The following is a 56,368-nucleotide window of genomic DNA, read 5'->3' on the forward strand; positions in this document are numbered from 1 at the left end:
TCAGACTTAAGAAACCACCTGCGCGCGCTTTACGCCCAATAATTCCGGATAACGCTTGCCACCTACGTATTACCGCGGCTGCTGGCACGTAGTTAGCCGTGGCTTTCTGGTTAGGTACCGTCAAGGTGCCAGCTTATTCAACTAGCACTTGTTCTTCCCTAACAACAGAGTTTTACGACCCGAAAGCCTTCATCACTCACGCGGCGTTGCTCCGTCAGACTTTCGTCCATTGCGGAAGATTCCCTACTGCTGCCTCCCGTAGGAGTCTGGGCCGTGTCTCAGTCCCAGTGTGGCCGATCACCCTCTCAGGTCGGCTACGCATCGTTGCCTTGGTGAGCCGTTACCTCACCAACTAGCTAATGCGACGCGGGTCCATCCATAAGTGACAGCCGAAGCCGCCTTTCAATTTCGAACCATGCAGTTCAAAATATTATCCGGTATTAGCCCCGGTTTCCCGGAGTTATCCCAGTCTTATGGGCAGGTTACCCACGTGTTACTCACCCGTCCGCCGCTAACTTCTTGAGAGCAAGCTCTCAATCCATTCGCTCGACTTGCATGTATTAGGCACGCCGCCAGCGTTCATCCTGAGCCAGGATCAAACTCTCCAATAAAGTTAGTTTGTCTAGCATCTAAAAATAAAAATTGACGTTTCACGTTGTTTGTTTCGTTCAGTTTTCAAAGAACTACTTGGTCGCTCATTTGCGACTTCCTTATGTTAACATCTTCATTTTTCAATGTCAACTAAGTTTTTTAATTTCTTTTTTATCGTCTTCTGCGTTTCCGCATCAGCGACGGTTATTAATTTATCATATAACAACCATTAACGTCAACACTTTTTAATAAAAAGTTCTTTTCCTTACATAACGCATACATTCTTCTGCATTAGCGACTCTTCGAAACAAACAAAAAATGATTTTATATCTTTCTTCCATCGCCTTTTTTACAACGTCATGAATACGTTCATCTTCAAAATCAAATAAAAGTTCTTCTAACTCTCTCTTCAATATGTATTCCATTTCTTTTTTCTCTTCTTTCGTTAACATAAACCCAAGCAAATCATCACCTCAATCATTTCTTACAAAGCAATAAACTTTCCGCTCATTTTCACTTATCAAAATCCTATCATTCATTATATCCACTGCTTACGATATTAATCCTTTGTTCTCTTTTTAATATATAAAGCATATATGTAACTGAAAAGGATTGGACAAAGGGGCGTAATATTATGTTTTTCTTTTTTATTACGAGTAAACGAGCTTTTAAACACATTAGCTTAATAGTGATACTTTCCTTATTTACAGCATGGCTTCTCTTTTTGAAAACATATTCACATGAATCTGCTTTTTCAACAGCGACAGGACCTAAAGTTATTTACAAAGGAGACACCTCTAAAAAACAAGTTGCATTCACATTTGATATTAGTTGGGGAGACAAAAAAGCAATTCCAATCCTTGATACACTTAAAGAAAGAGACATTAAGAATGCAACCTTCTTCGTTTCTGCTGCATGGGCAGAAAGACACCCTGATGTTGTTGAACGCATCATAAAAGATGGACATGAAATCGGTAGTATGGGCTATAATTACACGTCCTACACTTCTCTAGAGACAAATGAAATACGAAGAGATCTTTTACGAGCACAAGATGTTTTTACAAAACTTGGTGTGAAACAAGTCAAACTATTACGTCCACCTAGTGGAGACTTTAACAAAGCAACACTTAAAATAGCAGAATCACTCGGATACACCATCGTCCATTGGAGTAATAACTCAAACGACTGGAAAAACCCAGGTGTAAACAATATCGTTTCCAATGTCTCTACTAATTTAAAAGGTGGAGATATCGTCTTATTACATGCATCCGATTCTGCCCTTCAAACAAATAAAGCTTTACCACTGCTTCTGCAAAAATTAAAGAGTGACGGATATGAGCAAATATCGGTATCACAACTTATTTCTAACACAAGTACAAAAAGTAAAGATGTAAGGTAATTCTTTCCCCTCGTGCCTTCACACATAAAAAGCTCTACTACCTATCATTAAGGTAGTAGAGCTTTTTTCATCCCGATATTTATATTCGTACAACCACCCTGCATAAAAACTCAAAAATCTCTCTTACTTAAGCCGACTTACTCGCCTTTCCAATTAAACGATGTAATATAAGTAACTGATATGCATTACATAATAAAAGTGGTATCACCATTAAATACAACCAATCTGTATCATTAATACGAAGCGCTGGTACCCACTCAAGAATTGTTACAACAACCATAAAGAACAAAGCGGGCACAAATGCCTTTCTATTCGTTTCTTTACTTTTTATGTAAGCAACAATCGCCCCAAACACAAATAATACACCTGCAACAAGTATGTTATTCCCTAACGAAACTTCCCCATTTGCAATCAATACGGATCTTAAATACACGAAATCAAATAAAACGAATGCAATAAAGAAGAGCTGAACTGCATTCCATAAAGAAGGTGACCTGAACATCCCCAGTCCAAAACGATGGATTGTTAAATAGGCAAAGAACCCCATTTGACTTATAACACTAAAAATAAATCCTACACCCATCAACCAGAAGGAAACTGCTAAAATTTCCTTTCCGTCGAAATTTTGAAAAAATTTAACGTACTTGTCCCACTCCAAAACAAATCCAATAATGACCGTGCTAATCCCACCAAGAAACAACGTCGTAAAAAACAGTCGTACCCACTTGCGGCTATTCACAACACATCCCCCATTATCCTTATATTTCTAATTAAATTGTATCAATGACAATTTCAAAAAGCTAGCCATGTTCATGTATAAATTCCTTAAAGATATTTATATTAAAAAGAGAGAACTGTGTTGAAAGGAGTTCCAACTTATGAAACGGATGCTGCTCGTTTTGACTTCTTCTTTTCTATTTCTTGTACTTGTAGCATGTGCACAAGGAAAAGAAGCAAAGTCCGAACTTGATTATGACCAAACGAAGAAAATGATTGTTGATATTTTAAAAACCGATCAAGGTAAGAAAGCCATTCAAGATGTGTTAACTGATGAAAAAATGAAACAAGCACTCATACTAGATGAAACAGTAGTAAAGAAAACGATTGAAGATGCAATGGTATCCGACAAAGGGCAACAATTCTGGGAAAAGCTCTTTAAAGACCCTGAGTTCTCATCGAAATTCGCTAAAAGTATGGGAAAAGAACAAACAACCTTAATGAAAACATTACTAAAAGACCCTGAATACCAAGCAGGCGTTATAGAAATTATGAAAAACCCTGAAGTAGAAAAAATGATGTTACAAACAATGAAGAGCAAAGAATACCGCCAATATTTACAACAAGTACTAACAGAAACTGCTGAAAGCCCACTCTTCCAAGCTAAGATGATTGATATTATTAGTAAAGGTGTACAAAAGGCCGAAAAAAGTGGATCTGATAAAAAAGAAGCAGGCGGTGAAAGTGGTTCCCAAGACGATAAAAAGGAGCAACAGTAAAAATAATAATTATAATAATGAGTGGACAATATATGTATCGTCCACTCATTATTATTTTATTTTTGCGCGACAGCTATTTTATCAATTACTGTCTCAGCTATCGTACGATAAATAAGACCCGTCGTATGTGTATCTTCATATACTGAAGGCGCAAAGTCATCTTTATTCCAATCAGGTTGTTGAAGCGGGATTCGGCCAAGTACTTCTGTTTGAAGTTCTGTAGCTAATTTATCTCCTCCACCTCTTCCAAACACATATTCTTTTTCACCAGTTGTTTTACTTTCAAAATACGCCATATTTTCAACAACACCAAGAATACTATGTTCTGTACGTAAAGCCATGGCTCCAGCACGCGCTGCCACAAATGCCGCTGTTGGATGTGGCGTTGTTACAATAATCTCTTTACAAGCTGGCAACATTGAATGTAAGTCTAGCGCAACATCACCTGTACCCGGTGGTAAATCTAAAACTAAATAGTCTAAATCGCCCCACTCTACTTCTGTAAAGAAGTGATTTAACATTTTCCCAAGCATAGGGCCTCTCCAAATAACCGGTGCATTATCTTCTACAAAGAATCCCATTGAAATTACCTTTACACCTAGACGCTCCACTGGAATGATTCTATCTCCTCTTACAACAGGACGTTTTTCTATCCCCATCATATCCGGTACGCTAAAACCATAAATATCAGCATCAATGATACCAACCTTTTTACCTAGACGAGCTAAAGCAATAGCAAGGTTAACAGAAACTGTTGATTTTCCGACTCCACCTTTTCCACTCGCCACTGCTAAAAATGTTGTTTTTGAATTTGGTGACAATAAAGATTCATTTTGCTCTTCTTCCTGTTCCGGTGCAAACTGAGCTAATTCCTCTTCTGTAAATTCTGCAAAGCGAAGCCCTACTGTTGCTGCTCCTAGTTCTTTTACTAACTTTACAATTCCAGATTGCAATTGCATTTGTTCCGCTGTACCAGTTTTTACGATTGCAATTTTAACACTTACATGTTCCTTCTCAGGCTTAACTGTTACCTCTTTAATTGCACCTGTTTCTTTTAACGTTTTATGTAAAAACGGATCTACAATCCCTTCTAACGCTTCCACTACTTGCTCTTTCGTTACCATAGTTAGCCCAGCCCCCTGTATGAAAAATAACGTAATGTTAATTAAATGTATCTCTCTTTATTTTTGAAATAAATGCGTTTACATTTCCAGTATAACATATTTTCGGAAAACTTCGTTAACGAGAGAAATTCAAAAAATCCTCCTTATTCTGGAGGATTCCCTTTTTCCGTGAAATAACGTAATATACCACGATATACTGCAGCCGCTACCTTTTGCTGATATTTCTCCGAATTTAACATATACCTTTCGTTTACATTCGATAAAAAGCCAGCTTCAATTAAAGCACCTGGTGTTTTCGCATACTTTAATAAATACACATGAGAAATTGTTTTAGCAGAACGATTCGTATTCTCTAAACTCGTTCTCAATTCAGCTTGTATAAATTTCGCAGCACGTTCATTTTCAACCGAAGAACGGTAGTAGAACGTTTGTGCGCCTTTCGATCCACTGCTAGTTAAAGCATTTAAATGAATACTCGCAAAAAAGTCTACATCAGGCTTATTAATAATCTCTACACGCTTTTTTAAATCCTCTGCTTTACGTCTACTATATGATTTTGTATCTTTCTGAGCTAAATCATAATCTCCCTCACGTGTTAAAATAACTAGTGCACCTTGTTCTTGTAAATAATCTTGTACCTTCTTTGTAATCTCAAGCGTAATATCTTTTTCTATAATATCTTTTCCACCAACAGCCCCTCCGTCTGGCCCACCATGCCCAGCATCCAATACAATCACTTTCCCCGATAAGGGTAAATTCCAAGCTCGCCACGATTTTGTAATTTGAAATTCTTGTTTAACTAAAAAAAACAAAACAACCGCAGCGAGTGCAAAAGAGATAATTCGAATTCTCTTCATACCTTTCCTCCTCCAGCTAGTCCCTCTAATTACTTATATGGGACAAGAGGAAAGTTTATGCTTGTCTTAATGAAGCTTTAATCGATATCTTCTTTCACCTTTTTCATACCCTTCCTGCCACCATAAGCCGATAAACTGCTGGCAAGATTCAAAAAGTAATTCCTCATCTTGTAACTTAATTTCCCGCATAGTCATGCTCGTTAAAAATTGAAATAGTGTTTCCGTTAATTGTTGCTCTTCTTCTAAGGCTCTATATTTCACATCAAAGAATGATTCACCATAATAACCAAACTTACTGTATCTCGCTCCTAATAAATACGATTCTATCCCTAATTCAATACAGTAATCTTCATACTGACGATGAAGTTCCTGCATCTGAAAGGCATCCCTAATATTTGAACGTAATGTTTTTAATGATAATTCTCGCAGCATCTTCCGTTCATATTTCAACTGCTTTTCTTTTTGTTTTTCTTGTAAGCTGACAATGACATTCATAGCACTTATAAACCTCCCTAATACGTATTAGTCTAAACTTCTAAAGAAGAAGCATACGCGAGAGAATAGCACTAAAATATTCCAAACTACAAAAATTAAAAAAGAGGAATGAAACATAAAAAAACCCCAACCAAAATGGTTGGGGTTTGTAGTTCGCAAAAATTAACGTTTTGAGAACTGAGGTGCACGACGTGCGCCTTTAAGACCGTATTTTTTACGCTCTTTCATACGTGCGTCACGAGTTAATAGACCTGCACGTTTTAGTGTTAGACGGTATTCTGGATCAGCTTTTAATAAAGCGCGAGAAATACCGTGACGAATAGCACCAGCTTGACCAGTGTATCCACCACCATTTACGTTTACAAGTACATCGTAGTTACCTAAAGTTTCTGTTGCAACTAGAGGTTGTTTCACTACTTCACGTAATGCAGCAAATGGGATATAGTTTTCAAAATCACGACCGTTAATGATAACGCGTCCTTCGCCTGGAACTAGGCGTACGCGCGCTACTGAACTCTTACGACGTCCAGTGCCATAGTATTGAACCTGTGCCAAAGTAAGCCCTCCTTTAATTGATTATCCGCGAAGTTCGTAAACTTCTGGTTTTTGTGCTTGGTGTGGATGCTCTGCTCCAGCATACACGTTTAATTTCTTAGATACTTGACGTCCTAAACGTCCTTTTGGAAGCATCCCTTTAATTGCAAGCTCTAACATTTGTACAGGGTAGTTTGTACGCATTTCTAGAGCTGTTCTTTGTTTAAGTCCACCTGGGTGGTTAGTGTGACGGTAGTAAATTTTATCGTTTAATTTATTACCTGTTAAATGAATTTTTTCAGCGTTAATAATAATTACATGATCACCCGTGTCAACGTGTGGTGTAAATGTAGGTTTGTTTTTACCGCGTAAAATAGATGCTACTTCAGTAGATAGGCGACCTAAAGTTTGACCTTCAGCATCAACCACATACCATTTACGCTCAACTTCGTTAGCTTTTGCCATAAAAGTCGTACGCATGTGTTTCCCTCCTCGTTATCTTTTCCATAGAAAAAATCTATTGTTTATCTTAAACACGATTTCCTTCCGGGGCTAATCGTGGTTTTAGAAACAATACCATATGTTATGATATACTTTTGAGTTTCTAATGTCAAGCAAATGTTACACCAGGATTAGTTGTTATAGTTTACCTGCCATAAGTAAAGTCCATGACCTGGAGCCATCTTTCCAGCAAACTGACGATTTTGTTTCGCTAAAATCTCTGGAATGCTATCAGGATCAAGCTTTCCTTGCCCTACGCTAAGTAACGTACCAACAATAATTCTGACCATATTATATAAAAATCCATTACCTACAAAACGAAAAATTAATTCATCGCCTTGCTCAATTAACTCAATTTCATAAATCGTTCGCACTTTATCTTTTTTGTCAGTTTTTGCCGAACAAAAAGAAGTGAAATCATGCGTTCCAATAAAATAAGGAATCGCTTTTCTTATAGAGCTTATTTCGAGCGGATATGGATATTGATATACGTAATTTCTACGGAATACATCCGCAGTCTTTGATAATAATACACGATAACGATATTCTTTTCTCTCGACACCGTAACGCGCATGAAATTCTTCTGTTTTTTTCTCTACCTGTCTGATAACAATATCATCTGGCAACATTGTGTTTAATGCATTACTCCATTGCCACTCTTCAAGAGACAACGGTGTATCAAAGTGTATGACTTGTCCTTTAGCGTGAACGGTAGAATCCGTTCTGCCCGATGCCTGAACACGAACAAGTTCTCCTTTATGCAATTTCTGCAAAGCTTTCTCAATCTCTTGTTGAACAGTACGATGCTGCGGCTGAATTTGATAACCACAAAAATGCATGCCATCATATGCAACCGTACATTTTATTCTATCCATTTCTCTATTCTCCATTACGATCGCACCCATGCCAAAATACAAGCTAAACAAAGTAAGCTTATAATCGTTACTGTATCGCTTGTTTTCCAGCGTAGTTGCCTAAATTTAGTACGTCCTTCGCCATTTTGATACCCACGTGCTTCCATAGCAATTGCTAAGTCCTCAGCACGCTTAAAAGCACTGATAAATAGAGGAACGAGTAGTGAGATAATAGCTTTTATCCTATCTTTTATCGGTCCTCCTGCGAAATCAATACCACGTGAAGCTTGTGCCTTCATTATTTTACTTGTTTCATCCATTAATGTCGGAATAAAACGAAGAGAAATTGACATCATTAATGCGATTTCATGAACAGGAACTTTTATACGTTTCAACGGCTTTAATAACGTCTCCAAGCCATCTGTAATCTCAATAGGTGTCGTCGTTAACGTTAATAATGTCGTCATTAAAATAATAACGAAGAATCGTATAGAAATGTATATCCCTTGCTCTAATCCTTTTTCATGTATCGAAAACCAACCAAGCTGGAATAGTACTTCCCCTTCTTTATTTGTAAAAATATGCAGGAAAAATGTAAAAAGAAAAATCCATAGAATTGGTTTTAAGCCCGAAAGTACATAACGAATCGGCACTTTTGCAAAAAATAAAGCAATGAGTGCATATAAAAATAAAAATCCATATGAAATCGCATTATTTGCTAAGAAAACAACAAATACATATAAAAAGACAATCAGCAGCTTCGTACGTGGATCAAGTTGATGAATAAGAGACTTCCCTGGAATATATCTTCCAATAATCAACTGCTGCATGATTCATGACCACCTTTTCGTAACACCTGCACAACTTCATGAGTAAGATCCTCTAAAGATAAGGTAGCCTTTGGGATTGAAATGCCAAACTTCTCTTCAATTGCACGTTTATACTTTAAAGACATAGGAAGATCCACGCCAATTTTCTCTAGTTCATCAGCATGTGAAAATACTTCCTCTGCACTTCCTTGCAAAAAGACCGTTCCTTTATGCATGACTACAATCTGCTCCGCATACTTAGCAGCATCCTCCATATTATGTGTTACTAGGATAACCGTAAGACCTTTTTCCTTATGCAGCTTATAAAACATCTCCATAAGTTCATTCTGCCCTTTTGGATCTAATCCTGCTGTAGGTTCATCTAATACAAGCACTTCGGGTTCCATCGCCAATACACCCGCTATCGCAACACGCCTCATTTGCCCACCACTTAACTCAAACGGTGAACGTGTTAACAGTTCTGGCTCTAACCCTACAAGTTCAATTGCCTCTCTTGCCTTTTGCTTCGCTTCTTCTACAGATACCCCAAAATTAGTAGGGCCGAAACAAATATCCTTCTCCACAGTCTCTTCAAACAACTGATGTTCTGGGAATTGAAAGACAACCCCTACCTTTTTACGTAGTGGCTTTAGCTTTTTTTCTTTCTTTCCTGCCGAAATGAAATGTTCACCAATTTGAACTGTGCCATTCGTCGGCTGCAATAAACCATTTAAATGTTGAATCATCGTCGACTTACCTGAACCAGTATGACCGATAATGGCATAATAGCCCCCACTTGGAAACGACACGTCTACATCATAAAGTGCGCGTCTTTCAAATGGAGTTTTATATTGATAACGATGTTCTACTTTTTGGAATGTAATCTCCAAAGTTCGTTCACCAAGCTTTCCATTGTAAGATGCGTATTTTGCAAGAGAATTTCATTTCTTTTTAATAATTCTGCTATTTTCACTGAAAATGGTACATCTAATCCAATTTCTTGGAGCATATGAGAGGACTTGAATATTTGCTTTGGAGTCCCTTCCTCTAATATTTCTCCCTTATTTAAAATAATGACACGGTCTGATTGCGCCGCTTCTTCTAAATCGTGCGTAATTGATAACACGGTAATACCTTTTTGATTAACAAGTTGTCTAACCGTTTCTACTACTTCACGTCTCCCTTGAGGATCTAGCATTGACGTTGCTTCATCTAATATCAAAATAGATGGCTGAAGTGCTAAAACGCCTGCTATTGCCACTCGCTGCTTTTGCCCACCAGATAACGAATGAGGTTCATCATTAAGAAAATCTTCCATACGGACAAGTTTGAGGGCCTGATCTAATCTTTCTACCATTTTCTCTCTTGGCATTCCGATATTCTCTAAGCCAAAAACAACGTCGTCTTGCACTGTCGTTCCAACAAATTGATTGTCTGGATTTTGAAATACCATCCCAATTTGTTTTCGAACATCCCATACCGTTTCCTCTGATAAAACCATTGTATCATTTACTGTAATAGTCCCTGCTTCCGGCAAAAACAAACCATTCAATAATTTTGCAAGTGTAGACTTCCCTGAACCGTTTTGTCCAATAACAGATACCCATTCTCCCTCATACAAGGAAAATGAAACATCTTTTAATGCATAAGTGGCTGCCCCAGGATATTGAAATGATATATTCTCTGTCCGAAGTTTCTCTTTTTTCAATACAAGGCACCCTTTCCTTCGCCAAGTTAGCCTATTTTTATATTTAAAAAAAAGGGCCATGACCAGTTTCTTGAAAAGAACTGTCCTGCCCTTTTAATTATCATTATACTAACTCGATAATTACCATTGGTGCTGCGTCTCCGCGACGTGGACCAATTTTTGCAATACGAGTGTATCCGCCTTGGCGCTCAGCATAGCGTGGAGCTACATCAGCGAATAATTTTTGAAGTGCATCTTGACCAGTCTCAGCGTTAGCTACTTCATTGCGAATGAAAGCTGCTGCTTGACGACGAGCGTGAAGATCTCCGCGTTTACCTAAAGTGATCATTTTTTCCACTACAGAACGAAGTTCTTTTGCACGAGTTTCTGTCGTTTGGATGCGCTCGTTGATAATTAAATCAGTAGCTAAATCACGTAACATAGCTTTACGTTGCGCACTTGTACGGCCTAATTTTCTGTATGCCATTCGTAGTTCCCTCCTTTGTTGATGGGTTTAAATCCTCAGTCGTCTTTACGTAAACCTAAACCTAATTCCTCAAGTTTATGTTTAACTTCTTCTAAGGATTTACGTCCTAAGTTACGAACTTTCATCATATCTTCTTCTGTTTTGTTCGCAAGCTCTTGTACAGTATTAATTCCTGCACGTTTTAGGCAATTATAAGAACGAACAGAAAGATCTAGTTCTTCGATAGTCATCTCAAGAACTTTCTCTTTTTGATCTTCTTCCTTCTCGACCATAATCTCAGCATTTTGTGCTTCATCAGTTAAACCAACAAAGATATTTAAATGCTCAGTTAAGATTTTGGCACCTAAAGAGATAGCTTCTTTTGGCCCGATGCTTCCATCCGTCCATACATCAAGCGTAAGCTTATCATAATTAGCCACTTGTCCGACACGTGTCTTTTCCACTTGGTAAGTCACACGTGATACTGGAGTATAAATAGAATCAATAGGAATTACTCCTATTGGTTGATCTTCGCTTTTATTTGCATCAGCTGGCGTATACCCACGGCCACGCTTTGCAGTTAAACGCATGCGGAAATGCGCATTTTTTGCTAACGTTGCAATGTGTAAATCTGGATTTAAGATTTCTACATCACTATCGTGAGTAATATCAGCAGCTGTGACAATACCTTCGCCCTGCACATCAATTTCCAACGTCTTCTCTTCTTCAGAGTAGATTTTAAGAGCTAACTTTTTCAAGTTTAAGATGATCGTCGTAACGTCTTCTACTACGCCCTCAACTGTTGAAAATTCATGTAATACGCCATCGATTTGGATAGCAGTAACAGCGGCACCAGGGAGTGAGGATAAAAGAATACGACGTAAGGAGTTACCCAAAGTAGTACCATATCCACGCTCAAGCGGTTCAATTACGAATTTACCATATTTAGCATCTTCGTTAAGTTCAACCGTTTCGATTTTCGGCTTTTCGATTTCAATCATTAACTAAACCCTCCTTCAAAACGTCGAAACCCCGGTTAAACAAAGGGATACCCCCTGTCTAACCGAAAGTCCCCCTTAGGCAGTTCCCGATTGTGCACAACAAGCGATGTTTCTGTACGAAATTTCTCGATAATGCATCATATCCATTATAGACAAAAGGGAAAATTCTATACAGAAAAATTACACACGACGACGTTTTGGTGGACGACATCCATTATGAGGAACTGGAGTAACATCTCTAATTGCTGTTACTTCTAGACCTGCAGCTTGAAGAGCACGAATTGCAGCTTCACGACCAGCACCAGGACCTTTAACAGTAACCTCTAAAGTTTTTAAACCGTGCTCCATTGCAACTTTAGCAGCAGCTTCAGCAGCCATTTGCGCAGCGAATGGAGTAGACTTACGAGATCCACGGAAACCAAGTGCACCAGCACTAGACCAAGAAAGTGCGTTACCATGAGTATCTGTAAGTGTTACGATTGTGTTGTTGAAAGTAGAACGAATATGAGCTATACCAGCTTCAATATTCTTTTTCACACGTTTTTTACGAGTGTTTGTTTTACGTGCCATTGTTAGTTCAACCTCCTTTACTTATTATTTCTTTTTATTTGCTACTGTACGACGTGGACCTTTACGTGTACGAGCATTGTTTTTAGAGTTTTGACCACGAACTGGTAAACCACGACGGTGACGAAGACCACGGTAAGAACCGATCTCCATTAGACGTTTAATGTTAAGAGATACTTCACGACGAAGGTCTCCCTCAACTTTAATACGATCGATGATATCACGGATACGTCCTAGTTCGTCTTCCGTTAAATCACGAACTCGTGTTTCTGAAGAAATACCAGCTTCAGTTAGAATTTTTTCAGCAGTTGTGCGACCAATGCCGAATACGTAAGTTAAAGAAATAACAACGCGTTTGTCTCGAGGAATATCTACACCTGCGATACGTGCCATTCTGAATGCACCTCCTTCTGATTAACCTTGTTTTTGTTTATGTTTAGGGTTTTCACAAATAACCATTACTTTTCCACGTCTACGAATAACTTTACATTTTTCGCAGATTGGTTTAACTGACGGTCTTACTTTCATGTCTCGAACCTCCTTAAAGATTACGGAGTGCTATATTATTTAAAACGGTACGTAATACGACCACGATTTAAATCGTACGGAGATAATTCTACCGTAACTTTGTCTCCTGGTAAAATACGAATGAAGTTCATACGGATTTTACCAGAAACGTGAGCCAATACGACATGCCCATTCTCTAATTCTACTTTGAACATAGCATTTGGCAACGTTTCAAGAACGGTACCTTCGACTTCAATTACATCATCTTTAGCCATTCAATAGTTCTCCCTTCTTCAAATCAGTAACATTTTACACTGCTCTGAAATCCCGGAGAGCCAGCTACTTATAAAGTGGTAAGGATTTCGTATCCTGCTTCTGTAAGAGCAATCGTGTGCTCAAAGTGTGCACACCATTTACCATCTACCGTTACCACTGTCCAGTCATCAGATAGTGTTTTTACATATCGTCTTCCTTGATTCACCATCGGCTCAACACAGATGACCATTCCCGGCTTTAATCTAGGGCCTCTATTTGGTGGACCATAGTGCGGGATTTGAGGGTCCTCATGTAAGTCTTGCCCGATTCCGTGACCAACATACTCCCTAACGATCGAGAACCCATTCTCTTCAGCATGGGTTTGGACCGCATGTGAGATATTTGATAATCTTTCGCCTGGTTTTACTTGTTCTAGACCAAGATACAACGATTTTTCTGTGACATCAAGTAGCTTTTGAACAGATTCAGAAATGTTTCCAACTGGATACGTCCATGCAGAATCTCCATGGTACCCATTGTATTTCGCACCAATATCGATACTGATGATATCGCCCTCTTCGAGCTTGCGCTTCCCTGGAATTCCGTGTACAAGCTCTTCATTTACAGAAGCACATATGCTCCCCGGAAATCCGTTGTATCCTTTAAAAGATGGCGTAGCACCATATTTTCGAATCGTCTTTTCCGCTATTTGATCGAGCTCTTTCGTTGTAATTCCTGGAGTAATATGCTGTTTCAACTCTTGATGAGTTAAAGCAACGATCCTGCCAGCTTCTCGCATGATTTCTATCTCGCGAGGAGTTTTGCAGATGATCATTACGCTAAGCCTCCGATGAGAACATCGATATCAGCAAATACTTTATTGATATCTTGCTCACCATTAATGCTTTGTAAGTAACCAAGCTCCTCGTAGAAATCAAGCAAAGGTTTTGTTTGCTTAATATTTACATCTAAACGATTTGCCACAGTTTCTTCATTGTCATCAGAGCGTTGATATAATTCGCCACCACATTTATCGCACACATCAGCTTTTGCTGGTGGATTGAATTCTAAGTGGTAAGTCGCACCGCACTCTTTACAAATGCGACGGCCTGTAAGGCGTGTTAATAACAACCCTGAATCCACATTAATGTTTAAAACATAGTCGATTTTTTTACCAAGATCTTTCATAATCTCTTCAAGAGCTGATGCTTGTGCAACAGTTCGTGGGAAACCGTCTAGTAAGAAACCTCTTACGCAGTCTTCTTGACTTAAACGTTCACGAACGATTCCGATTGTAACTTCATCTGGAACAAGTGCACCTTTATCAATAAAAGATTTTGCTTGTAGACCCATTTCAGTTTCAGCCTTCATAGCTGCACGGAACATATCTCCTGTTGAAATGTGAGGGATGTTATACTTGGCAACAATCTGTTCGGCTTGTGTACCTTTACCAGCACCAGGAAGCCCCATTAAAATTAAGTTCATCCTTGTTCCCCCTCAGAGTACATGAGCATGTAGGGAAGATAATTCTTCCCACTTACTCATTGCTTGATAAACCCTTTGTAATGGCGTTTTACCAGTTGGCTTTCTAGCTGCTTCATTGTTTCTAAAGCAACGCCGACAACGATTAACATACTCGTTCCACCAATCTGTGCAGATGGAGGAAGATTTCCCAATTTCGTAAAGATAACTGGTAAGATTGCAATCGCTGCTAGGAAAATTGATCCTACAAAGGTCAAACGATACAAGATTTTTGTTAGATATTGTTCCGTATTCTTACCCGGACGAATACCTGGAACATATCCACCTTGTTTGTTTAGATTCTCTGACATTTGCTCTGGATTAACCTGAACAAACGCATAGAAATATGTGAAGGCTACAATGAGCGCAACATATATGATCATTCCCACTGGGTGAGAATAGTTAAAGTTTGCAATGATCCACTGCGATACATCATGATTCGGGAAGAACTGTGCAATAGTTGGAGGCGTAATTAAGAATGAAACAGCAAAAATGACTGGAATAACACCCGCACTATTTACCTTAAGCGGTAAATGTGTGTTTTGTGCTCCAGCATGATTCCCATTCCCTCCTGTTACACGCTTCGCATATTGAATTGGGATCTTTCTAACAGCCTGTTGAATGAAAATAACACCAACAATAACCGCTAGCACAGCTAGTAAGATCAATGCAACTTTAACGATACTCATGAACAATTGATCTCCGATATTTTGAAACTGTTGTTGATACACTTGAGATATAACACTTGGGATCGCTGCGGCAATACCGCCAAAGATCAGGATGGAAATACCATTACCTACACCTTTAGCTGTAATCTGTTCACCTAACCACATTAAAAATGCAGTACCAGCAGTCAGTACCGTAGCAATGTATAAATAAGTGCTCCAACCAGGATTCAAAATTAATTGCCCACCTACCATACCGTTAAAACCGATTGACATACCAAACCCCTGAATAAACGCAAGAACAATTGTAAAGTAACGCGTGAATTGCGTTAGTTTACGACGGCCCATTTCACCTTGCTTCGACCATTCCGAAAATTTAGGAACAACATCCATCTGCAATAATTGCACGATGATGGATGCTGTAATATACGGCATGATTCCCATCGCGAAGATGGAGAAGTTTTTCAAGGCGCCACCGCCAAATGTATTTAGGATACCTAAGGCATTTAATTGATCTTGTGCTTTCAGTACGTCTCCATTTGTAAATGGCACTGGGATAAACGTGCCAATTCTGAATACGATTAACATCGCTAAAGTGAATAATATTTTACGTCTTATCTCAGCAACGCGCATAAAGTTGGAGATTGTACGAAACATTAGATCACCTCAACTGATCCGCCAGCTGCTTCAATTGCTTCTTTAGCACTTGAAGAGAACTTGTGCGCTTTAACAGTTAATTTTTTCTCTACTGCGCCGCTTGCAAGAATTTTAACACCGTCGTTTAACTTGCTGATAACGCCAGTTTCCAGCAATAATTCAGGTGTTACTTCTGTACCATCTTCAAAACGATTTAACGTTGATAAGTTTACAATAGTAAACTCTTTACGGTTAATGTTTGTGAAGCCGCGTTTTGGTAAACGACGGAATAATGGAGTTTGACCACCTTCGAAGCCAAGACGAACACCGCCACCAGAACGTGCGTTTTGTCCTTTATGACCTTTACCAGCAGTTTTACCGTTACCAGAACCGATACCACGACCGACACGGTTACGTACTTTACGAGAACCTTCTGCAGGTTTTAATTCATGAAGTTTCATTCCCAGGCACCTCCTTATATTAATGAGTTATCCTTAAGCTTCTTTTACAGTTATAAGGTGAGAAACTTTGTTGATCATACCAAGAATAGCAGGAGTTTCTTCCTTAACTACAGTTGAATTCAACTTTTTAAGACCTAAAGCTTCTACCGTCGCACGTTGATCTTGTGGACGACCAATTACACTACGAGTGAGGGTAATTTCTAACTTTTTCGCCATTTGTTTTCCCTCCTTAACCTAGTAGCTCTTCTACAGATTTACCGCGTAATTTTGCAACATCTTCAGCGCGCTTAAGTTCGCTTAATCCGTTCACAGTAGCGCGAATCATGTTGATTGGTGTGTTAGAACCAAGAGATTTCGAAAGAATATCTTGTACACCAGCTAATTCAAGTACCGCACGAACAGGTCCACCAGCAATAACACCAGTACCTTCAGCAGCAGGTTTTAAGAATACTTCACCAGCTCCAAAATGACCGTTGATTGTGTGTGGAATTGTTGTACCAACTAATGGTACAGCGATTAAGTTTTTCTTAGCGTCTTCGATAGCTTTGCGGATTGCGTCTGGTACCTCTTGTGCTTTACCAGTACCGAATCCAACATGACCGTTTTTATCGCCAACTACAACTAGTGCAGCAAAGCGGAAACGACGACCACCCTTAACAACTTTCGCGACACGATTTATCGTAACTACACGTTCTTCAAGTTCTAATTTACTTGGGTCAATGCGATGCATCAATTTTCCCTCCTTTGACCATTAAAATTGTAATCCAGCCTCACGAGCAGCCTCAGCTAGAGCTTTAACACGGCCATGGTATAAGTAACCACCGCGATCGAATACTACTTCTTTAACGCCTTTCTCTACAGCACGCTTAGCAACTGATTCTCCTACTTTCGTAGCAGCTTCAGTATTGCTAGTACCGTTAAGAGCAAGGTCTTTATCAAGAGTAGATGCACTTACTAACGTTACACCATTTACATCATCAATAACTTGAGCGTAAATATGTTGGTTAGAACGGAACACGTTTAAACGTGGACGTTCTGCAGTACCAGTAAGTTTAGCACGTACACGTGCATGTCTTTTCTTACGAGTCGCATTTTTATCAGCTTTAGTGATCATTCTTGTCACTCCTTTCTCTCACCTAACGGGTTTACTTAGCAGTTTTACCTTCTTTACGACGAACAACTTCGCCTTCGTAACGAATACCTTTACCTTTATAAGGCTCAGGAGCACGTACAGCACGGATGTTAGCAGCAAATTCGCCAACACGTTGCTTGTCGATACCTTTGATTACGATTTTAGTTGGTACAGGTACTTCAACTTCAAGACCTGCTTCCGGAGTCATTTCTACTGGATGAGAATAACCTACGCTTAATACAAGTTTATCTCCTTGTTTTTGAGCACGGTAACCAACACCGACTAATTCAAGTCCGCGTGCGAAACCTGTAGTTACACCTTCAACCATGTTTCCGATTAAAGCACGAGTTGTACCGTGTAATGCACGGTGTTCCTTCTGTTCAGAAGGACGCTCAACTGTTAGTGTATTTTCTTCAATTTTGATAGACATATCAGCATTGAATTTACGAGTTAATTCACCTTTAGGGCCTTTTACTGTTACAGTATTGTCTTCTGCAATTGTAATAGTAACACCTGCAGGGATTTCAAGAATCTTTTTACCAATACGAGACATGTGGTCACACCTCCGTTCGTTTTAAATATATATTACCAAACGTATGCTACTACTTCTCCACCAGTTTGTAATTGACGAGCGTCTTTGTCTGTCATTACTCCCTTAGATGTAGAAACAAGAGCGATACCTAATCCGTTAAGTACACGTGGTACTTCATCAGCTTTAGCGTAAACGCGTAAGCCAGGTTTACTGATACGTTTTAATCCAGTGATTACACGTTCATTGTTTGCACCATATTTCAGGAAAATACGAAGGATACCTTGTTTGTTATCCTCGATGTATTCTACATCACGAATGAAACCTTCACGTTTTAAAAGTTCAGCGATCTCTTTTTTGATTTTAGAAGCAGGAACCTCTAATTTCTCATGACGTACCATGTTCGCATTACGGATGCGAGTAAGCATGTCTGCAATTGGATCTGTCATCACCATGTGTTTTACCTCCTTCCCATTTGTGGGTTTTACCAACTAGCTTTTTTAACACCAGGAATTTGACCTTTATATGCAAGTTCACGGAAACAAATACGGCAAAGCTTAAATTTGCGGTATACAGAATGCGGACGACCGCAGCGTTCGCAACGTGTATACTCTTGTACTTTAAACTTAGGAGTACGCTTTTGTTTCGCTATCATAGATTTTTTAGCCACGTTTTCGCCTCCTCTACTTAGCGTTGGTTTCCATTATTTTTGGAATGGCATACCGAATTGTGTTAAAAGTTCACGAGCTTCTTCATCAGTTTTCGCTGTAGTAACGATTACGATGTCCATACCGCGGACTTTGCTTACTTTATCATAATCGATCTCAGGGAAGATAAGTTGCTCTTTAACACCTAATGTGTAGTTCCCACGACCATCGAATGATTTCTTAGAAACACCACGGAAATCACGTACACGTGGTAAAGAAACTGATACTAATTTGTCGAAGAACTCATACATTTGCTCGCCGCGTAAAGTTACTTTCGCACCGATTGGCATACCTTCACGAAGACGGAAACCAGCGATTGATTTTTTAGCACGAGTTACAACAGGTTTTTGACCTGCGATTTGTGTTAATTCTTCTACTGCATTGTCTAAAGCTTTTGAGTTAGATACCGCGTCACCAACACCAGTGTTGATTACGATCTTTTCGATTTTCGGTACTTCCATCACAGATTTATAGTTAAACTTGCTCACTAGAGCAGGAGTAATTTCCTTTTGGAACTTCTCTTTAAGGCGATTCAATGAAGTGACCTCCTTTCTTAAGAAAATTATTTATCTAATAATTCACCAGATTTTTTTGCAATACGAACTTTTTTACCATCTTCTACTTTGAAGCCTACGCGAGTAGGTTCACCTGTTTTCGGATCTAAAACCATAACGTTAGAAACGTGAATAGGTGCTTCTTTAGTAATAATTCCACCTTGTGGATTTAATTGAGATGGCTTAGAGTGTTTTTTAACGATGTTAACACCCTCAACGATAACACGGTTTTGCTTTGGGAAAGCCACAAGGATAACGCCTTGTTTTCCTTTGTCTTTTCCAGTGATTACCTGTACTTTATCACCTTTTTTTACATGCATCTTAATTCTGCACCTCCTTAGCAAGGCAATACCTTAAATTATAGAACTTCTGGAGCTAAAGAAACGATCTTCATGAAGTTGCTATCACGTAATTCACGAGCTACTGGTCCGAAGATACGAGTACCACGTGGGCTCTTATCGTCTTTGATGATAACCGCTGCGTTTTCATCAAATTTGATATAAGAACCGTCCGGACGACGAGCTCCGCTCTTCGTACGTACCACTACTGCTTTAACAACGTCACCTTTTTTAACAACGCCACCTGGTGTTGCTTGTTTTACCGTAGCAACGATAATGTCACCAATGTTAGCATATTTACGACCAGAGCCGCCTAATACTTTAATTGTTAAAAGTTCACGTGCACCAGAGTTGTCAGCAACTTTCAAACGAGATTCTTGTTGGATCATGTTATGAAACCTCCCTTCGGACTAAAAATTCCGATTCGTCTATTTAGATAATAACCGCTTCTTCAACGATTTCAACTAAACGGAAACGCTTAGTAGCAGAAAGCGGGCGAGTTTCCATGATTTTAACGATATCGCCAAGTTTCGCTTGGTTTTGCTCATCATGGGCTTTGTACTTCTTAGAATACTTAACACGTTTTCCGTACAAGGAATGAGTTTTGTAAGTTTCAACTAAAACTGTAATCGTTTTGTCCATTTTGTCAGACACAACACGACCAGTATAAACTTTGCGTTGGTTACGTTCGCTCACTATGCAAACCTCCCCTCAATTTATCGATTAATTCCGATCTCTCTTTCACGAACTACAGTTTTCATACGAGCAATTGCTTTACGCACTTCACGAATGCGAGTTGGATTCTCTAATTGTCCTGTAGCAAGTTGGAAGCGAAGATTGAACAATTCTTCCTTTAAAGCTTTAACTTTTGTTTCGATTTCGGCAGTGGTTAATTCACGAATATCATTAGTTTTCATTAGATTCACCACCATTTTCTTCACGTTTTACGAATTTACATTTCACAGGTAACTTGTGAGCTGCAAGACGTAATGCTTCGCGTGCTACCTCTTCAGATACACCCGCGATTTCGAACATAATTTTCCCAGGTTTTACTACTGCTACCCAGCCTTCTGGTGCCCCTTTACCGGAACCCATACGTACTTCTAGAGGTTTTGCAGTGTAAGGTTTAGAAGGGAAAATTTTAATCCATACTTTACCGCCACGTTTCATGTAACGAGTCATTGCACGACGAGCAGCTTCGATTTGACGGTTTGTAATCCATGAAGCAGCTTGTGCTTGTAAACCGAATTCACCGAAAGCAATTTCAGTTCCACCTTTTGCACGACCACGCATTTTACCACGATGCTCTCTACGATATTTTACGCGTTTTGGCATTAACATATTATTTTCCTCCTTCCTCAGAAGCTTTCTTTTTTGTAGGAAGGACTTCTCCACGGTAGATCCATACTTTTACGCCTAATTTACCGTATGTTGTATCAGCTTCAACTGCTGCATAGTCAATATCAGCGCGAAGTGTATGAAGTGGAACAGTTCCTTCACTGTAAGATTCTGCACGAGCGATATCAGCTCCGCCAAGACGACCAGAAACCTGTGTTTTAATACCTTTAGCACCTGCACGCATAGCACGTTGAATAACTTGCTTTTGTGCACGACGGAATGATACACGGTTTTCTAATTGACGAGCGATGTTTTCGCCTACTAATTTAGCGTTAAGATCAGCTCTCTTAACTTCTAAAATGTTGATGTGTACACGCTTGCCTGTTAATTGGTTAAGAGCTTTACGAAGTGCTTCAACTTCAGTACCACCTTTACCAATTACCATACCAGGTTTTGCAGTGTGAATTGTAACATTTACACGATTTGCTGCACGTTCGATTTCTACTTTAGCAACAGCAGAATCTTTTAAGCGTACAGTAATGTACTCACGGATTTTGATGTCTTCATGTAGTAATGTAGCATAATCTTTCTCTGCGAACCAACGAGATTCCCAGTCACGGATAACGCCGACACGAAGACCAATTGGATTAACCTTTTGACCCATCGATTATCCCTCCTTCTTTTCTGATACCACAACTGTAATGTGGCTTGTGCGTTTGTTAATTTGGCTTGCACGACCCATTGCACGTGGACGGAAACGTTTCAACGTTGGACCTTCGTCAACGAAAACTTTTTCAACAACTAGGTTGTTAATATCCATCTCATAATTGTGCTCTGCATTTGCGATTGCAGATTTTAAAACTTTCTCTACAACTGGAGAAGCAGTTTTTGGTGTGTGGTTAAGGATAGCAATCGCTTCACCCACTTGCTTACCTCGGATTAAGTCTACTACTAAACGAACTTTACGAGGAGCAATACGAACTGTTCTCGCTACTGCTTTAGCTTGCATTGAAGTGCCTCCTCTCATTATCTTCTAGTTTTCTTATCGTCAGCAAGGTGACCTTTATACGTACGAGTTGGTGCGAATTCACCTAACTTATGGCCAACCATATCCTCAGTGATGTACACAGGTACGTGTTTACGACCATCATATACAGCGATTGTGTGTCCGATGAACTGAGGGAAGATTGTTGAACGGCGAGACCAAGTTTTAACAACTTGTTTTTGCTCAGATGCAACTAATTTTTCCATTTTGCTCATTAAGTGATCATCGACAAATGGTCCTTTTTTTAAGCTACGAGCCATTTTGGTGCCTCCCTTCGTGATTGGCGTACGGTTCTAGAAATGAACCGTACTACAATCCCATTATTTTTTACGACGACGAACGATGAATTTGTCAGACGCTTTGTTTTTCTTACGAGTCTTGAATCCAAGAGTTGGTTTACCCCATGGAGACATTGGAGACTTACGTCCGATTGGAGAACGTCCTTCACCACCACCGTGTGGGTGATCAACCGGGTTCATTACAGAACCACGAACTGTTGGGCGTTTACCTAACCAGCGAGAGCGACCTGCTTTACCGATTTTGATAAGTTCGTGTTGTTCGTTACCTACTTGACCGATTGAAGCGCGACAAGCAGATAATACAAGACGTACTTCACCAGAAGTTAAACGTACAAGTACGTATTTACCTTCTTTACCAAGTACTTGAGCAGAAGTACCAGCAGAACGAACTAATTGTCCGCCACGACCAGGCTTAAGCTCGATATTATGAACAACAGTACCTACTGGAATGTTGATTAATGGTAATGCGTTACCGATTTTGATGTCAGCTTCTGGGCCAGACATAACTTCCATACCTACTTCTAAAGATTTAGGAGCAAGAATGTAACGTTTTTCACCGTCAACGTAGTTAATTAATGCGATATTCGCAGAGCGGTTTGGATCGTATTCGATCGTAGCAACGCGTCCTGGAATTCCATCTTTGTTACGCTTAAAGTCGATGATACGGTATTGACGCTTATGTCCGCCACCTTGATGACGTACAGTAATTTTACCTTGGTTATTACGACCAGCCTTCTTGCTTAAAGGAGCAAGTAATGACTTTTCTGGTCTGTCAGTCGTGATTTCAGCGAAATCATTCGTAGTCATATTACGACGACCGTTAGTAGTTGGATTATACTTTTTAATTCCCATCTCAATTTCCCTCCTTCTTTAGTAAGAATTAAACACCTTGGAAGATTTCGATTTCTTTGCTGTCAGCAGTTAGCTTAACGATTGCTTTACGACGACGGCTAGTAAAACCAGCGTGACGACCAACGCGTTTTGCTTTCGGCTTGTAGTTCATGATGTTCACTTTTTCTACTTTAACACCAAAGATCGCTTCAAGAGCATCTTTAACTTCTGTTTTATTAGATTTAACGTCCACATCGAACGTGTATTTTTTTTCAGCCATCATTTCCATAGAACGTTCAGTGATAACTGGGCGCTTAATGATATCACGAGGATCTCTCATTATGCAAGCACCTCCTCTACTTTTTCCACTGCCGCTTTTGTCATGATTAGCTTATCATGATGAAGCACGTCTAAAACGTTTACGCCATCAGCAGTGATTACTGTTACTCCAGGGATATTGCGAGCAGATAACTCTACAGATTCGTTTGCATCAGCAGTTACGATAAGAGCTTTCTTCTCAACAGTTAATCCTTTAAGTACTGCTAGCATGTCTTTTGTTTTTGGTGCATTTAACACTAGGTCTTCAAGAACTACAATGTTGTTCTCAACTACTTTAGTAGCTAATGCAGATTTGATTGCTAAACGACGAACCTTCTTAGGAAGTTTGTACGCATAGCTTCTTGGTGTAGGTCCGAATACCGTACCACCACCACGCCATTGAGGAGAGCGGATAGACCCTTGACGAGCACGTCCAGTTCCTTTTTGACGCCATGGTTTACGACCACCACCACGAACTTCAGAACGAGTTTTTACTTTGTGTGTACCTTGACGTAAAGATGCACGTTGCATCATTACAGCTTCGAAAAGTACAGCTTCATTTGGTTCGATACCGAAAATAGCTTCAGCTAATTCGATTTCACCAACCTGTGAACCAGTTTGGTTATATACAGTAACTTTTGGCATTGGAATTCCTCCTTCCTATTGTGAATTATTTGCTAACCTTCACAGCGCCTTGAACAACTACAAGAGATTTCTTAGCACCTGGAACGTTACCTTTTACTAGTAATAAGTTGCGCTCAGTGTCAACTTGAACGATTTCTAAGTTTTGGATAGTAACTTGGTCTCCACCCATACGTCCAGCAAGTTTTTTACCTTTGAATACACGGTTCGGAGCAACTGGGCCCATTGAACCTGGACGACGGTGATAGCGAGAACCATGAGACATAGGTCCGCGAGATTGTCCGTGGCGTTTGATAACACCTTGGAAACCTTTACCTTTAGAAATTCCTGTTACGTCAACGATTTCACCTGCAGCGAAAACTTCAACTTTTACCTCTTGACCAACCTCTAATCCGTCCACGTCTGCATCGCGGATTTCGCGAATGAAGCGCTTAGGAGTTGTAGATGCTTTAGCAGTGTGGCCTTGTTCAGGTTTGTTAGTTAACTTTTCACGTTTATCTTCAAATCCTAACTGGATTGCATTGTAGCCATCAGTTTCAGTTGTTTTCTTTTGAAGAACAACGTTTGGATTAGCAGCGATAACTGTTACTGGGATTAACTCACCGTTCTCAGCAAATACTTGAGTCATACCGATCTTTCTTCCTAAGATTCCTTTGGTCATGAGTTACACCTCCTACATTTTTAAGTTATATGAATTATAGTTTGATTTCGATATCTACACCAGACGGTAAGTCTAAACGCATTAATGAATCTACTGTTTGTGGAGTAGGACTCACGATATCGATTAAACGTTTGTGTGTGCGCATTTCGAATTGCTCACGAGAATCTTTGTACTTATGAACAGCACGAAGAATTGTGTAAATAGTCTTCTCAGTTGGTAATGGGATCGGACCAGAAACTGTTGCCCCAGAACGCTTAGCTGTTTCTACAATTTTCTCAGCTGATTGATCAAGAATACGGTGATCATAAGCTTTTAAACGGATACGAATTTTTTCTTTTGCCATTATTTTCCCTCCTTCGTTCGCCTATTTCTAAAATAGACCTTCTCCATGGAAATTTCCCCACACCATGCCATGGCAAAGCGGCCGGGTGTGTCAGCAACCTTCCACTTCATCGCAGTCAAAGACCAACATTGTCTATTATACAATGTTATTCGTCTAGATGCAAGCATCTTTTTGTTTGCATCTGCTTTTCTCTACTTTTGCTATTATACATGGCACTTTAAAGAATTTCAAGTTTTCATCTGTTCTTATTCAACTTACAGTTTATGGATGTTACTTCTTGTTTTATATACTATAGAAGAAACTCATTCAAAGATAGAAAACACACCTCTTTCTTCTATATTAATAAACAATAAAAAAACCCAAGGGAAAATCCCTTGGGTTTTTTTATATCAGTTAAGATTACTCAACGATAGTAGCAACTACACCGTAACCTACTGTACGTCCACCTTCACGAATAGAGAATTTAGTTCCCTCTTCGATAGCGATTGGAGCGATAAGTTCGATAGTCATTTCGATGTTGTCACCAGGCATTACCATTTCAGTACCTTCTGGTAATTGGATGATACCAGTTACGTCAGTTGTACGGAAGTAGAACTGAGGACGGTAGTTAGCGAAGAATGGAGTGTGACGTCCACCTTCTTCTTTAGATAATACGAAAACTTCAGCTTTGAATTTAGCGTGAGCTTTTACAGAGCCAGTTTTAGCAAGAACTTGTCCACGTTGGATGTCTTCACGAGCAACCCCACGAAGTAAAGCACCGATGTTGTCTCCAGCTTGAGCTTGGTCAAGAAGTTTACGGAACATCTCTACACCAGTTACAGTTGTAGAAGCATTTTCTTCAGCAAGACCGATGATTTCTACTACGTCACCAACTTTAACGATTCCGCGCTCTACACGACCAGTTGCAACTGTACCACGACCTGTGATAGAGAATACATCCTCGATAGGCATTAAGAATGGTTTGTCAGTTTCACGTTCTGGAGTTGGGATGTAAGCATCAACTTCAGTCATTAATTCAATGATTTTTGCTTCCCAATCAGCTTCTCCTTGAAGAGCTTTAAGAGCAGAACCTTTGATTACAGGAATGTCGTCGCCTGGGAATCCGTATTCAGATAATAGGTCGCGAACTTCCATTTCTACTAATTCTAATAATTCTTCGTCGTCTACCATGTCGCATTTGTTTAAGAATACAACGATGTAAGGAACACCTACTTGACGAGAAAGAAGGATGTGCTCACGTGTTTGAGGCATTGGGCCATCAGCAGCAGATACTACTAAGATACCGCCGTCCATTTGAGCAGCACCAGTGATCATGTTTTTAACATAGTCAGCGTGACCTGGGCAGTCAACGTGTGCATAGTGACGAGTTTCAGTTTCGTACTCAACGTGTGCAGTTGAGATTGTGATTCCGCGCTCTCTTTCTTCTGGAGCAGCGTCGATTTGATCGTATCCGCGTGCTTCAGCACCACCAGCTTTTGCAAGAACTGTAGTGATCGCAGCAGTTAATGTAGTTTTACCATGGTCAACGTGGCCGATTGTACCGATGTTAACATGGGGTTTAGAACGTTCGAATTTAGCTTTAGCCATTCTAAATTCCTCCTTAGTTTATATAGGTTATTTTATATTTAGACTAGAAAGTGAAACTTACGTCCCACTTTCTAAGCTTACATAAGTAGTTATACTTGAACAATCGATAAAAATCAATTATTCACCTTTATTTTTTTTAATAATTTCTTCAGAAACAGACTTCGGTACTTCTTCATAATGATCAAATGTCATTGAGAATGTTCCGCGTCCTTGAGTGTTAGAACGTAATGCAGTTGCATAACCGAACATTTCAGAAAGTGGAACCATAGCGCGAACAACTTGTGCGTTACCGCGAGCTTCCATACCTTCTACACGTCCACGACGAGATGTTACGTCGCCCATAATGTCACCCATGTACTCTTCAGGAATTACAACTTCAACTTTCATCATTGGCTCAAGAATTACTGGGCTACATTTAGAAACCGCAGCTTTAAGTGCCATAGATGCAGCGATTTTGAACGCCATCTCAGATGAATCGACATCATGGTAAGATCCGTCAACTAACGCAGCTTTGATGTCAACTAGTGGATAACCAGCTAGTACACCATTTTTAAGTGAGTCTTCAAGACCCGCTCCAACAGCTGGGATGTATTCACGTGGAACTACACCACCGACGATTTTGTTTTGGAATTCAAAACCTTTACCTTCTTCATTAGGTTCAAACTCAATCCAAACGTGACCGAATTGTCCACGACCACCAGATTGACGAGCGAACTTACCTTCAACTTTCGCAGCAGCGCGGAAAGTCTCACGGTATGCTACCTGAGGAGCACCAACGTTTGCTTCCACTTTGAATTCACGACGCATACGGTCAACGATGATATCAAGGTGAAGTTCACCCATACCAGCGATGATTGTTTGGCCAGTTTCTTGGTCAGTGTGAGCACGGAATGTTGGATCTTCTTCAGAAAGCTTAGATAATGCTGTACCCATTTTATCTTGGTCAGCTTTAGATTTTGGTTCGATAGCTACAGAGATAACTGGCTCTGGGAATTCCATAGACTCAAGGATAACAAGACTCTTCTCATCACAAAGAGTATCACCAGTAGTAGTATCTTTTAAACCTACAGCAGCAGCGATATCACCAGCGTAAACTGTTGAAATCTCTTCACGGCTGTTAGCGTGCATTTGTAGGATACGACCTACACGCTCACGCTTACCTTTAGTTGAGTTTTTCACGTATGATCCAGAGTTTAACACACCAGAATACACACGGAAGAACGTTAACTTACCAACATAAGGGTCAGTCATGATTTTGAATGCTAAAGCTGCGAATGGTTCTTCATCGCTAGACTTACGTTCGATTTCTTCATCTGTATCCGGAAGAGTACCTTTAATAGCTGGTACGTCTAATGGAGATGGTAGGTAGTCGATAACTGCGTCTAACAGAATTTGAACACCTTTATTTTTGAATGCAGAACCACAGATTACTGGGAAGAATTCTACAGAAGTTGTAGCCTTACGGATACCAGCTTTAAGCTCTTCTACAGTGATTTCTTCACCTTCTAGGTACTTCATCATCATTTCTTCATCAAGCTCAGCTACCGCTTCAATAAGTTTTCCACGGTATTCTGCAGCTAATTCTTTGTGCTCTTCAGGAATTTCAACACGCTCGATGTCTGTTCCTAAATCGTTACCGTACATGTAAGCACATTCTTCAACAAGGTCAATGATACCATTGAACTCATCTTCAGCACCGATTGGTAACTGAATTGGGTGTGCGTTTGCTTGTAAACGATCGTGGATTGTTCCTACAGAGTATAAGAAATCTGCACCAATCTTATCCATTTTGTTAACGAATACGATACGAGGTACACCGTAAGTAGTAGCCTGACGCCAAACAGTTTCTGTTTGTGGTTCTACACCAGATTGTGCATCAAGTACTGCTACCGCACCATCAAGTACGCGTAAAGAACGTTCTACTTCTACTGTGAAGTCTACGTGTCCTGGAGTGTCAATGATGTTTACACGGTGACCTTTCCATTGAGCTGTAGTTGCAGCAGAAGTAATTGTGATACCACGCTCTTGCTCTTGCTCCATCCAGTCCATCTGAGATGCACCTTCATGAGTTTCACCGATTTTATGAATACGTCCTGTATAATACAGAATACGCTCAGTTGCTGTTGTTTTACCAGCATCGATGTGAGCCATGATACCAATATTACGAGTGTTTTCTAAAGAGAACTCTCTTGTCATTTGGTGTCTTGCTCCTTCCATATATGGATTGGATTTTTTTATTTTAAGTAGCAAAAAAGCCACTTTATATTGTTACACATGTCAGTATGTCCAGTACCCTCATTATGTAAAACGAGCGCCCAACGAAAGGGAGAGGCATTCTCCCTCTCCACACTTCCATAAGCGACAAATAAAGCGGTTTATGCTTACATTTATTTTACGTTGAATCCTACCAACGGTAATGAGCAAATGCTTTGTTAGCTTCTGCCATTTTATGAGTGTCTTCACGTTTCTTAACAGATGCACCAGCGTTGTTAGCTGCATCTAAGATTTCGTAAGCTAGACGCTCTTCCATAGTTTTTTCACCACGAAGACGAGCGTAGTTTACTAACCAGCGAAGACCTAAAGTTGTACGGCGTTCTGGACGAACCTCAACTGGAACTTGGTAGTTAGCACCACCAACACGACGAGCACGTACTTCAAGAACAGGCATGATGTTCTTAAGAGCTTGCTCGAATACTTCCATAGGGTCTTTATCTGAACGTTCACGAACGATATCGAAAGCGTTATAAAGAATTGTTTGAGATTTACCTTTTTTACCGTCAACCATCATTTTGTTGATAAGGCGTGTTACTAGCTTAGACTTGTACATTGGATCTGGTAACACGTCACGTTTCGCAACAGGTCCTTTACGAGGCATATTGAGTTCCTCCTTTCATTATAAGTTTATTATTTTTTAGCAGGTTTTGGTCGCTTAGTACCATATTTAGAACGTCCTTGCATACGTTTGTCAACACCAGCTGTATCAAGCGCACCACGAACGATGTGGTAACGTACCCCTGGTAAATCCTTTACTCGACCACCGCGAATTAATACTACGCTATGCTCTTGTAGGTTATGACCGATACCTGGGATGTAAGCTGTAACCTCGATACCGTTTGTTAAACGTACACGAGCGTATTTACGTAACGCTGAGTTAGGTTTCTTTGGAGTCATTGTACCAACACGAGTACATACACCACGTTTTTGAGGTGCAGAGATATCAGTTGATTTTTTCTTTAAAGAGTTGAACCCTTTGTTTAACGCAGGTGATTTAGATTTCCATACTTTATCAGTACGACCATTTCTCACTAATTGGTTAATAGTAGGCATTTGATTATCCTCCCTTCGCATGTTTGTATGACCACATATCCAGGTGGTTCATTATTAGTTGAAAACAAAGTTTTTGCAAGGGAGAGCAAATGCTCTCTCCTCACAAAAACAGTTTTAACTTATTATTCCTATTGCTGAAGCTCCCACTTGAATCCCCGAAACTTTTCCAAGCTTACGAACTGATTCAACTTTGGTTATGGGTATGTTATGTTGCAAGGCAGTACGAATGATCATATGGGTTAACCGCATATCAGCATCTTCCGCAATAACAACTTCTTTAACTATACCATTTTTGATTGCCTCCAATGTGCGTTTATGACCAACGACTACATTTTCAGCATTTGACACTTTTTGATAAGACATATAAATATCCTCCAAAGCATCGTTCAGGAGCAACCTTGATTATAGTAACATTTTGACTCATACAATGTCAACTAGGATTAACTGTTTTTATACAAAATTTACGACGGAAAATTTTACTGTTCCACATAAACTTCATCGTTTTCAACATTCATGTCACCTTGTGTTGTTTTTACAAGATCCACTTTGCGATAACGATTCATACCCGTTCCAGCAGGAACAAGTTTACCGATAATAACATTTTCTTTCAATCCTAGAAGCTCATCGCGTTTACCCTTAATCGCTGCATCAGTTAAGACACGTGTCGTTTCTTGGAACGATGCTGCAGATAAGAACGAATCAGTTTCAAGTGAAGCTTTTGTAATACCAAGTAGAACAGGTCTAGCCGTTGCTGGTTGTTTACCTTTCAGTAACACCTTCGCATTCGCATCAGTAAACTGATGGATATCTAGTAGTGTTCCTGGTAATACATCTGTTTCACCCGCGTCACTTACACGAACTTTACGTAACATTTGACGTACCATTACTTCTACGTGTTTGTCACCAATTTCTACCCCTTGCATACGGTATACTTTTTGAACTTCACGTAGTAAGTATTCTTGAACCGCCGTAATGTCCGTTACTTTTAGTAATTCTTTCGGATCAATAGAACCTTCTGTTAACTCTTTACCGTGGCTAATTGGCTGTCCTAAAGTTACTTTCAGGCGCGCACCGTAAGGAATAGCATACGTACGAGCTTCAACTTCACCCTGTACAACTACTTCTTGGCGATCTTTAACATCGTTGATCGCTGCGATAACACCATCGATTTCACTGATAACTGCCTGACCTTTCGGGTTACGAGCTTCGAAGATCTCTTGGATACGAGGTAAACCTTGAGTGATATCATCTCCGGCAACCCCACCTGTATGGAACGTACGCATCGTTAACTGTGTACCTGGCTCACCGATAGATTGAGCTGCGATAATACCTACCGCTTCTCCTACTTCTACGTCTGTACCAGTTGCTAAGTTACGACCGTAACACTTCTTACATACACCGTGGCGAGTGTTACACGTGAACGCTGAACGAATGTTTACAGTTTCAACACCCGAATTTTCAACGATATGAGCGATATCTTCAGTAATTAGTTGGTTTTCACTAACTAATACTTCACCTGTTTCAGGATGTTTTACAGTTTTTCTTGCAAAACGTCCAACAAGACGATCATATAATGACTCAATTACTTCATTACCCTCTTTAATCGCACCAATTAATAGACCACGATCTGTTCCACAATCATCTTCACGGACAATTACATCTTGTGCAACATCTACAAGACGACGTGTTAAGTAACCAGAATCGGCAGTTTTAAGTGCTGTATCGGCAAGACCTTTACGCGCACCATGCGTAGAGATGAAGTACTCAAGTACTGTTAAACCTTCACGGAAACTTGATTTAATTGGAAGTTCGATAATACGACCAGATGGATTGGCCATCAGACCACGCATACCAGCAAGCTGAGTAAAGTTCGATGCGTTACCACGGGCACCGGAATCACTCATCATGAAGATTGGGTTGCGTTTATTCAAGGATTTCATCAGTTTTCCTTGGATAACATCTTTTGCATTACTCCAAATAGAGATAACGCGATCGTAACGTTCTTCTTCCGTGATTAAACCGCGACGGAATTGTTTAATTACATTATCTACTTTTGCTTGTGCTTCATGGAGAATTTCATCTTTTTCGCCTAATACAAGAATGTCAGATACCCCAACTGTAATACCAGCTTTTGTAGAGTACTTAAATCCTAAGTTTTTCATGCGGTCAAGCATGCGAGATGTTTCCGTAATTTGGAAACGCTTGAATACTTCCGCAATGATGTTACCAAGGATCTTCTTGCTAAATGGCGCCACTTCTTCGCGACTAGCAATAATTTCTTTAATGTTCGCACCTTTTTCAACGAAATACTCCGCTGGTGTTTCTTTTTCAAGGTTTGAGTTTGTCGGTTCATTAATATAAGGGAACGACTCTGGTAAGATTTCGTTAAATATTAATTTACCAACTGTTGTTAATAGAAGCTTACCTTTTTGCTCTTCAGTAAATGTTACATTATTTACTGAACTTGCAGCAACTGCAACACGTGTGTGCAGATGTACATATCCATTTTGGTATGCAAGTATTGCTTCGTTTGCATCTTTGAAGACCATACCTTCACCGATTGCGCCTTCACGCTCAAGTGTTAAGTAGTAGTTACCTAATACCATATCCTGAGATGGAGTAACAACTGGTTTTCCGTCTTTTGGATTCAAGATGTTTTGTGCCGCTAACATAAGAATACGAGCTTCTGCTTGTGCCTCTGATGATAACGGTACGTGAACTGCCATTTGGTCACCGTCAAAGTCCGCGTTGTATGCAGTACATACAAGTGGGTGAAGACGAATTGCGCGACCTTCTACTAATGTAGGTTCAAACGCCTGGATACCAAGACGGTGAAGTGTTGGTGCGCGGTTTAGAAGTACTGGATGCTCTTTGATCACAGATTCTAAAACGTCCCAAACTTCAGGTTGTACACGCTCGATTTTACGTTTAGCACTCTTAATGTTGTGTGCTAAACCTTTTCCAACTAACTCTTTCATAACGAAAGGCTTAAACAATTCAAGCGCCATTTCTTTCGGTAATCCACATTGGTACATCTTTAAGTTCGGTCCTACAACGATTACAGAACGGCCAGAGTAGTCAACACGTTTACCTAATAAGTTTTGACGGAAACGTCCTTGTTTACCTTTAAGCATGTGAGATAGTGATTTTAATGGACGGTTACCTGGTCCAGTAACTGGACGGCCACGGCGACCATTATCGATTAATGCGTCTACAGCTTCTTGTAACATACGTTTTTCGTTTTGAACGATGATGCTTGGTGCACCTAAGTCCAATAGACGTTTTAAACGATTATTACGGTTAATTACACGACGGTATAAGTCGTTTAAGTCAGAAGTAGCAAAACGTCCACCATCCAACTGTACCATTGGGCGTAGTTCTGGCGGGATAACTGGAAGAACATCTAGGATCATCCAAGATGGGTGATTTCCAGAGTTACGGAATGCTTCTAATACTTCTAGACGTTTAATAGCACGAGTACGGCGTTGTCCTTGCGCTGTTTTTAATTCTTCTTTTAAGAAGTCTACTTCTTTATCTAAATCGATGTCTTGTAGTAGCTTTTTAATCGCTTCCGCACCCATAGCAGCTTGGAATGTGCTACCATATCGATCACGATATGCACGGTATTCTTTTTCAGAAAGTAATTGCTTCTTATCAAGTGGTGTATCTCCACTTTCTGTTACAACATAAGAAGCGAAATAAATTACTTCTTCAAGCGCGCGAGGGGACATGTCTAAGACAAGTCCCATGCGGCTCGGGATACCTTTGAAATACCAAATATGAGATACAGGAGCAGCTAATTCGATATGACCCATACGTTCACGACGAACTTTTGCACGCGTTACTTCAACGCCACATCGATCACAAACTACACCTTTATAACGTACACGTTTGTATTTTCCGCAATGACATTCCCAGTCCTTTTGTGGTCCGAAAATACGCTCACAGAACAAGCCATCTTTTTCAGGCTTTAACGTACGATAGTTAATTGTTTCTGGTTTCTTAACTTCACCGTATGACCAAGAACGAATCTTGTCAGGTGAAGCAAGTCCAATCTTCATATATTCAAAGTTATTTACATCTATCAAGGGGCCTACCTCCCTTTTAGTCTACAGGTTATCCCAATTATTCTTTAGTTGTCTCAACTTCGACATTCAATTTATCTGCTGATTGATGATCATCGTCATCTTCTGTATCACGCATTTCGATTTCTTTATCGTCGCTAGACATCATTTTAACGTCCATACCTAAACTTTGCAGCTCTTTAATCAATACTTTGAATGATTCAGGAACGCCTGGTTCTGGAACATTTTCGCCTTTAACAATTGCTTCATACGTCTTAACACGCCCAACAACATCATCAGACTTCACTGTTAAGATTTCTTGAAGAGTATAAGCAGCACCGTAAGCTTCAAGTGCCCAAACCTCCATCTCACCGAAACGCTGTCCACCGAACTGAGCTTTACCTCCAAGAGGCTGCTGCGTTACAAGTGAGTATGGTCCAGTAGAACGAGCATGAAGTTTATCGTCAACCATGTGCGCAAGTTTGATCATATACATGACACCAACAGATACGCGGTTATCGAATGGTTCACCAGTACGTCCGTCATACAGGATTGTTTTCGCGTCATTTGCCATACCAGCTTCTTCAATCGTGCCCCAAACATCTTCCTCACGAGCACCATCGAATACTGGTGTTGCAATGTGAATACCAAGGTATCTTGCTGCCATACCAAGATGAAGCTCTAATACCTGACCGATATTCATACGAGATGGTACCCCTAATGGGTTTAACATGATATCGATTGGCGTACCGTCTGGTAAGTAAGGCATATCTTCTTCTGGTAAAATACGAGAGATAACACCTTTGTTACCGTGACGTCCGGCCATCTTGTCACCTTCAGAGATTTTACGTTTTTGAACGATATATGCACGTACAAGTTGATTCACGCCTGGTGGCAATTCATCGCCATCTTCACGGTTGAATACTTTTACGTCTAAGATAATACCGCCACCACCGTGTGGTACACGTAGTGATGTATCACGTACTTCACGTGCTTTTTCTCCAAAGATAGCATGTAATAGACGTTCTTCAGCTGTTAATTCTGTTACACCTTTAGGTGTTACTTTACCAACAAGTAAATCTCCATCTTTTACTTCCGCACCAACGCGAATGATACCGCGCTCGTCAAGGTTGCGTAATGCATCTTCCCCAACGTTTGGAATGTCACGTGTAATTTCTTCTGGTCCAAGCTTCGTATCACGAGCTTCTGACTCATATTCTTCAATATGAATAGAAGTGTACACATCGTCTTTTACAAGGCGCTCACTCATAATGATCGCATCCTCGTAGTTATAACCGTCCCAAGTCATGAAGCCAACAAGCACGTTACGTCCAAGTGCTAGTTCACCTAATTCCATAGAAGGACCATCCGCAAGAATCTCACCTTTTACAACTTCATTTCCAACACTTACGATTGGACGTTGGTTGTAGCAAGTTCCTTGGTTAGAACGAATGAATTTTTGCATTTTGTAGCGATCTAAGTCGCCTTTTACTGTTTGACCGTCAACTTCTACATAGCGACGTACCCAAACTTCACGTGCTTCTACGCGTTCAACAACACCAGGATGTTTACAGATTACTGCAGCACCTGAGTCTTTTGCTGATACGTACTCCATACCTGTACCTACAATCGGAGATTCCGGATTCATTAACGGAACCGCCTGACGTTGCATGTTCGCTCCCATAAGTGCGCGGTTAGAGTCATCGTTTTCTAAGAACGGAATACAAGCTGTCGCTGCCGACACTACTTGTTTTGGAGATACATCCATGTAGTCGATGCGTTCTTTATTTGTGACAATGTTTTCACCACGGAAACGAGCTACGATATCTTCGCTAAGGAATTCTCCTTCTTCAGATAATTTCATATTCGCTTGGGCTACAACATAATTATCTTCTTCATCTGCTGTTAAGTAATCAACCTGCCCTGTTACAAGACCAGATTCTGGATCAACACGACGGTATGGTGTTTCAATGAAACCAAACTCATTTACTTTCGCGAACGATGATAATGAGTTAATCAAACCGATGTTTGGTCCCTCTGGTGTTTCAATCGGACACATACGACCATAGTGAGAGTAGTGAACGTCACGTACTTCAAAGCCTGCGCGCTCACGCGTTAAACCACCGGGTCCTAATGCAGATAGTCTTCGTTTGTGAGTTAACTCTGCTAATGGGTTTGTTTGATCCATGAACTGAGATAACTGAGAACTTCCGAAGAACTCTTTAATAGATGCAATAACCGGGCGAATGTTAATTAACGCTTGTGGTGTAATTGCATTTGTATCTTGAATCGACATTCTCTCACGAACAACACGTTCCATACGAGAAAGACCGATACGGAATTGATTTTGTAATAGTTCTCCAACAGAACGCAGACGACGGTTTCCTAAATGGTCGATATCATCTGTATCCCCCACTTTGTATAGTAGGTTGAAGAAGTAACTGATAGAAGCAAGGATATCACCTGGTGTGATGTGTTTTACATCACGAGTAATATTTGCATTACCAATTACATTAATTACGCGTTCGCCTTCTGACTCAGGAGCATAAATCTTAATAGATTGCAGCTCAACATCGCCTTCTACCACTCCACCCATTGGTTTCGCTGTTTTGAATCCAATGTTTTTCTCTAAGTAAGGTAAAATGCGATCAAGTGTACGACGATCTAAGATTGTTCCTTCCGCCGCTAAAATTTCACCAGTTTCTGGATCCACTAATGTTTCAGCTAAACGTTGATTAAACAATCTGTTTTTAATGTGTAACTTCTTGTTGATCTTATAGCGACCTACATTTGCTAAATCGTAGCGCTTTGGATCGAAGAAACGAGACACAAGTAAGCTCTTGGCATTTTCTACTGTTGGTGGTTCACCAGGACGTAAACGCTCATAAATTTCAAGCAATGCTTTCTCTGTGCTATCTGTGTTGTCTTTTTCTAATGTGTTGCTTAAGTATTCGTTATCACCTAAAAGCTCGGTGATTTCTTGATCAGAGCCAAACCCTAATGCGCGTAACAAAACAGTTACAGGAAGTTTACGCGTACGGTCAATACGCACATATACAACATCCTTAGCATCTGTTTCATACTCTAACCAAGCTCCGCGGTTTGGAATTACAGTAGCAGTAAAACCACGTTTTCCGTTTTTATCCACTTTGCCACTATAGTATACGCTTGGAGAGCGAACTAACTGGGAAACGATAACACGTTCTGCACCGTTAATTACGAATGTTCCAGTCTCTGTCATGAGTGGGAAATCTCCCATGAACACATCTTGTTCTTTTACTTCACCAGTTTCCTTGTTGATTAGACGCACTTTTACACGAAGTGGTGCTGCATACGTCACATCACGCTCTTTGCATTCGTCTACAGAGTATTTAGGTTCACCTAAGCTGTAGTCGATAAATTCAAGCGATAGATTTCCCGTAAAGTCTTCGATCGGAGAAATGTCCTGGAACATTTCTCGCAAACCCTCATCAAGAAACCACTGATAAGAAGAGGTTTGAATTTCGATAAGATTTGGTAACTCTAATACTTCACTAATACGGGCATAACTTCTTCGTTGGCGGTGGCGTCCGTATTGAACTAGTTGACCTGTCAACTGCTTCACCCCTCAAATCATGAGTATTATAAATGCACAAAAAAATTTGTGCAAAATCACAAATAAATACAACTACTGCTATTAGCGTAGTTTTTTTCTCTTAAAGATAAATACGTTGAGTCTTTCTACCTGCTCAAAAAAGAAAAATGGCTTCTATAAGAAAACCATCATTCTGTTTCATAATCTGCTGATTTTACTATCTTTTCCAAGAGAAACAAAAATATACATCTTTCTCAACGCAGAAAATCATATATTGGCATTGTATAATGTTAACATAGCCAAAAATAACCGTCAACGTTTTTTTGATTTTATGATATAATATCCTTTTTTCTTTTCTACAACTTCGACTTCAGAAAATACTTCTTCTAGTTTCTTCAGTGCAGATGGTGCACCTTGCTTCTTTTGAATAACAATCCACAACTCTCCACCTGGAACTAAATAATCTACAGCCTTTTCTAAAATCTCATGCACGATATCTTTACCTGCACGAATTGGAGGATTAGATAGAATAGCAGCATACATACCATCTACATTTTCATAGACGCTACTTTGAAAAATGTGTACATTTCCAACTCTATTATTAGCGGCATTTTCTTTCGCAAGCTCAAGCGCCCTTTCATTCACATCCACCATGTGAACTTTACGGTCTTGAAACTCTTTCGCCAACGATAAACCAATTGGTCCATATCCACAACCTACGTCTAATATATCACCTTTAATATCTGGCACTTGAAACGCTTCAATTAAAAGACGAGAACCAAAGTCCACTTCGTTTTTCGAGAACACCCCACGGTCAGATAAGAAAGTAAACTGAGATCCACGAAGTGTAAATTCCCATCGCTTTCGATCACTTTTACTAGAAGGGTCGTTAGAAAAATAATGGTCTGCCATATGGCCACCTCTTTTCTTTACAGTTAAAAAAAAAGCTCGCATGAGAGCGAGCTTTTTTAAAGCATCAAAAGTTAATTACTTAACTTCTACAGCAGCGCCAACTTCTTCAAGTTTAGCTTTCATTTCTTCAGCTTCCTCTTTAGAAACGCCTTCTTTGATTGCTTTTGGAGTGTTGTCAACTAATTCTTTAGCTTCTTTTAAGCCAAGACCAGTGATTTCACGTACAGCTTTGATAACTTTGATTTTTTGAGCGCCAGCACTTGCAAGTACTACGTCAAATTCAGTTTTCTCAGCAGCAGCTTCACCAGCGCCACCAGCTACAGCTACAGGAGCAGCAGCAGTTACGCCGAATTCTTCCTCGATAGCTTTTACTAAGTCGTTAAGTTCTAATACAGTCATAGATTTAACTGCTTCAATGATTTGTTCTTTAGTCATTGTAAATATCCTCCCTTAAATAGGTTTGTATTGTTTTATAGATAACAAGTAATTATCTTTTAAAAAATTAAGCGCCTTGCTCTTCCTTTTGTTCTGCAACTGCTTTAGTAGCAAGTGCAAGGTTACGGATTGGAGCTTGAAGAACGCTAAGAAGCATAGAAAGTAAGCCTTCACGTGATGGAAGAGTAGCGATAGCTTTAACCTCATCAAGTGTTACAAGTTTACCTTCGATTACACCAGCTTTAATTTCTAAAGCTTCATGTTTTGTAGCGAAGTCGTTTAATACTTTCGCAGGAGCAACTACATCCTCGTTACTGAACGCGATTGCGTTTGGTCCTGTTAAGAATTCGTTTAACTCAGCCATTTCAGCAGACTCTGCAGCACGACGAGTTAAAGAGTTTTTGTAAACTTTGAACTCAACGCCAGCTTCACGTAAGTTTTTACGTAATTCTGTTACTTCAGAAACTGTTAAACCACGGTAGTCAACAACGATTGTAGATTTACTTTCGCGAAGTTTGTCCGCGATTTCAGTTACAACTTGTTGTTTAGTTTCGATTACTTTGCTCATGTTATTACACCTCCTGTAGATTATATAGAAGATGTACCGAAAGTGCACTAAAAACCTCCATGCCCAACTTGTAGACATGGAGGCATATAGTCACAGAAAAAAATTCCGTTTCGTATATTAACACCTAGGTAGGAAATTAAGTCTATTGACACCTACTGTCTACGGTACACTAATTAAATTCACAACATAAATGATTATATAAAAACTTCTTTATGAAGTCAACTTCCAAATTTTACGCTAATGTAGAAACGTCTACACGCACGCCAGGTCCCATTGTAGAAGCAACTGTTACGTTCTTCATGTAAGTACCTTTTGCAGCAGCTGGCTTAACTTTTTGTAAAGTGTCAGCAATTGTTCCGAAGTTTTCTACTAATTTAGCATCTTCGAAAGATACTTTACCGATTGGAACGTGGATGTTACCAGCTTTATCAACGCGGTATTCAACTTTACCAGCTTTGATTTCGTTAACAGCTTTAGTTACATCGAAAGTAACTGTTCCAGTTTTAGGGTTTGGCATTAAACCTTTAGGTCCTAATACGCGACCAAGTTTACCAACTTCACCCATCATGTCAGGAGTTGCTACTACTACATCGAAATCGAACCAACCTTGTTGGATTTTACCGATGTAATCAGCATCGCCTACGAAGTCAGCTCCAGCAGCTTCAGCTTCTTTAGCTTTTTCACCTTTAGCGAATACTAATACACGTTGTACTTTACCAGTACCGTGTGGAAGAACAACTGCACCACGGATTTGTTGGTCAGCTTTCTTAGGGTCAACACCTAAACGGAATGCAACTTCTACAGTCGCATCAAATTTAGCTGTGTTTGTTTTCTTTACTAATTCTACTGCTTCTGTTGCAGAGTAAGCAGTTGCACGATCAACAAGCTTTGCAGCTTCTACGTACTTTTTACCTCTTTTAGCCATTTTTATTTCCTCCTCGAATGTGGTTTTAGCGGAATAACCTCCCACGTTTACGCTTATTTTCAGGTATAACCTGAGGATGCGCGCCATCCATTTATTTAAAAACGATAATCATTTACGATAATAAAGGTTGCGAATTGGAATTCCAGACCCGCAACCTTTTTAAAAAAACAAATCGAATTAGTCTTCGATAACGATGCCCATACTGCGTGCAGTACCTTCAACCATACGCATTGCAGCTTCTACACTAGCAGCGTTTAGGTCAGGCATTTTAGTTTCAGCGATTTCGCGTACTTTATCACGCTTAACAGTTGCCACTTTATTACGGTTTGGTTCACCAGAACCAGACTCAATACCAGCTACTTTCTTAAGAAGAACAGCAGCAGGAGGAGTTTTAGTAATGAAAGTGAATGAACGGTCCTCAAATACCGTAATTTCAACAGGGATGATAAGACCAGCTTGATCAGCTGTACGAGCGTTAAACTCTTTACAGAAGCCCATGATGTTAACACCTGCTTGTCCTAATGCTGGACCAACTGGTGGAGCTGGGTTAGCTTTACCTGCAGGAATTTGAAGCTTTACCATTTTAATTACCTTTTTAGCCACGAGACACACCTCCTTAAGTCCGTGATGTGGTCAATTGGACAGTGATTTGCCCTCCCACGTCATATTTTATCTGTAAGGATAAAATCTTTCAAAAAACGTCTCCGATAACGAAGACGTACTGACTTAAAAGATATTATCACTTTTTACAATTCATTTCAAGTTTCATTTTATAATTTTTCAATTTGATGGAAGTCAAGCTCAACTGGAGTCTCGCGACCAAACATGTCCACAAGCACGCTAACCTTTTTCTTCTCCACATCAATTTCTTCAATAGCACCTGTATAATCTGCGAATGGCCCCTCATTTACACGCACTGTCTCATGAAGTTCAAAGTCGAAATCAACCACTTCGTTGTCCATTCCCATATGCTTCATAATGGTAACCACTTCCTCTTCTAATAGAGGTGACGGTTTAGATCCAGAACCAGAAGAACCAACGAACCCAGTTACACCTGGCGTGTTACGTACAACATACCAAGAGTCATCAGTCATGATTAATTCTACTAATACATAACCTGGGAACACTTTTCTTTTCATTAATTTTTCTTTACCGTTTTTCATTTCTACTTCTACTTCTTCCGGGACAACAACACGGAAAATTTTATCTTGCATACCCATTGATTCTACACGTTTCTCTAGGTTTGCTTTTACTTTATTTTCATATCCAGAATAAGTATGGACAACATACCAACTTTTTTCCATTCATTTAGGACGAGCGTCCTTCCCTCCCTGACGTACATTTTTTTGCGCAAATGAAAAAACCCGTTCACCGGGCTTTTACACAGTTCTTATAAATAACATTATATCATGGATAAGTGCTTCTTATTCAAGAATTAACCAAGAATTAACCGAATTAAAGAAGAAATGCCCATATCAACCACTGCGAAGAAAATCGCAAAGAAGACAACTGTAGCGATAACAGTCGCTGTTGAACGGAGTAATTCATCTTTTTTAGGCCAACTTACTTTTTTCATTTCGCGACCTACATCGCCGAAAAAGTTCGTTAAACGCATCTACGGGACCTCCAGTGTATTATTTCAATTATTTATTTTGTTTCCTTGTGAACTGTATGCTGATTGCATGTTTTACAAAACTTCTTTATTTCAAGTCGCTCTACTGAGCTCGTATCTTTCATCGTAGAGTAGTTTCGATTTTTACACTCTTCACATGAGAGTACAACTTTTTTCCTCATTAGTTACACCAACCTTGTAACATTATGTCCCTAAAAATGTATCATACAACAAAAGACAATGTCAATGACATGCCTTTTGCACTCTCTACAAAAAGAAAACAGGTGATTTTTTACACCTGTAGCATTTGTTATGAATTTAAAGTGGTACTCTCTCTCATTTCCATATATCGTTCCAATTTCCGCTTCACCCTCTGTAAAGCGTTATCAATAGATTTCACGTGTCTATTTAACTGTTCTGAAATCTCTTGATAAGAACGACCATCTAGATATAAAGAAAGCACTTTCCTTTCTAAATCGCTTAATAATTCAGATATTTTAGATTCTATGTCTGTATATTCTTCCTGACTTATAATCATTTCTTCAGGATCCGTTACCTTCGCTTCCGAAATAACATCTAATAATGTCCGATCAGATTCCTCATCATAAATCGGCTTATCTAAAGACACATATGAATTTAACGGAATATGTTTTTGCCTTGTTGCTGTTTTAATAGCGGTAATAATTTGCCGAGTGATACACAGTTCAGCAAATGCTTTGAATGAAGACAGCTTGTCCTCTTTATAATCACGAATCGCTTTAAACAATCCAATCATACCTTCTTGAACAATATCTTCTCGATCGGCACCCACTAAGAAATAAGATCTTGATTTCGCGCGAACAAAGTTCTTATATTTGTGAATCAAATATTCTAGAGCGTCAGTATTACCTTTTCGAACTAACTCAACGATTGCCTCATCCTCTAAATCACGAAATGTAACGTCGCCTATACTTACGAAGCCTGCTTCCACCTTGATCCCTCCGACCGCTATTTATTTAGCAATATTATACAGTAAAAAGATAAAGAGCGTCAATGCTTCAACGCTCTCCTCTTCTTAATTTTTCTAATTTTTCTGTAATATCTTTACTAAATATCTTTCGCATGGCGGGTTGCTTTTCTTTTGTGTCTTGTGTACGCCTTCTTACTTGTTGCTCCATCGCTTGTACTTCCAACTCTAATTCACGTGCAGATTTCCGAAGAGCACCTTGCGCAAATATAACCCATTGTTCCGTATAATCAGAAGTCGCAACATATATTTGCGTATTTATATTTCTAAGCTCAATCGCAAGCTGCTCTATCTTTTCATCTGCAGTTTGATTCTTCCTCGTGAATATGACTTCCACGCGCGATTGTTTCATCTTTTTTTCAATACCTTGGACTGTATAAGCATCAAAGACTATCATTACCTTTGTACCTGTGTATCCTTGGTAATCCGCCATCTTATCAATCAGTGCATCTCTTGATGACTGCAAATCTACATCCCGTAGTTTCTTCAAGTCTCCCCAAGCTCCGATAATGTTGTAACCGTCAACGATTAAAATATCGTTCATTTTTTATTTACCAATTTCGTGACGCTTACGATATACCTCATACATTAACAAACTTGCGGCTACTGAAGCATTTAAGGATGTAACTTTACCGACCATCGGTAAAGTAATTAAGAAATCACATTTTTCACCAATAATACGACTCATACCTTTTCCTTCACTTCCAATTACTAATCCAATTGGCATTTTACCATCTAAATTACGGTAATCCGTTTTCCCTTTTGCATCTGTACCAGCAATCCAAAGTCCACGTTCTTTTAATTCATCGATTGTACGAGATAAATTCGTTACACGTGCAACAGGAATATATTCAATCGCTCCAGTCGATGCTTTCGCAACTGATGCAGTAAGTCCCACAGCTCTTCTTTTCGGAATAATAATTCCATGAGCTCCCGTTGCATCCGCAGTACGCATAATAGAACCTAGATTATGCGGGTCTTCAATTTCATCTAAAATTAAGAAGAACGGATCTTCGTTACGCTTCTCTGCTACTTTAAATAGATCTTCTAGCTCAGCGTATTGATATGCAGCCACTTGAGCAATTACACCTTGATGGTTCCCCTCAACTAATTGATCTAACTTCTTCTTTGGTGCATGTTGTAAAATAATCTTATTTTCTTTCGCTAGTGCTAGTACAATTTGTATTTGTCCTTTGGCAGCACCTTCCGCGATCAAAATTTTATTAATATCTCTTCCTGAGCGTAACGCTTCAATTACAGGGTTACGTCCGATAATATATTCACTACTCATGATGATGTGCCCCCTTCCTTTTCTTCTAAAACAGAAATTGCCTTATATACAATTTCGTCTAATCTTTCACGATTATTTAATAAGTGATGATAGCCAATTAGCGCTTCAAAGGCTGTACTATATCGATATGTTTGTACATCAGTATTCTTCGGGACAGTACCTGAATTTGCATTACGCCCTCTTCTTAGTACCGCCTCTTCTTCCTCTGTTAAAAATGCCGTCTCTAATAAATGATAAACAACTTTCGCCTGTGCTTTTGCCGAAACAAAGCTTGTCCCTAATCGATGTAATTGATTAGGACGAACTTTCCCTTTTTGAAGTAGGTGATAGCGGATATATTGTTCATATACCGCATCACCCATATATGCTAACGCTAAGCTGTTTAATTGCTTTGCATCAATCATTCTTATCCTCTTTTCCATCTTGTACCTTGAGCGGTATCTTCTAAAATAATATTACGGTCTTTTAAATCATCGCGAATTTGATCTGATAATGCAAAATCACGATTTTTACGAGCTTCAATGCGCTTTTGAATAAGTACCTCAATTTCTTCATCAAGCAACTCTTCTTGCGCTAATTCTAACCCTAAAATATCAAATAATGTTTCAAGTTGTTTTACGTATGCTTCAATTACAACTGTAGACGTATGTTCTTCCAGTAAATATTGATTTGCATGATTTGCTACATTATATAACTCAGTGATTGCATTAGCAGTGTTGAAGTCATCATTCATTGCTTCTTCAAATGCAGTCTGGAATTTTTCCAGTTCTGCTAACCATTTCTCATTATGATCTGTTAAATCAGTACTACTTTCCATACGGTGTTTTAAATTACCGTAAGCCGTTTTAATTCTTTCCAGTCCGTTATTTGTACTTTGTAGTAAATCCTCACTGAAATTAATTGGGTGACGGTAATGTACCGATAGCATAAAGAATCTAATTAGCTGTGGATCATATTGCTTAATGATATCGTGAACTAAAATGAAGTTCCCCAGTGACTTAGACATCTTCTCATTATTAATATTAATATATCCATTGTGCATCCAATAACGTGCAAATGTTTTTCCTGTTAACGCCTCAGACTGTGCAATTTCATTCTCATGATGAGGAAATGCCAAGTCTTGACCACCAGCATGAATATCGATTGTATCTCCTAAGTATTTACGCGCCATTGCCGAGCATTCAATATGCCAGCCTGGACGACCTTTCCCCCAAGGGCTTTCCCAGAAGATTTCTCCTTCTTTCGCAGCTTTCCATAAAGCAAAATCAAGAGGGTCTTGTTTCTTTTCTCCTACTTCAATGCGTGCACCGTGACGTAAGTCGGCGATCGGTTGATGCGATAATTTACCGTATCCTTCAAATTCCTTCGTTCTAAAGTACACATCACCTTCTGATTCATATGCATATCCTTTATTCACAAGTTCTTGAATAAATTCAATAATGATATCCATATTTTCCGTTACACGCGGATGAACTGTTGCATGTTTGCAACCTAGTGCCGTTACATCTTCAAAATACGCTTCAACGAAACGGTCAGCAATTGTCGGCACATCTTCACCTAATTCATTTGCTGCTTTAATTAATTTATCATCTACGTCAGTAAAGTTAGATACATACTGCACATCATACCCTTTATATTCTAAATAACGGCGTACCGTATCAAATACCATAGGTGGTCTTGCATTCCCAATGTGAATATAGTTATAAACTGTAGGTCCACACACATACATCTTTACCTTATTTTCTTCTAATGGAGTAAACTCTTCCTTTTGACGCGTTAACGTATTATAAATGTGAATAGTCATTTTTATCCTTCCTTTCTACCTTTACTTCAAGTTGTTTTTTCAATTTATCAAGTTCTACTTCCATGACCTTTAACTTATCAAAAATTGGGTCTGGAAGGTCAGAATGATTTAATTCTTGACCGATCTTTACTCCATTTTGAATAACGACTCGGCCAGGTATACCTACAACTGTAGAATGTGCAGGCACTTCTTTTAATACGACAGACCCTGCTCCAATTTTAGAATTCTCTCCAACTGTAATAGAACCTAGTACTTTAGCACCTGTTGCAATTAATACATTATCCTGAATTGTAGGATGCCTCTTCCCCTTTTCTTTACCCGTACCACCTAATGTAACACCTTGATAGATCGTTACATTATCACCAATTTCGCACGTTTCTCCAATTACAACCCCCATTCCATGGTCTATGAAAAAACGACGACCAATTGTTGCTCCTGGATGAATCTCAATACCAGTAAAGAAACGACTAACTTGCGAGATCCAACGTGCAATAAAGAAGAAATTCTTTTTATAAAAAGCATGTGCAATTCGATGGGCCCAAACTGCATGTAATCCAGAGTAAGTCAAAATGACTTCGAAATAACTTCTTGCCGCTGGATCCTGTTCAAAAACGACTTCAATATCTTCCCGAAGCCTCTTAAACATCGATGTTCCCTCCCCTTTATGGGCTGCTTTTTCGAGTGAACTAACTCCCTTTACTCCCTACTTATCCCCCTAAATCTTTATACACAGGGATAAAACTTATACTCATATCCACTTTTACGGTATAAAAAAAGACGCCTCTGTCATATTGACAGAGACGCCTTATAAGCGCGGTTCCACTCTGTTTAGGCTAAAAAAAGCCTCAAACTCATCTCTGATAACGGTGTACACCGCTTCTGCTTACTTTACGCCCTAAGACGTTTCATAAAACAATTCGCTGTTCAGCAGAAGACTCGAAGGGGCATTTCAAAAATCCGCTTATAAACCACTTCCAGCCTAAAGGTGGTTCTCTCTGTAAAAAGCCTGATTTTCTACTTCTCCTTCTCGTCGCTTTTCCTTATTAGGTTTTAAGTATACTTATTATATTTCTAAATCTAGAAAATGTTAACCAATTACTTTTTGAAGACGATTTAAAACTTTTTCTTTTCCAAGAAGTGCAATAGCATTAGGAAGCTCTGGGCCATGTGTTTGACCAGTAGTTGCAACACGGATTGGCATAAATAAGTTTTTACCTTTATGACCTGTTTCCTTTTGCACTGCTTTAATAGCCGCCTTAATTGCTGCTGGTTCCATCGCTTCTAGTGCTTCTACTTGACCCGCAAATGCACGAAGTACTTCTGGTACTTGTTCACCTTTTAATACTTCTTGTCCTTCTTCTTCATAATCAACATGATCTTTGAAGAACATTTCAGAAAGCTCTACAATTTCAGCTCCAAAACTCATTTGTTCATGATATAACGCAATTACATCACGAATCCAAGCTTGTTCTTGTTCACTTAAAGTTTCACCTATACGTCCAGCTTTCACTAGATGCGGTAAACTTAACTCTACCACCATATCTAAGTCTTGCTTTTTCATATATTGGTTGTTCATCCATTTTAGTTTTTGAGAATCAAATAATGCAGGCGATTTTGATAAACGAGCTGCATCGAACATTTTGATAAACTCATCTTGAGAGAAGATTTCCTCTTCTCCTACTGGCGACCAACCTAATAGTGCAATAAAGTTAAAGATTGCTTCTGGAAGATATCCAAGCTCTTTATATTGCTCAATAAATTGAATAATAGATTCATCACGCTTACTTAACTTTTTACGGCTTTCGTTTACAATTAAAGTCATATGACCAAATTGCGGAATATCCCAACCGAAAGCTTCGTAAATCATCATTTGTTTTGGCGTATTTGAAATATGATCATCACCACGAAGTACATGTGTAATCTCCATTAAGTGATCATCTACTGCTACCGCAAAGTTATAAGTTGGAATTCCATCTTTTTTCACGATAACGAAATCACCGAAATCATTTGAATGGAATGCAACTTCATCTTTTACGATATCTTTAAACGTGTAGTCGCGATCAACCGGTACACGGAAACGAATACTCGGAATGCGGCCTTCAGCCTCAAATCCCTTCATTTGCTCCTCAGTTAAATCACGGTGGTTTCCAGCATAACGCGGTGTTTCACCACGAGAGATTTGACCTTCACGCTCTGCTTCTAGCTCTTCTTCTGTCATATAACATTTGTAAGCTAAACCGCGCTCTAATAAATCTTCATATAATTTTTTATAAATATCTAAACGCTCTGTTTGACGATATGGTCCAAATTCACCACCAACATCAACACCTTCATCCCAGTCCATACCGAGCCATTTCAAGTATTTTAATTGGCTTTCTTCTCCACCAGCAACATTACGTTTCACATCAGTATCTTCAATACGAATAATAAACTTACCATCTTGATGACGAGCAAATAAATAATTAAATAATGCCGTACGCGCATTTCCGATATGTAAGTGTCCTGTTGGACTTGGCGCATAGCGCACTCTCACTTGCTTTTCCATAATTGGTACACCTTCCATTCTTAATGTCAACACATTCTATAATTGTACACCAAAAAAATGTGATTATCCATCTTACGAATTAAAAACCATTATTTTTTCTGTAATAAAACAACTGCTTGAGAAGCAATTCCTTCTTCTCTACCTGTAAATCCTAATTTTTCTGTTGTTGTTGCTTTTACATTGATATTGTCAATAGACGTTTCTAATAGTTCACTAATACGTTTACGCATACTTTCAATATGTGGTGCCATCTTTGGCTTTTGAGCAATAATTGTACAATCTAGATTCCCTAACTCGTAACCTTGTTCACGTACAAATTCCCAAACCTTTTGCAGCAATACAGCTGAATCAGCATCTTTAAAAGCAGGATCTGTATCAGGGAAGTGCTTTCCAATATCCCCAGCTGCAATTGCACCTAAACATGCATCCGCAATCGTATGTAACAATACGTCTGCATCTGAATGACCAATTAATCCTTTCTCATGAGGAATTGTAATTCCACCAATAATTAACGGTCTACCTTCCGCAAACTCATGCACATCAAAACCTTGTCCAATTCGAAACATTTTTTACATCCTCCTCAAGCTAAACTACAGAGCTTTATGATTCTATATTATATCGCTATCCTTATAAAGAAAAGCCCGGCTGTTGCCGAGCTTTTTTTCGCTATAATCATCACTGTCATTTCTTTTGAACATGAAGGAAACTTTCAGCAATTAATAAATCCTCTGGAGTCGTCACTTTAATATTATAGTAACTCCCCTCTACTACACCTACTTGCTTCCCGATACGTTCTACGAGACTTGCATCATCTGTACCAAGGAAACAACCCTGTTTTGCACTTCTATGAGCTTCTAACAAAAGAGAAACAGCGAACCCTTGTGGTGTTTGTACAGCTTTAAGCTGAGATCTTTCTACCGTTTCGACAACGATACCCTGCTCTACTTTCTTAACTGTATCTTTCACTGGTACCGCACAAATGGACGCTCCATATTTTTCCGCTGCAGTTAATACATCTTGAATCACTTTATTCGTTACAAATGGACGCGCGCCGTCATGTACAAGAACATACTCAACATCACTAGTATACTGAATGGCGTTATATACACTATCTTGTCTTTCGGCTCCGCCCTGAATAAATTGTACTGGCTTTTCAATTGGATACTTTTGCATTAATTCTTCAAAATACGGACGTTCTTCTTCGTTAATTGCCATAATAATACTTTTGCATGCTTTATCTTTTTCAAAAGCACGTAACGTATGCACAATAATCGGTACTTCATTAATAAGTAAAAACAACTTGTTTTTACCAGCACCCATCCGCTTACCTTGACCAGCTGCTGGAATAATTAATGTATACATATTAATAATCCTCTACTTATAATGCTTTTTCTAATAATTTACGTTTGGCGAAAATCATACGCCCAGCCGATGTTTGTAACACACTAGTAACGAGCACATTGAGTTGTGAACCCACATATTCTCTACCATCTTCTACTACAATCATCGTGCCATCATCTAAATATGCAACACCTTGATTTTGTTCTTTTCCATCTTTGACAACATAAACACTCAGTTCTTCACCTGGGAGTACAACAGGTTTAATTGCATTAGCTAAATCGTTAATATTTAACACCGTTACCCCTTGTAATTCAGAAACTTTGTTTAAGTTGAAATCATTCGTTACTACCGTTCCACCAGTGATTTTCGCCAACTTTACAAGTTTGCTATCCACTTCTTGAATATCATCGAAATCGCCTTCATAAATTTCTACCGGAATCGGCATCTCTTTTTGAATACGATTTAAAATATCTAATCCTCTGCGACCACGATTACGCTTTAAAGCATCAGAAGAATCGGCAATGTGCTGAAGTTCTTCTAACACGAATTGTGGAATCACAATTGTTCCTTCTAAAAACTTTGTTTGGCAAATATCAGCAATACGCCCATCGATAATTACACTCGTATCGAGAATTTTCCAATGAGTTGTAGATTCTTCTACCTCAGTTTCTTCATTCTCACTATTATTATTTTTCTTCTTCCCACGTTGTGGTAATGTAAATAATCCTAGCAATTCATTCCTCTTTTTAAACCCTACTTGGAATCCTAAATATCCAAGCAAAAGAGTAAAGAACACTTGCAATACTGTACTAATAACTGGAATTGTAAATTCACGAATTGGTATTAAAATTAAATATGCAACAATAAGACCCGAGATTAACCCTAATGTACCAAATAAAACATCCGCTACAGGCGCCTTTACAAGAGCCTCTTCAATATGCTTAATAAGTTGAACAATATAATCTACAAGCCAAAATGTTGTTAAAAATAAAATAATTGCACCAATAATTGCTCGAACATACGATCCTTCCAATAAAGGAACAGCACCCATGTCTAATACATTAATAACTTTTGGGATTAAGTAAATCCCTAACGCTCCGCCAATTACTAGAAAGAAGAGCTGTACAATTCGTTTTAACATCCAACCACCTCCTACTCATTATTAACCATTGTTTCGCTAATCAAAACGCCGAATGCAAAAGCGGACGTGTTTTTTTATAAATAGTTTTATTTACCAATATACCATATCATATACCAAAAATGTTCTAGTGTCGTTATATTATAGAATCAATGTAATATTCTTAATTGTGTCTACTCATATAGAGATGCTCTTGGATTCTTTTTAGGCCTTCTCGTATTTTCTTCGCCCTGACTTCTCCAATTCCTTCCACATCATCCAATTCATTAATAGTTGCTCGACAAACACCTTGCAAAGTCTTAAATCGATTAATTAAATTTTCAATTATAAGTGGCGGAACGCGCGAAATTTTGCTTGTGATTCGGTATCCTCTCGGCGTCACACTTTCTTCTAAACTCATTTGTCCTGGGTAGCCAAGCAATTTAACTAAATCGCTATCCTCTAGAAGTTGTGTATTCGCAAGATCTTGTAACTTTTTCAAAATTTGATGATGGTCTTGTGTTTTTTCTTGATAATAATCTTTAATTAATAACGCTGCCTCTGCCTCTAAATCAGCTAGTAGTTCTGTAAGTTGTAAACGAATTAACCTACCTTCTGTTCCTAGCTCATGAATATAGCTCAATATTTCATTTTTAATACGCAGTACCATTTCAACACTATGTAACACATGAACCACCTCGGACATTGTAACGACTTCTTCAAATTCTAGAATGCCCAAATTTGTAATACCATCATTCCATACAGCCTTATATTTTTCTAACGTTTGAATAGCTTGGTTTGCCTTCGTTAAAATAACACCTATATCCTTTAGTGTATAACGTAAATTCCCTTGATATAGTGTAATTACGTTACGTCTTTGTGAAATAGCTACAACGAGACTACCTGTCTGCTTTGCTACACGCTCTGCCGTCCGGTGGCGCATACCTGTTTCAATAGAATCAATAGATGCCTCTGGAACTAACTGTGCATTTGCAATTAAAATTTTACTTCCAGTTTCATTTAAAATAAGTGCCCCATCCATTTTTGCTAATTCGTATAAACTAGCAGGAGAGAATGCACAATTAATGTGAAATCCCCCATCAACAATACTTTTAATTTGTTCATTATATCCAAGAACAATTAGTCCCCCTGTTTGTGCGCGAAGCACATTATCTATCCCTTCGCGCAGTGGTGTTCCTGGGGCCACGAGCTGTAAAATATTAATCATACTTTTGACACGTTGCTTGTTTTCTTCCATAGCCTAGCCTCCTAATGTCAAACGAAGCGCTTCCCCTAAATTAGATACACCTACTACCTCAATCCCATCCGGAATTGTCCATCCCCCCAAATTTTTTCTAGGAATAATAGCACGTTGAAATCCTAATTTAGCTGCTTCTTGTACACGTTGTTCAATTCTTGATACCCTTCTTATTTCTCCAGTTAATCCTACTTCTCCTATTACTGCATCAGTTGGTGTCGTAGATTTATCTCTAAAACTTGAAGCAATACTTAAAGCCACAGCTAAATCAATTGCTGGTTCATCTAATTTCAAGCCACCTGCTACTTTTAAATATGCGTCTTGGTTTTGCAATAATAAACCTGTTCTTTTTTCTAGCACTGCCATAATAAGCGATACACGGTTATGATCAATTCCCGTCGCCATTCTTCGAGGGTTTCCAAAACTAGTAGGGGAGATTAATGCTTGTATTTCTACTAAAACCGGTCTTGTTCCTTCCATTGAGGCAACTACTGTTGATCCTGCGACTCCAACGGGTCTTTCCTCAAGAAAAATTTCAGAAGGGTTTAAGACTTCCGCAAGACCAAGCTCTTTCATTTCAAAAATACCCATTTCATTCGTGGAACCAAAACGATTCTTCACAGCTCGCAAAATACGATATGTATGATGACGATCTCCTTCAAAGTAAAGAACTGCATCGACCATATGTTCTAACATACGAGGTCCTGCAATTGCCCCCTCTTTTGTTACATGTCCGACGATAAAAATAGGAATCCCTTTCGTTTTTGCAAGTTTCATTAGTTCCGCTGTACATTCACGTACTTGCGCTACACTTCCTGGGGCTGACGTCACTTCAGGTAAATGTATCGTTTGAATAGAGTCAATAACAACAAAAGCCGGATTCATCTCTTCAATGTGCGCTGCAATTCGCTGTAGATCAGTTTCTGCTACAACAAATAGATTACTACCCTTTACATGCAAACGATCTGCACGAAGTTTAATCTGCTTTGCTGACTCCTCACCTGATATGTATAGTACATCATATGAAGAATCTGCTAATTGCGATGAAATTTGTAATAACAATGTTGATTTCCCAATCCCAGGGTCTCCACCAATAAGCACTAAGGATCCATCTACAATCCCACCACCAAGTACACGATTAAACTCTTGGAATTTCGTTTCAATACGTGCCTCAGATTTTGTTTCTACTTCTGTTAGGCGTCTTGGTTTTGTTACTTCCGATTGAATTGCATTGGCATAATTAAGGCGTCTTGATGATACAACCGGTTCCATCTCTTCAACAAGCGTATTCCATTGACCACAACCAGGGCATTTCCCCATATATTTTGGTGACTGATAACCACACTCTTGACATGTGAATTTTGTTTTCTTTTTAGCCATATCGTTTTATATTTCACTTCACTTTCATCTATAAACAGTTTATCCTTCTCGTACAAGAAAGAGGGCTATCTCGTAGCCCTCTTAGTTTGTCTATACTTATTTTACCTTTTCAGCACTATGAATGACAAATGATTCCCCTTCAACATCAAAGATAACTTTTTGTCCTTTCTCAATAGCACCTTTTAAAAGTTCTTCCGATAGTCTATCTTCTACATGTTTCTGAATTGCTCTACGAAGCGGACGAGCACCGTATTCTCGGTCAAATCCTTTATCAGCAATGGCTGAAATCGCTCCTTCTGTTAAATGCAATTCAATCTCTTGCTCTTTTAAGCGCTTCACTAACTGATTCACCATAAGTGTTACAATCTCTTGAATATGTTTTTTCTCAAGCATATGGAACACGATAATTTCATCAATACGGTTTAAGAATTCTGGACGAAATGCCTTTTTCAGCTCATCCATTACTTTACCTTTCATATCTGAATAATCGCGGCTCTCATCTTGTACGTTAAATCCAAGATGTTTATTACGTTTTAACGCATCTGCACCAACGTTAGATGTCATAATAACAATTGTATTACGGAAATCAACTGTACGCCCTTTAGAATCCGTTAAGCGACCATCTTCTAATACTTGTAGTAAAATGTTAAACACATCAGGATGAGCTTTCTCTACTTCATCTAATAGGACAACTGAATATGGCTTACGGCGAACCTTTTCTGTTAATTGTCCACCTTCTTCATATCCAACATATCCTGGAGGAGATCCAACTAAACGAGAAGTCGAATGCTTCTCCATGTACTCAGACATATCGATGCGAATCATTGCATCCTCATCACCGAACATAGATTCTGCTAATGCTCTTGCTAGTTCTGTTTTACCTACACCTGTTGGCCCTAAGAAAATAAATGAACCAATCGGACGTTTCGGATCTTTCAATCCTGCTCTAGCACGACGAACAGCTTTCGCTACAGCTACTACCGCTTCATCTTGACCAATAACACGGTTGTGAAGAATGGATTCTAAGTTTAATAATTTATCAGTCTCTGTTTGTGCAAGTTTAGAAACCGGTATACGAGTCCACGTAGAAACGACATTTGCAATATCTTCTACTGTCACTTCTGAGTTTTCTTTTCCTTGTTGCTCTTTCCATTGACGCTTCGTATCTTCTAACTTTTCACGTAAGCGTTGTTCCATATCACGTAAGGAAGCAGCTTTTTCAAATTCTTGACTTTGCACAGCTGCATCTTTTTCTTTTCTAATTTCCTCAAGCTTTACTTCAAGCTCTTTTAGATTTGGTGGTGTTGTATAAGAGCGTAAGCGAACCTTTGAAGCAGCTTCATCAATTAAATCAATTGCTTTATCTGGTAAGAAACGATCTGTAATATAGCGGTCTGAAAGCTTTACAGCTGCATCAATTGCATCATCTGTAATAGATACACGGTGATGTGCTTCGTAACGATCACGTAAACCTTTCAAGATTTGAGTTGATTCGTCTAAACTTGGCTCATCAACGTGAATTGGTTGGAAACGTCTTTCTAAAGCCGCGTCTTTTTCAATATATTTACGATATTCATCTAAGGTTGTCGCCCCGATACATTGTAACTCTCCGCGTGCTAAAGATGGTTTTAAAATGTTCGATGCATCAATTGCACCTTCTGCTCCACCTGCACCAATTAATGTATGAAGTTCATCAATAAATAGAATAATATTTCCAGCTTGACGGATCTCATCCATAACTTTCTTTAAACGATCTTCAAATTCACCACGATATTTCGTTCCAGCTACAACTGTACCCATATCTAGTGTCATAACACGCTTATCTCTTAATGTTTCAGGAACTTCATTATTTACAATTTGTTGTGCTAATCCTTCTGCAATTGCCGTTTTACCTACACCAGGTTCTCCAATTAATACAGGATTGTTTTTTGTTCTACGGCTTAAAACTTCAATTACACGTTGAATTTCTTTACCACGACCGATAACAGGATCTAGACGATTTTCACGTGCAACAACTGTTAAATCACGTGCTAAGCTATCCAGTGTCGGTGTATTTGCATTCGTTGAAGAACCACCTTGGTGACCTGAACTTGCTTCATTACTTCCGAGAAGTTGCAATACTTGTTGTCTTGCCTTATTTAGGCTAACACCTAAGTTATTTAAAACACGTGCTGCTACACCTTCACCTTCACGGATTAAACCAAGTAAGATATGCTCTGTTCCAACGTAAGAATGACCTAATTTACGAGCTTCATCCATAGACAACTCAATAACCTTTTTAGCACGCGGTGTATAATGTACAGTTTGAGAAGCTTCTGTTCCGCGTCCAATCAACGCTTCTACCTCTTTTTGAACCTTCTCTGGACTTAATCCAAGAGCAATTAACGCTTTTGCTGCAATTCCTTCACCTTCGCGTACAAGCCCAAGTAAAATGTGTTCTGTTCCAATATTATTATGCC

Annotated in this window: 71 protein-coding genes, 1 rRNA gene and 2 other annotated features (2 of these 74 running past the window's edge); of the genes, 2 read left to right on the top strand and 70 right to left on the bottom strand. The window is 39.2% G+C overall.

The window, feature by feature from the left end; all coding sequences use genetic code 11:
* A 16S ribosomal RNA gene (locus MNO09_RS30070) occupies positions 1 to 611 on the bottom strand (it extends 941 nt beyond the left edge of the window).
* A gap of 225 nt (positions 612 to 836) precedes the next feature.
* Complete coding sequence (locus MNO09_RS30075; protein WP_000900298.1) at positions 837 to 1,055, bottom strand: hypothetical protein; 219 nt, start codon at positions 1,053 to 1,055, stop codon at positions 837 to 839.
* 170 nt (positions 1,056 to 1,225) lie between these two features.
* Here MNO09_RS30075 and pdaB point away from each other — a divergent pair, with 170 nt between their 5' ends.
* The gene (pdaB, locus tag MNO09_RS30080) at positions 1,226 to 1,990 is read left to right on the top strand and encodes a polysaccharide deacetylase family sporulation protein PdaB (RefSeq protein ID WP_000464700.1); all 765 of its coding nucleotides are present in this window, start codon (positions 1,226 to 1,228) and stop codon (positions 1,988 to 1,990) included.
* Between the two features lie 127 nt (positions 1,991 to 2,117).
* Here the strand turns inward: pdaB and kbaA are convergent, their stop codons facing one another.
* The gene (kbaA, locus tag MNO09_RS30085) at positions 2,118 to 2,729 is read right to left on the bottom strand and encodes a KinB signaling pathway activation protein KbaA (protein ID WP_001088514.1); all 612 of its coding nucleotides are present in this window, start codon (positions 2,727 to 2,729) and stop codon (positions 2,118 to 2,120) included.
* Between the two features lie 139 nt (positions 2,730 to 2,868).
* Here kbaA and gerD point away from each other — a divergent pair, with 139 nt between their 5' ends.
* Positions 2,869 to 3,486, top strand: a complete 618-nt coding sequence (gene gerD / locus MNO09_RS30090) for a spore germination protein GerD (RefSeq protein WP_000827524.1) — start codon at positions 2,869 to 2,871, stop codon at positions 3,484 to 3,486.
* A gap of 56 nt (positions 3,487 to 3,542) precedes the next feature.
* Here the strand turns inward: gerD and salA are convergent, their stop codons facing one another.
* The 67 genes from salA to clpC all read right to left on the bottom strand — a co-directional run.
* Complete coding sequence (salA, locus tag MNO09_RS30095; RefSeq protein ID WP_000256605.1) at positions 3,543 to 4,610, bottom strand: iron-sulfur carrier protein/transcriptional regulator SalA; 1,068 nt, start codon at positions 4,608 to 4,610, stop codon at positions 3,543 to 3,545.
* 143 nt (positions 4,611 to 4,753) lie between these two features.
* Positions 4,754 to 5,467 carry an N-acetylmuramoyl-L-alanine amidase CwlD gene (gene cwlD, locus MNO09_RS30100; RefSeq protein ID WP_000822446.1) on the bottom strand — a complete coding sequence of 238 codons (714 nt, stop codon included), beginning with the start codon at positions 5,465 to 5,467 and terminating at the stop codon, positions 4,754 to 4,756.
* Between the two features lie 66 nt (positions 5,468 to 5,533).
* The gene (locus tag MNO09_RS30105) at positions 5,534 to 5,962 is read right to left on the bottom strand and encodes a YbaK family protein (protein ID WP_001101006.1); all 429 of its coding nucleotides are present in this window, start codon (positions 5,960 to 5,962) and stop codon (positions 5,534 to 5,536) included.
* Between the two features lie 162 nt (positions 5,963 to 6,124).
* Positions 6,125 to 6,517, bottom strand: a complete 393-nt coding sequence (gene rpsI / locus MNO09_RS30110; protein ID WP_000079986.1) for a 30S ribosomal protein S9 — start codon at positions 6,515 to 6,517, stop codon at positions 6,125 to 6,127.
* A gap of 21 nt (positions 6,518 to 6,538) precedes the next feature.
* Entirely contained in the window at positions 6,539 to 6,976 is a 438-nt protein-coding gene (rplM, locus tag MNO09_RS30115) for a 50S ribosomal protein L13 (protein ID WP_001260795.1), read from the bottom strand.
* A gap of 152 nt (positions 6,977 to 7,128) precedes the next feature.
* Positions 7,129 to 7,872, bottom strand: a complete 744-nt coding sequence (truA, locus tag MNO09_RS30120) for a tRNA pseudouridine(38-40) synthase TruA (protein ID WP_002096935.1) — start codon at positions 7,870 to 7,872, stop codon at positions 7,129 to 7,131.
* A gap of 14 nt (positions 7,873 to 7,886) precedes the next feature.
* Complete coding sequence (locus MNO09_RS30125) at positions 7,887 to 8,681, bottom strand: energy-coupling factor transporter transmembrane component T family protein (protein WP_001186519.1); 795 nt, start codon at positions 8,679 to 8,681, stop codon at positions 7,887 to 7,889.
* Positions 8,669 to 9,550: an energy-coupling factor ABC transporter ATP-binding protein gene (locus tag MNO09_RS30130; RefSeq protein ID WP_000406519.1), complete on the bottom strand. Its 882-nt coding sequence runs from the start codon at positions 9,548 to 9,550 to the stop codon at positions 8,669 to 8,671. The genes MNO09_RS30125 and MNO09_RS30130 overlap by 13 nt, the downstream gene beginning before the upstream one ends.
* Entirely contained in the window at positions 9,526 to 10,368 is an 843-nt protein-coding gene (locus MNO09_RS30135) for an energy-coupling factor ABC transporter ATP-binding protein (RefSeq protein WP_000711780.1), read from the bottom strand. The genes MNO09_RS30130 and MNO09_RS30135 overlap by 25 nt, the downstream gene beginning before the upstream one ends.
* A gap of 103 nt (positions 10,369 to 10,471) precedes the next feature.
* Positions 10,472 to 10,834 carry a 50S ribosomal protein L17 gene (gene rplQ / locus MNO09_RS30140; RefSeq protein ID WP_000331490.1) on the bottom strand — a complete coding sequence of 121 codons (363 nt, stop codon included), beginning with the start codon at positions 10,832 to 10,834 and terminating at the stop codon, positions 10,472 to 10,474.
* Between the two features lie 35 nt (positions 10,835 to 10,869).
* The gene (locus MNO09_RS30145) at positions 10,870 to 11,814 is read right to left on the bottom strand and encodes a DNA-directed RNA polymerase subunit alpha (RefSeq protein ID WP_000569644.1); all 945 of its coding nucleotides are present in this window, start codon (positions 11,812 to 11,814) and stop codon (positions 10,870 to 10,872) included.
* Positions 11,815 to 11,994: 180 nt separating this feature from the next.
* Positions 11,995 to 12,384: a 30S ribosomal protein S11 gene (rpsK, locus tag MNO09_RS30150; protein WP_000101797.1), complete on the bottom strand. Its 390-nt coding sequence runs from the start codon at positions 12,382 to 12,384 to the stop codon at positions 11,995 to 11,997.
* A gap of 24 nt (positions 12,385 to 12,408) precedes the next feature.
* Entirely contained in the window at positions 12,409 to 12,774 is a 366-nt protein-coding gene (rpsM, locus tag MNO09_RS30155) for a 30S ribosomal protein S13 (RefSeq protein ID WP_000090790.1), read from the bottom strand.
* 21 nt (positions 12,775 to 12,795) lie between these two features.
* A complete protein-coding gene (gene rpmJ, locus MNO09_RS30160) occupies positions 12,796 to 12,909 on the bottom strand; it encodes a 50S ribosomal protein L36 (RefSeq protein ID WP_000868344.1) in 114 nt (37 codons plus the stop codon).
* A gap of 35 nt (positions 12,910 to 12,944) precedes the next feature.
* Positions 12,945 to 13,163 (bottom strand): translation initiation factor IF-1, encoded by a 219-nt coding sequence (gene infA, locus MNO09_RS30165; RefSeq protein ID WP_001029884.1) that lies wholly within the window; start codon positions 13,161 to 13,163, stop codon positions 12,945 to 12,947.
* Positions 13,164 to 13,231: 68 nt separating this feature from the next.
* Positions 13,232 to 13,978 (bottom strand): type I methionyl aminopeptidase, encoded by a 747-nt coding sequence (map, locus tag MNO09_RS30170; protein WP_000582542.1) that lies wholly within the window; start codon positions 13,976 to 13,978, stop codon positions 13,232 to 13,234.
* The gene (locus MNO09_RS30175) at positions 13,978 to 14,628 is read right to left on the bottom strand and encodes an adenylate kinase (RefSeq protein ID WP_001048998.1); all 651 of its coding nucleotides are present in this window, start codon (positions 14,626 to 14,628) and stop codon (positions 13,978 to 13,980) included. Before MNO09_RS30175 ends, map begins: the two co-directional genes overlap by 1 nt.
* A 56-nt stretch (positions 14,629 to 14,684) precedes the next feature.
* On the bottom strand, positions 14,685 to 15,986 hold the full coding sequence (gene secY, locus MNO09_RS30180) for a preprotein translocase subunit SecY (protein ID WP_000490119.1): 1,302 nt from the start codon (positions 15,984 to 15,986) through the stop codon (positions 14,685 to 14,687).
* The gene (gene rplO, locus MNO09_RS30185) at positions 15,986 to 16,426 is read right to left on the bottom strand and encodes a 50S ribosomal protein L15 (RefSeq protein WP_000766083.1); all 441 of its coding nucleotides are present in this window, start codon (positions 16,424 to 16,426) and stop codon (positions 15,986 to 15,988) included. Before rplO ends, secY begins: the two co-directional genes overlap by 1 nt.
* Positions 16,427 to 16,459: 33 nt before the next feature.
* The gene (gene rpmD, locus MNO09_RS30190) at positions 16,460 to 16,642 is read right to left on the bottom strand and encodes a 50S ribosomal protein L30 (protein ID WP_001085231.1); all 183 of its coding nucleotides are present in this window, start codon (positions 16,640 to 16,642) and stop codon (positions 16,460 to 16,462) included.
* 13 nt (positions 16,643 to 16,655) lie between these two features.
* Positions 16,656 to 17,156, bottom strand: a complete 501-nt coding sequence (rpsE, locus tag MNO09_RS30195) for a 30S ribosomal protein S5 (RefSeq protein WP_000554646.1) — start codon at positions 17,154 to 17,156, stop codon at positions 16,656 to 16,658.
* A 21-nt stretch (positions 17,157 to 17,177) separates the two neighbouring features.
* Positions 17,178 to 17,540 carry a 50S ribosomal protein L18 gene (rplR, locus tag MNO09_RS30200; RefSeq protein ID WP_000628818.1) on the bottom strand — a complete coding sequence of 121 codons (363 nt, stop codon included), beginning with the start codon at positions 17,538 to 17,540 and terminating at the stop codon, positions 17,178 to 17,180.
* Positions 17,541 to 17,571: 31 nt separating this feature from the next.
* Entirely contained in the window at positions 17,572 to 18,111 is a 540-nt protein-coding gene (gene rplF / locus MNO09_RS30205; RefSeq protein ID WP_000086553.1) for a 50S ribosomal protein L6, read from the bottom strand.
* A 32-nt stretch (positions 18,112 to 18,143) separates the two neighbouring features.
* Entirely contained in the window at positions 18,144 to 18,542 is a 399-nt protein-coding gene (rpsH, locus tag MNO09_RS30210; protein WP_000245511.1) for a 30S ribosomal protein S8, read from the bottom strand.
* A gap of 29 nt (positions 18,543 to 18,571) precedes the next feature.
* Positions 18,572 to 18,757 (bottom strand): 30S ribosomal protein S14, encoded by a 186-nt coding sequence (gene rpsN / locus MNO09_RS30215; RefSeq protein WP_001085700.1) that lies wholly within the window; start codon positions 18,755 to 18,757, stop codon positions 18,572 to 18,574.
* A gap of 33 nt (positions 18,758 to 18,790) precedes the next feature.
* Complete coding sequence (rplE, locus tag MNO09_RS30220; RefSeq protein ID WP_001080829.1) at positions 18,791 to 19,330, bottom strand: 50S ribosomal protein L5; 540 nt, start codon at positions 19,328 to 19,330, stop codon at positions 18,791 to 18,793.
* Between the two features lie 26 nt (positions 19,331 to 19,356).
* Entirely contained in the window at positions 19,357 to 19,668 is a 312-nt protein-coding gene (gene rplX / locus MNO09_RS30225; protein ID WP_000558201.1) for a 50S ribosomal protein L24, read from the bottom strand.
* Between the two features lie 38 nt (positions 19,669 to 19,706).
* Positions 19,707 to 20,075 (bottom strand): 50S ribosomal protein L14, encoded by a 369-nt coding sequence (rplN, locus tag MNO09_RS30230; RefSeq protein WP_000615912.1) that lies wholly within the window; start codon positions 20,073 to 20,075, stop codon positions 19,707 to 19,709.
* 43 nt (positions 20,076 to 20,118) lie between these two features.
* Positions 20,119 to 20,382 carry a 30S ribosomal protein S17 gene (rpsQ, locus tag MNO09_RS30235; protein WP_000004106.1) on the bottom strand — a complete coding sequence of 88 codons (264 nt, stop codon included), beginning with the start codon at positions 20,380 to 20,382 and terminating at the stop codon, positions 20,119 to 20,121.
* A gap of 20 nt (positions 20,383 to 20,402) precedes the next feature.
* Positions 20,403 to 20,603 carry a 50S ribosomal protein L29 gene (gene rpmC, locus MNO09_RS30240; RefSeq protein WP_000855718.1) on the bottom strand — a complete coding sequence of 67 codons (201 nt, stop codon included), beginning with the start codon at positions 20,601 to 20,603 and terminating at the stop codon, positions 20,403 to 20,405.
* On the bottom strand, positions 20,593 to 21,027 hold the full coding sequence (gene rplP, locus MNO09_RS30245) for a 50S ribosomal protein L16 (protein WP_000928969.1): 435 nt from the start codon (positions 21,025 to 21,027) through the stop codon (positions 20,593 to 20,595). The genes rpmC and rplP overlap by 11 nt, the downstream gene beginning before the upstream one ends.
* 1 nt (position 21,028) lies before the next feature.
* Positions 21,029 to 21,688 carry a 30S ribosomal protein S3 gene (gene rpsC / locus MNO09_RS30250; RefSeq protein WP_000529958.1) on the bottom strand — a complete coding sequence of 220 codons (660 nt, stop codon included), beginning with the start codon at positions 21,686 to 21,688 and terminating at the stop codon, positions 21,029 to 21,031.
* Between the two features lie 3 nt (positions 21,689 to 21,691).
* Complete coding sequence (gene rplV / locus MNO09_RS30255; RefSeq protein WP_001148024.1) at positions 21,692 to 22,033, bottom strand: 50S ribosomal protein L22; 342 nt, start codon at positions 22,031 to 22,033, stop codon at positions 21,692 to 21,694.
* Between the two features lie 17 nt (positions 22,034 to 22,050).
* Positions 22,051 to 22,329: a 30S ribosomal protein S19 gene (rpsS, locus tag MNO09_RS30260; protein WP_000124454.1), complete on the bottom strand. Its 279-nt coding sequence runs from the start codon at positions 22,327 to 22,329 to the stop codon at positions 22,051 to 22,053.
* Positions 22,330 to 22,389: 60 nt separating this feature from the next.
* A complete protein-coding gene (gene rplB, locus MNO09_RS30265) occupies positions 22,390 to 23,220 on the bottom strand; it encodes a 50S ribosomal protein L2 (RefSeq protein WP_000511583.1) in 831 nt (276 codons plus the stop codon).
* 28 nt (positions 23,221 to 23,248) lie between these two features.
* On the bottom strand, positions 23,249 to 23,539 hold the full coding sequence (rplW, locus tag MNO09_RS30270) for a 50S ribosomal protein L23 (RefSeq protein WP_001205558.1): 291 nt from the start codon (positions 23,537 to 23,539) through the stop codon (positions 23,249 to 23,251).
* Entirely contained in the window at positions 23,539 to 24,162 is a 624-nt protein-coding gene (gene rplD / locus MNO09_RS30275) for a 50S ribosomal protein L4 (protein ID WP_001127258.1), read from the bottom strand. Before rplD ends, rplW begins: the two co-directional genes overlap by 1 nt.
* 25 nt (positions 24,163 to 24,187) lie before the next feature.
* Positions 24,188 to 24,820, bottom strand: a complete 633-nt coding sequence (rplC, locus tag MNO09_RS30280) for a 50S ribosomal protein L3 (protein ID WP_000160209.1) — start codon at positions 24,818 to 24,820, stop codon at positions 24,188 to 24,190.
* Between the two features lie 34 nt (positions 24,821 to 24,854).
* Entirely contained in the window at positions 24,855 to 25,163 is a 309-nt protein-coding gene (gene rpsJ, locus MNO09_RS30285; RefSeq protein ID WP_001040595.1) for a 30S ribosomal protein S10, read from the bottom strand.
* Positions 25,164 to 25,562: 399 nt separating this feature from the next.
* Complete coding sequence (gene tuf, locus MNO09_RS30290; RefSeq protein ID WP_001029617.1) at positions 25,563 to 26,750, bottom strand: elongation factor Tu; 1,188 nt, start codon at positions 26,748 to 26,750, stop codon at positions 25,563 to 25,565.
* Between the two features lie 117 nt (positions 26,751 to 26,867).
* The gene (gene fusA / locus MNO09_RS30295) at positions 26,868 to 28,946 is read right to left on the bottom strand and encodes an elongation factor G (RefSeq protein WP_000196381.1); all 2,079 of its coding nucleotides are present in this window, start codon (positions 28,944 to 28,946) and stop codon (positions 26,868 to 26,870) included.
* 208 nt (positions 28,947 to 29,154) lie between these two features.
* The gene (rpsG, locus tag MNO09_RS30300) at positions 29,155 to 29,625 is read right to left on the bottom strand and encodes a 30S ribosomal protein S7 (RefSeq protein ID WP_001137489.1); all 471 of its coding nucleotides are present in this window, start codon (positions 29,623 to 29,625) and stop codon (positions 29,155 to 29,157) included.
* A gap of 29 nt (positions 29,626 to 29,654) precedes the next feature.
* Positions 29,655 to 30,077 (bottom strand): 30S ribosomal protein S12, encoded by a 423-nt coding sequence (gene rpsL / locus MNO09_RS30305; RefSeq protein ID WP_001142341.1) that lies wholly within the window; start codon positions 30,075 to 30,077, stop codon positions 29,655 to 29,657.
* 114 nt (positions 30,078 to 30,191) lie between these two features.
* Complete coding sequence (locus MNO09_RS30310; RefSeq protein WP_000121828.1) at positions 30,192 to 30,440, bottom strand: 50S ribosomal protein L7ae-like protein; 249 nt, start codon at positions 30,438 to 30,440, stop codon at positions 30,192 to 30,194.
* Between the two features lie 113 nt (positions 30,441 to 30,553).
* Positions 30,554 to 34,165 (bottom strand): DNA-directed RNA polymerase subunit beta', encoded by a 3,612-nt coding sequence (gene rpoC, locus MNO09_RS30315; protein WP_000567948.1) that lies wholly within the window; start codon positions 34,163 to 34,165, stop codon positions 30,554 to 30,556.
* Positions 34,166 to 34,202: 37 nt separating this feature from the next.
* On the bottom strand, positions 34,203 to 37,736 hold the full coding sequence (rpoB, locus tag MNO09_RS30320) for a DNA-directed RNA polymerase subunit beta (protein ID WP_000147550.1): 3,534 nt from the start codon (positions 37,734 to 37,736) through the stop codon (positions 34,203 to 34,205).
* Between the two features lie 291 nt (positions 37,737 to 38,027).
* The gene (locus tag MNO09_RS30325; RefSeq protein WP_000763284.1) at positions 38,028 to 38,627 is read right to left on the bottom strand and encodes a class I SAM-dependent methyltransferase; all 600 of its coding nucleotides are present in this window, start codon (positions 38,625 to 38,627) and stop codon (positions 38,028 to 38,030) included.
* A 75-nt stretch (positions 38,628 to 38,702) separates the two neighbouring features.
* Entirely contained in the window at positions 38,703 to 39,062 is a 360-nt protein-coding gene (gene rplL, locus MNO09_RS30330) for a 50S ribosomal protein L7/L12 (RefSeq protein ID WP_000159737.1), read from the bottom strand.
* 67 nt (positions 39,063 to 39,129) lie between these two features.
* Positions 39,130 to 39,630, bottom strand: a complete 501-nt coding sequence (rplJ, locus tag MNO09_RS30335) for a 50S ribosomal protein L10 (protein ID WP_000048721.1) — start codon at positions 39,628 to 39,630, stop codon at positions 39,130 to 39,132.
* A gap of 39 nt (positions 39,631 to 39,669) precedes the next feature.
* Positions 39,670 to 39,813 (bottom strand) — a sequence feature (ribosomal protein L10 leader region).
* A 49-nt stretch (positions 39,814 to 39,862) separates the two neighbouring features.
* The gene (gene rplA / locus MNO09_RS30340) at positions 39,863 to 40,555 is read right to left on the bottom strand and encodes a 50S ribosomal protein L1 (RefSeq protein ID WP_002096939.1); all 693 of its coding nucleotides are present in this window, start codon (positions 40,553 to 40,555) and stop codon (positions 39,863 to 39,865) included.
* Between the two features lie 177 nt (positions 40,556 to 40,732).
* Positions 40,733 to 41,158 (bottom strand): 50S ribosomal protein L11, encoded by a 426-nt coding sequence (gene rplK / locus MNO09_RS30345; RefSeq protein ID WP_001085872.1) that lies wholly within the window; start codon positions 41,156 to 41,158, stop codon positions 40,733 to 40,735.
* A gap of 167 nt (positions 41,159 to 41,325) precedes the next feature.
* Positions 41,326 to 41,859 carry a transcription termination/antitermination protein NusG gene (gene nusG / locus MNO09_RS30350; protein WP_000415794.1) on the bottom strand — a complete coding sequence of 178 codons (534 nt, stop codon included), beginning with the start codon at positions 41,857 to 41,859 and terminating at the stop codon, positions 41,326 to 41,328.
* A gap of 131 nt (positions 41,860 to 41,990) precedes the next feature.
* Entirely contained in the window at positions 41,991 to 42,170 is a 180-nt protein-coding gene (gene secE, locus MNO09_RS30355; RefSeq protein WP_001241321.1) for a preprotein translocase subunit SecE, read from the bottom strand.
* Between the two features lie 32 nt (positions 42,171 to 42,202).
* Positions 42,203 to 42,349: a 50S ribosomal protein L33 gene (gene rpmG / locus MNO09_RS30360; RefSeq protein ID WP_002070160.1), complete on the bottom strand. Its 147-nt coding sequence runs from the start codon at positions 42,347 to 42,349 to the stop codon at positions 42,203 to 42,205.
* Between the two features lie 128 nt (positions 42,350 to 42,477).
* Positions 42,478 to 43,137, bottom strand: a complete 660-nt coding sequence (locus tag MNO09_RS30365) for an RNA polymerase factor sigma-70 (RefSeq protein WP_000387193.1) — start codon at positions 43,135 to 43,137, stop codon at positions 42,478 to 42,480.
* A gap of 67 nt (positions 43,138 to 43,204) precedes the next feature.
* Entirely contained in the window at positions 43,205 to 43,717 is a 513-nt protein-coding gene (locus MNO09_RS30370) for an NYN domain-containing protein (RefSeq protein ID WP_000997888.1), read from the bottom strand.
* A gap of 3 nt (positions 43,718 to 43,720) precedes the next feature.
* Positions 43,721 to 44,464: a 23S rRNA (guanosine(2251)-2'-O)-methyltransferase RlmB gene (gene rlmB / locus MNO09_RS30375; protein ID WP_000093756.1), complete on the bottom strand. Its 744-nt coding sequence runs from the start codon at positions 44,462 to 44,464 to the stop codon at positions 43,721 to 43,723.
* Positions 44,461 to 44,868, bottom strand: coding sequence for a Mini-ribonuclease 3 (locus tag MNO09_RS30380; RefSeq protein WP_000564264.1), 408 nt, complete (start codon positions 44,866 to 44,868; stop codon positions 44,461 to 44,463). The genes rlmB and MNO09_RS30380 overlap by 4 nt, the downstream gene beginning before the upstream one ends.
* A gap of 2 nt (positions 44,869 to 44,870) precedes the next feature.
* Positions 44,871 to 46,268 (bottom strand): cysteine--tRNA ligase, encoded by a 1,398-nt coding sequence (gene cysS / locus MNO09_RS30385; protein WP_000152265.1) that lies wholly within the window; start codon positions 46,266 to 46,268, stop codon positions 44,871 to 44,873.
* Entirely contained in the window at positions 46,249 to 46,914 is a 666-nt protein-coding gene (gene cysE / locus MNO09_RS30390) for a serine O-acetyltransferase (protein ID WP_000476500.1), read from the bottom strand. The genes cysS and cysE overlap by 20 nt, the downstream gene beginning before the upstream one ends.
* A gap of 147 nt (positions 46,915 to 47,061) precedes the next feature.
* Positions 47,062 to 47,308: a binding site (T-box leader), on the bottom strand.
* Between the two features lie 47 nt (positions 47,309 to 47,355).
* Positions 47,356 to 48,813 carry a glutamate--tRNA ligase gene (gene gltX / locus MNO09_RS30395; RefSeq protein ID WP_000415158.1) on the bottom strand — a complete coding sequence of 486 codons (1,458 nt, stop codon included), beginning with the start codon at positions 48,811 to 48,813 and terminating at the stop codon, positions 47,356 to 47,358.
* Between the two features lie 89 nt (positions 48,814 to 48,902).
* A complete protein-coding gene (gene ispF / locus MNO09_RS30400) occupies positions 48,903 to 49,379 on the bottom strand; it encodes a 2-C-methyl-D-erythritol 2,4-cyclodiphosphate synthase (RefSeq protein ID WP_000488386.1) in 477 nt (158 codons plus the stop codon).
* Between the two features lie 115 nt (positions 49,380 to 49,494).
* Positions 49,495 to 50,175, bottom strand: a complete 681-nt coding sequence (gene ispD, locus MNO09_RS30405) for a 2-C-methyl-D-erythritol 4-phosphate cytidylyltransferase (RefSeq protein WP_000288298.1) — start codon at positions 50,173 to 50,175, stop codon at positions 49,495 to 49,497.
* A 16-nt stretch (positions 50,176 to 50,191) separates the two neighbouring features.
* Positions 50,192 to 51,295, bottom strand: a complete 1,104-nt coding sequence (locus MNO09_RS30410; RefSeq protein ID WP_000919687.1) for a PIN/TRAM domain-containing protein — start codon at positions 51,293 to 51,295, stop codon at positions 50,192 to 50,194.
* Between the two features lie 160 nt (positions 51,296 to 51,455).
* The gene (gene disA, locus MNO09_RS30415; RefSeq protein WP_000392165.1) at positions 51,456 to 52,529 is read right to left on the bottom strand and encodes a DNA integrity scanning diadenylate cyclase DisA; all 1,074 of its coding nucleotides are present in this window, start codon (positions 52,527 to 52,529) and stop codon (positions 51,456 to 51,458) included.
* Positions 52,530 to 52,532: 3 nt separating this feature from the next.
* A complete protein-coding gene (radA, locus tag MNO09_RS30420) occupies positions 52,533 to 53,909 on the bottom strand; it encodes a DNA repair protein RadA (protein WP_001085205.1) in 1,377 nt (458 codons plus the stop codon).
* 96 nt (positions 53,910 to 54,005) lie between these two features.
* Positions 54,006 to 56,368, bottom strand: partial view of an ATP-dependent protease ATP-binding subunit ClpC gene (gene clpC, locus MNO09_RS30425; RefSeq protein ID WP_000971181.1) — the 3' portion only. The gene runs 73 nt beyond the window's last position; the window shows 2,363 of its 2,436 coding nt (coding positions 74–2,436); its start codon lies off the right edge, out of view; the stop codon is at positions 54,006 to 54,008.

Source organism: Bacillus sp. N5-665 (genome assembly GCF_022637375.2).
In the GTDB taxonomy this organism is placed as follows: domain Bacteria; phylum Bacillota; class Bacilli; order Bacillales; family Bacillaceae_G; genus Bacillus_A; species Bacillus_A wiedmannii.

Excerpts from the sequence above, each read along its gene's own strand:
- pdaB (WP_000464700.1), top strand. The coding sequence starts at position 1,226 with ATGTTTTTCTTTTTTATTACGAGTAAACGAGCTTTTAAACACATTAGC.
- gerD (WP_000827524.1), top strand. The coding sequence starts at position 2,869 with ATGAAACGGATGCTGCTCGTTTTGACTTCTTCTTTTCTATTTCTTGTA.
- salA (WP_000256605.1), bottom strand. The coding sequence starts at position 4,610 with ATGGTAACGAAAGAGCAAGTAGTGGAAGCGTTAGAAGGGATTGTAGAT.
- cwlD (WP_000822446.1), bottom strand. The coding sequence starts at position 5,467 with ATGAAGAGAATTCGAATTATCTCTTTTGCACTCGCTGCGGTTGTTTTG.
- MNO09_RS30105 (WP_001101006.1), bottom strand. The coding sequence starts at position 5,962 with ATGAATGTCATTGTCAGCTTACAAGAAAAACAAAAAGAAAAGCAGTTG.
- rplM (WP_001260795.1), bottom strand. The coding sequence starts at position 6,976 with ATGCGTACGACTTTTATGGCAAAAGCTAACGAAGTTGAGCGTAAATGG.
- truA (WP_002096935.1), bottom strand. The coding sequence starts at position 7,872 with ATGGATAGAATAAAATGTACGGTTGCATATGATGGCATGCATTTTTGT.
- MNO09_RS30125 (WP_001186519.1), bottom strand. The coding sequence starts at position 8,681 with ATGCAGCAGTTGATTATTGGAAGATATATTCCAGGGAAGTCTCTTATT.
- rplQ (WP_000331490.1), bottom strand. The coding sequence starts at position 10,834 with ATGGCATACAGAAAATTAGGCCGTACAAGTGCGCAACGTAAAGCTATG.
- MNO09_RS30145 (WP_000569644.1), bottom strand. The coding sequence starts at position 11,814 with ATGATTGAAATCGAAAAGCCGAAAATCGAAACGGTTGAACTTAACGAA.
- rpsK (WP_000101797.1), bottom strand. The coding sequence starts at position 12,384 with ATGGCACGTAAAACAAACACTCGTAAAAAACGTGTGAAAAAGAATATT.
- rpsM (WP_000090790.1), bottom strand. The coding sequence starts at position 12,774 with ATGGCACGTATCGCAGGTGTAGATATTCCTCGAGACAAACGCGTTGTT.
- rpmJ (WP_000868344.1), bottom strand. The coding sequence starts at position 12,909 with ATGAAAGTAAGACCGTCAGTTAAACCAATCTGCGAAAAATGTAAAGTT.
- infA (WP_001029884.1), bottom strand. The coding sequence starts at position 13,163 with ATGGCTAAAGATGATGTAATTGAAGTCGAAGGTACCGTTCTTGAAACG.
- map (WP_000582542.1), bottom strand. The coding sequence starts at position 13,978 with ATGATCATCTGCAAAACTCCTCGCGAGATAGAAATCATGCGAGAAGCT.
- MNO09_RS30175 (WP_001048998.1), bottom strand. The coding sequence starts at position 14,628 with ATGAACTTAATTTTAATGGGGCTTCCTGGTGCTGGTAAAGGTACACAA.
- secY (WP_000490119.1), bottom strand. The coding sequence starts at position 15,986 with ATGTTTCGTACAATCTCCAACTTTATGCGCGTTGCTGAGATAAGACGT.
- rplO (WP_000766083.1), bottom strand. The coding sequence starts at position 16,426 with ATGAAACTTCATGAATTAAAACCTGCAGAAGGTTCTCGTAAAGTACGT.
- rpmD (WP_001085231.1), bottom strand. The coding sequence starts at position 16,642 with ATGGCGAAAAAGTTAGAAATTACCCTCACTCGTAGTGTAATTGGTCGT.
- rpsE (WP_000554646.1), bottom strand. The coding sequence starts at position 17,156 with ATGCATCGCATTGACCCAAGTAAATTAGAACTTGAAGAACGTGTAGTT.
- rplR (WP_000628818.1), bottom strand. The coding sequence starts at position 17,540 with ATGATCACTAAAGCTGATAAAAATGCGACTCGTAAGAAAAGACATGCA.
- rplF (WP_000086553.1), bottom strand. The coding sequence starts at position 18,111 with ATGTCTCGTATTGGTAAAAAGATTCTTGAAATCCCTGCAGGTGTTACT.
- rpsH (WP_000245511.1), bottom strand. The coding sequence starts at position 18,542 with ATGGTGATGACAGATCCAATTGCAGACATGCTTACTCGCATCCGTAAT.
- rplX (WP_000558201.1), bottom strand. The coding sequence starts at position 19,668 with ATGCATGTAAAAAAAGGTGATAAAGTACAGGTAATCACTGGAAAAGAC.
- rplN (WP_000615912.1), bottom strand. The coding sequence starts at position 20,075 with ATGATCCAACAAGAATCTCGTTTGAAAGTTGCTGACAACTCTGGTGCA.
- rpmC (WP_000855718.1), bottom strand. The coding sequence starts at position 20,603 with ATGAAAACTAATGATATTCGTGAATTAACCACTGCCGAAATCGAAACA.
- rplP (WP_000928969.1), bottom strand. The coding sequence starts at position 21,027 with ATGTTAATGCCAAAACGCGTAAAATATCGTAGAGAGCATCGTGGTAAA.
- rpsC (WP_000529958.1), bottom strand. The coding sequence starts at position 21,688 with ATGGGTCAAAAGGTTAATCCAATTGGTCTTCGTGTCGGCGTTATCCGT.
- rplV (WP_001148024.1), bottom strand. The coding sequence starts at position 22,033 with ATGCAAGCTAAAGCAGTAGCGAGAACAGTTCGTATTGCTCCTCGTAAA.
- rpsS (WP_000124454.1), bottom strand. The coding sequence starts at position 22,329 with ATGGCTCGTAGCTTAAAAAAAGGACCATTTGTCGATGATCACTTAATG.
- rplB (WP_000511583.1), bottom strand. The coding sequence starts at position 23,220 with ATGGGAATTAAAAAGTATAATCCAACTACTAACGGTCGTCGTAATATG.
- rplW (WP_001205558.1), bottom strand. The coding sequence starts at position 23,539 with ATGAGAGATCCTCGTGATATCATTAAGCGCCCAGTTATCACTGAACGT.
- rplD (WP_001127258.1), bottom strand. The coding sequence starts at position 24,162 with ATGCCAAAAGTTACTGTATATAACCAAACTGGTTCACAGGTTGGTGAA.
- rplC (WP_000160209.1), bottom strand. The coding sequence starts at position 24,820 with ATGACCAAAGGAATCTTAGGAAGAAAGATCGGTATGACTCAAGTATTT.
- rpsJ (WP_001040595.1), bottom strand. The coding sequence starts at position 25,163 with ATGGCAAAAGAAAAAATTCGTATCCGTTTAAAAGCTTATGATCACCGT.
- tuf (WP_001029617.1), bottom strand. The coding sequence starts at position 26,750 with ATGGCTAAAGCTAAATTCGAACGTTCTAAACCCCATGTTAACATCGGT.
- fusA (WP_000196381.1), bottom strand. The coding sequence starts at position 28,946 with ATGACAAGAGAGTTCTCTTTAGAAAACACTCGTAATATTGGTATCATG.
- rpsG (WP_001137489.1), bottom strand. The coding sequence starts at position 29,625 with ATGCCTCGTAAAGGACCTGTTGCGAAACGTGACGTGTTACCAGATCCA.
- rpsL (WP_001142341.1), bottom strand. The coding sequence starts at position 30,077 with ATGCCTACTATTAACCAATTAGTGAGAAATGGTCGTACTGATAAAGTA.
- MNO09_RS30310 (WP_000121828.1), bottom strand. The coding sequence starts at position 30,440 with ATGTCTTATCAAAAAGTGTCAAATGCTGAAAATGTAGTCGTTGGTCAT.
- MNO09_RS30325 (WP_000763284.1), bottom strand. The coding sequence starts at position 38,627 with ATGGCAGACCATTATTTTTCTAACGACCCTTCTAGTAAAAGTGATCGA.
- rplL (WP_000159737.1), bottom strand. The coding sequence starts at position 39,062 with ATGACTAAAGAACAAATCATTGAAGCAGTTAAATCTATGACTGTATTA.
- rplJ (WP_000048721.1), bottom strand. The coding sequence starts at position 39,630 with ATGAGCAAAGTAATCGAAACTAAACAACAAGTTGTAACTGAAATCGCG.
- rplA (WP_002096939.1), bottom strand. The coding sequence starts at position 40,555 with ATGGCTAAAAGAGGTAAAAAGTACGTAGAAGCTGCAAAGCTTGTTGAT.
- nusG (WP_000415794.1), bottom strand. The coding sequence starts at position 41,859 with ATGGAAAAAAGTTGGTATGTTGTCCATACTTATTCTGGATATGAAAAT.
- secE (WP_001241321.1), bottom strand. The coding sequence starts at position 42,170 with ATGCGTTTAACGAACTTTTTCGGCGATGTAGGTCGCGAAATGAAAAAA.
- rpmG (WP_002070160.1), bottom strand. The coding sequence starts at position 42,349 with ATGAGGAAAAAAGTTGTACTCTCATGTGAAGAGTGTAAAAATCGAAAC.
- MNO09_RS30370 (WP_000997888.1), bottom strand. The coding sequence starts at position 43,717 with ATGAACGATATTTTAATCGTTGACGGTTACAACATTATCGGAGCTTGG.
- rlmB (WP_000093756.1), bottom strand. The coding sequence starts at position 44,464 with ATGAGTAGTGAATATATTATCGGACGTAACCCTGTAATTGAAGCGTTA.
- MNO09_RS30380 (WP_000564264.1), bottom strand. The coding sequence starts at position 44,868 with ATGATTGATGCAAAGCAATTAAACAGCTTAGCGTTAGCATATATGGGT.
- cysS (WP_000152265.1), bottom strand. The coding sequence starts at position 46,268 with ATGACTATTCACATTTATAATACGTTAACGCGTCAAAAGGAAGAGTTT.
- cysE (WP_000476500.1), bottom strand. The coding sequence starts at position 46,914 with ATGTTTAAGAGGCTTCGGGAAGATATTGAAGTCGTTTTTGAACAGGAT.
- gltX (WP_000415158.1), bottom strand. The coding sequence starts at position 48,813 with ATGGAAAAGCAAGTGAGAGTGCGCTATGCGCCAAGTCCAACAGGACAC.
- ispF (WP_000488386.1), bottom strand. The coding sequence starts at position 49,379 with ATGTTTCGAATTGGACAAGGTTTTGATGTGCATGAGTTTGCGGAAGGT.
- ispD (WP_000288298.1), bottom strand. The coding sequence starts at position 50,175 with ATGTATACATTAATTATTCCAGCAGCTGGTCAAGGTAAGCGGATGGGT.
- MNO09_RS30410 (WP_000919687.1), bottom strand. The coding sequence starts at position 51,295 with ATGTTAAAACGAATTGTACAGCTCTTCTTTCTAGTAATTGGCGGAGCG.
- disA (WP_000392165.1), bottom strand. The coding sequence starts at position 52,529 with ATGGAAGAAAACAAGCAACGTGTCAAAAGTATGATTAATATTTTACAG.
- radA (WP_001085205.1), bottom strand. The coding sequence starts at position 53,909 with ATGGCTAAAAAGAAAACAAAATTCACATGTCAAGAGTGTGGTTATCAG.